The sequence below is a fragment of the uncultured Dokdonia sp. genome, from assembly GCF_947492535.1.
GTDB lineage: Bacteria > Bacteroidota > Bacteroidia > Flavobacteriales > Flavobacteriaceae > Dokdonia.
In genome coordinates, this window is the sequence record NZ_CANLNH010000011.1 from 115,344 (window position 1) to 172,381 (window position 57,038).

Sequence of the window (57,038 nt, forward strand, 5' to 3'; positions counted from 1 at the left end):
GTATCCAAAATTTTGATCTTCACCATTTATTTGAGTATTAGAGTCTATTTCGTTCTGTGGGATTGGCATAAGCCTATGAATATTAGGGTCGTATCCTCTAGGAATAGCAGCACTAGGATTATCAAAATCTGCATTTGGAAGTATAGAAAGTTCTGAGCCATCTAGATTCCACCTGACTAAATCATCAAAACGGACCTGTTCTCCACAAAGTTCAACAAAGCGTTCATGAACAATCGCATTAAATATCCCATTAGGAGTATCTACAGGGAATCCACGCTCATCCATTTCGGCAGAACCGTATAATGGTAATTCAAGACGTTCTCGAATTTGATTAAGGAAATTTATTGCACCAGTACTATTACCTAAATTGAGTTCTACTTCCGCTTGCATCAAAACAACATCAGCATATCTTAATACACGAGCATTAATCCCGCTATTTTCTTGTACCGTCTCTGCTTCATATAACTGCGAGAATTTTTGCCAAGAAAGTGCTTCTATTAAACCTGGGCCTGGAAATGTAAATATACCATCGGGTCCATAAGCTTGACCCACATCCACTAATGCGACTTCTTTTCTAGGATCATCTTCCTCAAATTCTTCCATTAATTTTGGAGAAGGTTGAAGATTTCCCCAACCTGTATATTCTTGAGCATGAAAAGTAAGTTCTGAAGTACCTACTCCTGTTTGTGCCCATCGTTCTGCTTCTGTCCCAAATTCTCCATTATACCCTACTTCAAAGATAGATTCATCGTTATGTTCTCCTCCTTCATTAAAATTATCTTCATATAATTCAAGAGGTAATAACGAATAGTCGACTACATTACTAAAGGCATCCTGTGCTTCTACATACATCCCTCTATGTAAATAAACTTTTCCTAAAAGACTATATGCTGCACCATTTGTTGCTCGGCCAGTTTCAGTGGCTCCTTTTGAAAATGTTATTTGACTAGATCTTGTTAAATCTTGAATTATAAACTCATAAATTTCATCTTCTGTAGATCGAGGTGCGTCATTAAGAGCTGTTGTAAAATCATTTTTAATAGGTACTCCTCCGAAACGTTTGACAAGTAAATAATAATATAACCCTCTTAAGAATAAAGCTTGACCTACAGCATCATTAACATCTGCTGTTGTAAAATTACTTGTTGGAGCATTATTCATCATTCTTTCTTCATTACTTATCACAAAGTTACAAGCTCCTATCCCATTGTAACAGGCAGTCCAATAAAGAGCAATACCTCCAAGAGTGGGGTTTAATTCAAAATTAAAGAAAGGTGCAAAGTTAGGGTCTCCACCAGATATCATTTCGTCTGAAAACGCATCTGGAAAAATATAACCATTGCGTTGATAAAGAGTTTGTAACTGGTTATAACTTGCGTTTACTGCTCCTTCAACTTGATTTAAACTTTCGAAAAAGATATCAGGATTGAGAGCATTAGTATTAGTAACTGGCACATCATCGTCACAAGATATAATAAATACTGCGACTATAAGAAGCACTACATTCTTGAAAAATATTTTATTCATTTTATTCATTTTTTTAAAATTCTATTTGCAAACCAGATAAAAAGGTAAATGGTCTAGGTTGTGCACTTCGATCAATACCTAATCCATCTACAAGGCCTTGTGCATTATAAAAAGGAGCAATTTCTGGATCAAAACCTGAATAATTGGTTAGGGTTACAATATTTTGAGCTTGAGCATATAATCGTACTTTTTTAAGAGCTCCATTGAGTAGATTGTTTAATTTTTTCTGATCAAAAGTATATCCTATAGTCACATTTCTTAAGCGTAAGAAAGAAGCATCTTCAATATATCTTGTAGAAATTGTGTTATTTATATTGGAGCCAAATCTAAATCTAGGTATATCTGTTATATCTCCTTCAAAACGGAATCTACGAATGACTTCTGTTCCCTGATTTAATACATTTTCTTGTGCTTGTAAAAAGAAAATATTACTGTTTAACGCATCCACACCTTGAACACCATTTGCTAATATATCTAAATCCCAATTTTTATAGGTTGCTCTAAAACTTATAGCATAAGTAAAGTCAGGATTAGGATTCCCAATTACATCTCTATCTTCAAAGTTAATCTGACCGTCTCCATTTAAATCAATAAATCGAACATCTCCAGGTAGAACAGGAACTGCCGATTGACTATTATTAGGAAGTTCAGCATCTATCTGTTCTTGAGTAGAATACACTCCATCTGCAACAAGACCAAAGAAATGAAAGGCGGGTAGCCCTTCAGAAAGTCTATTAAGCGGAATATCAAATGGAGGGTTTAATATAGCTCTTTCAATAGGTTGTCCAGATCCACCTAAGCTACGCACTATACTTTCACTAGTTGTCAAATTAGCGCTAATATTATACTGGAAATCACCCTCATAATCATTATAACCCAAAGAAAATTCCATCCCTGTAACTTCTACATCTCCTACATTTCGTATTACCGCATCTCCTTGTTGAGAAGATCCCGGAATACCAGATGATGATGGCAAATTAACAGGTATAATTAAATCTTCACTTACATTAGAAAAGTAGTCATACGTAAATGTGATTTTATTATTGAGAAAACCAAGACTCAGTCCATAATTTTGCTTAACCTGAGTTTCCCATCTTATAAAAGGATTGGCAGCATTATTAGGTGAAATTCCTATCACCGTTTCATTATCAAGAACAGTTGGTAGATTTGCCCCTAATGTAGGTAGAAAAATATTCACATCATTTCCAGTACGATTATTACCGGTTTGTCCAATACTAGCTCTTAATTTAAAGTTATTTATCGCTTCTATATTAAAGAAAGACTCATTAGACACATTCCAACCTAATCCAGCAGAAAAAAACCAATCTGAGGCAAATGGTGTATCAAATCTAGATGAAGTGTCTCTTCTAGCAGAACTACTTAAGGTATATCGTTTGTCATATTCATATCCTCCTATAAACAATATTGAGTTCAAATTTTCACGAAAGTTAAACGAAGTAGAACGGGAATTAGGTGAAAGAATTTCAGTAAGTTCTGGAGATACTTGTTGTACATCAGATGCAGATGTACTTTCCAATCTTACCTTTGTTTGCTCAAAAGCAGTAGAAATATTCATATCATGTTTCCCAAAAGATTTATCAAAAGCTAACGTACTGGTCCAAACCGTCTGAGAAAAATTATTAGTTATATTACTAATAAAATTATTAGGATTCGAAAAAGAACCTCCTACTTCTTCAAAAGCTCTTCTAAAATTATCTTGAATACTTATATTCCCATCAAAACCAAATTGTGATCTTAATGTCAAACCGTCAAATAACTTGATTTTTGCATATGCACTAGCTATTAATGATCCAAATCTATTAAGGTTATCTTGTGAATCTTGTATTCTTATTTGATTTCTAGAATTATTAACATCTAATAGCGTATTATGACCTGCAAAAGACCCATCTGCATTTCGTACTGGAATGTATGGTGCCGAACCAAGTATATTAAATAGTGGGTCTCTTCCCCCATCTGATTCTGGCACAACTGTTTCATTATATGCTGCTGAAAGTGTTTGCCCAAGGTCTAACCAATCGTTAACAGATACATCTGAATTTACATTAAAAGTAGTTCGTTCAAATCCTGTTTCGATATACACTCCTTCTTGGTTTAAATGTGAAAAACTCACATTAAACCTAGCTTTTTCAGATCCTCCTCCAGCATTCGCGCTTATATTCGTTATATTTCCAATGTTAAAATATTCATCTTGCCAATCGGTATCTATACCATTACCATCAAATAAGGGATTATCGTTTACAACAGCTATAGGGAATTCAAGAGCACCAGGTTGTCCAGTAACAGAGTTTAGTTCTCGTAAATACCGTATATATTGTTCGGTATTCAGTACATCATAACGCTGATTAAATTCCTGAAATCCGGAAGACACTTTTGCTGAAAAGTAAGTGACACCTGCTTTTCCTTTTTTCGTGGTAATAAGAACAACACCATTCGTTCCTCGAGATCCATATATAGCAAGAGATGCTGCATCTTTAAGGATATCTATCTTTTGAATATTTTCAGGATCTATACTATTAATGCTTTCTGTAAAAACCCCATCAACTACGAATAAAGGTGATCCATCTCCAAACGTATTTGTACCTCTTATCTGTATTAATGTTTGTGTACCTGGACCTCCACCATTTGTTACAGTAACTCCAGCTGCTCGACCCTGCAATGCTTGACCGATATCTGTTGTAGGGAACTCTGTTAAATCCTTTGACTTAACAACAGAAACAGGTGTATTTCTTTGTCTTCCATAATTTACAATTGTAATCTCATCTAGTCCTTGTGCATCAATAACTAAACGTATATTAATCTCATTTTGACCTGTATAATTTACCTCTTGTGTTTCAAAACCAATATATGAAAAGACTAGAATAGCACCTTGAGTAACATTATTAATCTGATAATTACCATCAAAATCAGAAGCCACACCGTTTTCTGAACCTTTAACTTGTACTGTTGCCTGAGGTAGAGGTATTCCCTCTTTATCAGTCACTTTACCAGAAACACTCTGAGCACTCATTATAATGTTACTTAATATAAAAATTAATGCAAGACTATTCTTAATAAGTCGTTTGATCTTCATAATTGATTTGTGTTATTTTGAATTCAGTAAACACATTAAGTTTTTGTGTTTTATTAAGAAACCAAATTACTTCTAACACATAGAAATCAATTAACACAGATGTTGAATTATTAAAAAAAATGATGCGCTTTTGTAAAGATTAGCAAGAAACCTAAAGGGATTGATCGTTTTTAGAATCACTAATTTGAATTTCTTCTTTAGTAGGTAAATAACCAAACTCTTTTTTAAAGCATTTAGTAAAATAAGATGGAGAAGAAAATCCAACCTTATAAGTGACCTCACTTACATTATAATTATTTGAAGATTGTAATAATTCTTTAGCCTTTTCAAGTCGTATCTTACGTAAAAATTCATTTGCTGATAAGTCTGTTAAAACTTTGATTTTTCGATAAAGCTGACTTCTACTTAATCTAAGTTGGCTTGCTAAATTTTCAACATTTAGATTAGGATCTTGTATATTTTCTTGAATAAGGTATAGTACTCTTTTTAAAAATTTGTCATCTAAAGAAGTATGATTTATTTTAGATTTTATAGTATCGCCTTTGTTAAGCTTATCAAAAATAACCCTACGACTAATTATCATTTGATTTATCATTGCTTTTAGGAGGTCCATTGTAAAAGGCTTACCCAAATAACCATCAGCTCCAGAATCAACCCCTTTTATCCTATCTTCAACCATGATTTTTGAAGTTAACATGATAAGAGGAATATGACTTGTAGCTAAATTATTTTTTATTTTACTACATAACTCTAACCCATCCATAAAAGGCATTACAACATCAGTTATAATTAGATCTGGTTGTTTTTCTAATGCAATGTCATATCCTATTTTTCCATTAGACGCCACTAAAGTAGTATACAATACGCCGAGTTCTTCTTTAATATATTCTTGAAGTTCAATATTATCTTCAACAATTAAAACTGTATATTCTTTTTTTATAGAAGATATATCTTTCTTTATTAATTGGTTAGTTTTATCAGGACTTATCTCAGTAAATTTTTCTAATTCTGATACGATATTTTTATCCTTTTCAGAATCAATCATAGTAGTTTCAAAAGAGTTTTGATTTGCTATTGGAAATGTCATGATAAATTTTGCTCCTTTGCCTATTTCACTTTCTACCTCAATCTTTCCTTTATGAAAAATCATATAATTTTTTACCATTTCTAGTCCAATTCCTGTGCTTCCATAGTAATCTTTATTTAGTGTGCTTACTTGATAGAATCGCTTAAAAATTTGTTTGTATTCTTTTTGATCTATCCCTGGACCACTATCCTTCACTGAAACTTCAAAGAAATCTAAATGATTGTCATCATCACCTTCATCTTTATTCTTTTTTTCTTCTAAAGCAATTTTTATTTCTCCTCCATCTGGTGTTACTTTGAAAGCATTTGATAATATATTAAATATAATTTTTTCAAACATACTTGAATCAACCCAAGCCCAAAGTTCATTTAAGGAAGTATTAAACGTTAAGTCAATACTCCTTTTATTGCCTTCTTCTTCAAAAAAAGCTTTTATCTCTTTTAATGTCTTTACAATTTCAATCTCTTTAAGCTTAACCTGAACTTTATTTGATTGAAGCTTTCTAAAATCCATTAACTCATTAATAAGTCTAGATAGTCTATCCGAGTTTTTATGAATAATTTGAAGTTTATTATTAACCTTTGAGGGTAGTTCTAAATTTTTAGCTTTTATTAAATCCTTTATAGGATTAATAATCAATGTTAAAGGAGTTCTAAATTCGTGAGATATATTCGTGAAAAATTGCAGTTTAGCTGCATGTAATTCTTCTTCTTGTATTCTTTTATTTCGCTCAAATAAAACAATTTGCTTTTCTCTGAATCTCTTTTTTGAAAATAGATAAACACCTATACTAAATAGCATAGCAAATAAAACATAGCAAGTATATGCTATAGTACTCTTCCACCAAGGCGGTATTACCAGAATATGTAATTTTAATGGATTTTGAGTCCATATACCATCATTATTTGATGCCTTCACTTTAAATGTGTACTCTCCTGGACGTAAACTTGTATATGTAACACTTTTGGAATTACCAACAAAATTCCATTGTGTATCAAACCCCTCTAGAAAATAGGCATATTCATTTTTTTCTGCTCTTGTATAATTAACACCTATATAATCTATAGAAAAAACGTTTTGATTATGAGTAAGTTCTATTGTATCAGTTTCAGAAATACTTTTCTTGAGTATTCCTCCTTTATCATTAGGCATTACAGATTCATTAAATAATTTAAAATCAGTAAAGTGCAATGTTGGTTCAATCTTATTGGTTTTATAACTCTCCGGTTCAATGTAATTTACACCTAACTGATTCCCAAAATAAAGTGTTCCTGATTGTCCTTTGGCTAAAGCTCCATTATGAAAGTAATGACTTAAAAGGCCGTCATCTACTGTAAAATTTGTAACACTATTATCAAGCATACTGAATTTTGTGATACCTAAACTCCCAGATATCCATAAATTGTTTTGATCGTCTTCGATAATTCCATTTACAGAAGTTTCTTCGATATCTTGAAATGCATTTTGATTATAAAATTTATCATTACTACGTTCATATCTAAAAAGCCCAGCTCCATCAGTTCCAATCCATATAGTGGAATCATGTGCTTCATAAAGAGATAGGATGTTATGAAGACTTGGGTGGCTTTTTTGCGCCATCTCCATTTTAGATCTCATGTTTTCTACATAGAATTTTGAATTTCCTAGATCTTTAACTCTAAAAAGTCCGCTTGGAGTACCTACCCATAGCTCATCTTCAGAATCGACAATTATAGATTTTACATCACTATTTATCAAACCGCTTGTAGTAAAAGATTCTGAGTCACAATAATTAAAAGAATTACTTTTTGGATCGTAGTAATGCAACCCCTTAAGAAATGAAGCCATCCATATACGTCCTTTACTATCTTCAGCAAATCCTCTTATACTGTTCGTTTTAAGATCACCATTAGTAGTTGTTTTATTAAAATGGATGAATTCTTTCGTGCCTTGTTTCAAAAAATAAATACCGTTATTCCAAGTACCTATCCAAAAATCATTATTACTATCTAAAAACATAGATTCGACACCTATATTTGATTCAAAACCACTATAAATTTTATCTCCTCCATTAATATTTTCAAAGTTATCTGTTACAGGATCATAAATATCAACCCCATTAAATGACGAAATCCATAGGCGTCCTTGACCATCTCTCGTTAATCCTGTAATTTGAGGTGATTCAAGTGAATTCATTTCATTTACTATACCTTCAATTGATCCAAATTTATTATATAATGAATCATAGACATCAACTCCCTGATTATAGTACCCTAACCAGATTCTTCCTTCTTTATCTAAGAAAATAGACCATATAGATTCGCTCTTAATACTATCTTTATAAATATTGTTTTCCGTATAATGATGAATAATTTCACCTTGATTGTTTATAACCAATAATCCATCATTTTCTGTCCCCAAAAGAATTTTACCTTCAACTTCAGTAAAACAAAATATCTTTTCAGTAGTGATTGGAAAAGATTCAATATTTTCATTTTCCGATTCTAATGATATTTTTAGAAGACCTGAGTTCCAAGTTCCTATCCATAAGTTGTTATCACTATCCCGGTGTAAGGACTCAATATTACTTTTTATTTTTTTGAGATTTTCTGATGAGGCTTCGCTATTTTTATATGAACTTAGCATATTACTTTGGGAGTCATATTTCATTAATCCCAAGGAAGTCCCAGCAAACAATTCGCCATTAAGTCCAAGTTCGAAAGAATTGAAAAAGAAATAGACATTTTCAAGCTCAGGAGAGTTCTTGATTGTAGAGATACTATAATTCTCTGTATTAATTTTTAATAGCTGGTTAGCATACGTTCCAACAATAAGATCTCCATTAGTATCCTCTATTAATGCTGTTACGGTAAAGTAATCATTATTTGTACTTGGCAGTTGTTCAAAACGTCTAAAAGTTTTTTGTGATCTATCAAATAAATTTAACCCTGTATCTGTTCCTACCCATAATCTTTTTTTACTGTCAAGATACAATGCAAGTATCTGATTGCTATTGATGGAAGTACTGTCGTCCCAAGTTTGTTTATAGGATACATAATTAGTCCCGTCATACCTATAAAGCCCAGAACCTCTTGTACCAATCCAAATAAATCCTTGATCATCTTGTAGTATAGCAGAGATTGCTTTTTTGGGGATTCCCTCCTTTATTGGAACAAATTTTAAATTTTTAAAATCAGTTTGAGCCCTAATTGATAAAACACAATATAATAAGAGGATAAAAGAAATACTATATTTTAGATTACACCTATACCACACCTTAACAAGTTTTAAATATTCCTTTTCATAAAAATAAAATTAACCAGTAGTTTACTTTAAAAAGGCTATAGAGTAACCCATTTATTTAAATACAAGCTAACTAATTTAAGACAAATTCTATTATAAAAAAAAAACGTCTTATCTATATGATCCCGTCTATTTATTTTCAAACAGAAAAGGCAATATTCAAGTGTTGTTTCAAAAATTATTTCAACTATTTATGTAGCATAAATAATACTAATGTTGCAATCGTATTGATAAAAGTCCATTAAAAACCTTTCTTTACTACTTTAACATAAATATATAATAATTTGAAAATATGAAAAGATTTTTAAAAGTTGTTATTACTGCTTTATTTCTATTTCTTTTGTCTGTTTCCTGTGAAGATGACGATACACTTTCAGTTGTTTTTCTCAATGAAATACCCGCTGCAAGTAACTTAGATGCCACTATTGAAATTCTTGATGGTAATAGTAGAGCTGTAACCGTTACTCCATCTGCAGATGGAGCTGCAGCATTCAATATTTTCTTTGGAGAATCTACTGATGAAACTCCTATTACTATAGGGATATTAGATAGTGCAACTCACGTATATCAAAATGAAGGGACTTATGTTATTGAAATACAGGCAATTTCTCCTAGTGACATAACTACTTCTATTTTCTTTTCTGTAGATATAGTGATTGAAGACTAACTAAATTTTATTCATAATAGAAAGAAAAATACGTATTAGTGCAATAGACATGTTGTATCGCTAATTCTAACTATGATATCAATACAAATTAAATTTTATGAAAACTAAACTAAACTTTTTTATGCCAAGGATGATATTATTAGTTCTTGTGCCTTTTATGTGCCTCGTAGGTTCTTGTGGAAGTGATGACAATAATGAAATGTCCGAACCTGAAATAGGGCCAGTAACAGTTTCATTTACTGCTTCGACTCCAATTGTCATTAATGAAGGTACGAGTGCTGAAGTGACTTTTTCTAATACGTCTACAGGTAATAGTCCTCGTTATTTTTGGGCATTTGGAGAACAAGCGATCCCCCTTGCTGTAGAAGTTGTGAATAGGGCAGATCAGACTATAGTTTACCCCCTAATAGAAGAAGAACAAACCGTTGAAGTAGTATTAGAAGCACGAGATAATAATGGAAATGTTTTAGGAACAGCTACAAATACAATTACAATTCCTGCTTCTGAAGTAATGGAAGAGGAAGAAGAGGAAGAAGAACTCAATTGTAGTGATATTATTTTTCCAAATCCAATAAGATTTGAAAATGGAGAAGAATTCTTCACATTTGGAGGTGCATCTTTTGCTTTAGTACCAAATCCAAGTCAGACAGGAGATAATCCTAACGATACAATGGTAGGCCAAATTACAAATTCGGGAGCTGCTTTTGAAGGCTCAGGTATTTCACTTGATCCCCCTACAGATTTTAGTGGAGATGATAAAAGAGTAAGACTATTATTGTTTTCAAATGTTGAAGTTCCTATAGCACTCCAATTCGTAGAAGGAGTAAATGGAGTACGAGGAGTTGAAGCATTTGCAACTCATACAGGTTCAGGATGGGAAGAAATTATTTTAGATTATACAAATGCAACCACTGTATTTTTAAGTCCTGACGATCCAGGAGGGGAGCCTTTAGTTCCAGATGGACAATATGGACAAATTGTATTATTCATTGATGGCCCTGGTACAACTGCTGGTGACTTCTTTATAGATGATATTGGATTTTGTGACGCTAATTCTGGCGGAGATGATCCAGATGGTGATGATCCAGGAGACGATCCAGTAGAGCCTGTCTTTGCAAATCCAATAACTTTTGAAAATGGAGAAGAGTTTTTCACATTTGGAGGTGTATCTTTTGCTATAGTACCAAATCCAAGTCAAACGGGAGATAATCCTAATGATACAATGGTAGGTCAAATCACCAACTCAGGAGTTGCCTTTGAAGGTTCAGGTATTGATCTTAATCCCGCAGCAAATTTTACTACAGATAATAAATTAGTCTCAGTATTATTCTTCTCAAATGTAGAAGTCCCTTTAGCTTTACAATTTGTACAAGGAGTAAATGGAGAGCGAGAAGTTGAAACTTTTGCTACGCATACAGGCTCAGGATGGGAAGAAGTTGTTTTCGATTATAATAATGCAACTACCGTATTCCTAAGTCCAGATGATCCAGGAGGTGAACCTTTAGTTCCAAGTGGAGAGTATGGACAAATTGTACTATTTATTGATGGTCCCGGCACAACTTCTGGTGATTTCTTTATAGATGATATTGGCGTTGATTAATTAATCAACAATTAACATATATTCCTAATTAAAAACTGAGACTGTTATAAATAAACAGTCTCAGTTTTATTTTATAACAGACATACTAATATATATTTGACTATAAGCGATTTATTATTTTTTATCTTACTATATACGCTTTCGCGAAAGCGTATAAAACAATGGTCGTAATGTTTTAATAGATTTCTTTAAAATTTTATACATTTTTTCACGTTAACAATACTACTTATAAACTAACTTTATAGTTTAAACAGTATAATCATCATTTATTCACTAAACCTAAAAAATGAAAAAACACATTACACTATTTCTTAGTTTGTTTCTCATTGTTGGTGTTGCATTAGCACAAAACAAAGGAGATGTACAAAAAGGAAGAACCATACCTGTAGCAGAAATTCCTGTAGATCCTAATGTAAAAGTAGGTACCCTTTCTAACGGACTCACCTATTACATACGCAATAATGGAAAACCTGAAGACAAAGTCGAGTTACGTCTTGCTGTAAATGCTGGATCTATTATGGAAACAGAACGCCAGTTAGGACTTGCGCATTTTATGGAGCACATGAACTTTAATGGAACTAAGAACTTCCAAAAAAATGATTTAGTAGACTATCTACAAAGTATCGGTGTAAAGTTTGGAGCAGATTTGAATGCCTATACTAGTTTTGATGAGACCGTTTATATTCTTCCTATTCCAAGTGATGATCCTGAAAAATTAGAAAAAGGATTCCAAATTATAGAAGATTGGGCACACAACACAACACTTTCTGAAGAGGCTATCGATGGAGAACGTGGTGTTGTACTTGAAGAATTACGATTACGATTAGGTGCAGATGAACGTATGCAACGTGAGACCTTACCTAAAATCATGTATGGGTCAAAATATGCAGATCGCTTACCTATAGGAACGAAAGAAAATCTTGAAAACTTTAGTTATGATGATGTACGTAACTACTACAAAACATGGTACCGTCCAGAATTGATGGCAGTTGTTGCTGTGGGAGATCTTGATGTTGCTACCATGGAGCAAAAAATCAAAGATCATTTTGGTAAAATACCTGCGACTACAAATGGACAAAAGCGAGAGGAGTATCAACTTCCTAATCATGAAGAAACGCTTATTGCCATCGCATCAGATCCTGAAGCAGCTTTTAGTCGTGTAAATATCATGTATAAGGATCGCAAAAATGCAACACCATCTGTAACGATAGATGATTATAGAAATGGCCTTGTACGCAATCTTTTTTCGCAGCTTATTAATAATAGACTTGGAGAATTACGTAATAGTGCAAATCCACCCTTTGTTTTTGGATTTTCATTCTATGGAGGTACGTTTGCAAGAACCAAAAATGCTTACCAATCTATAGCGCAAACCAGTGCCGAAGGACAACTAGATGGTCTAAAAGCATTACTGATGGAAAATGAGCGCGTAAAGCGTTATGGTTTCCAACAAGGAGAATTAGATCGTGCTAAGAAAAGTATCATTGCTCGACTAGAAAAATCATATAATGACCGTGACAAATTAGAAAGTGGGCGTATTGTAGGTCAGTATGTAAGTAATTATTTAGACAAACAACCTATTCCTGGAATAGAGTGGCAATTTGAGACCACAAAAAGATTACTAGATGGGATTGAAATTGAAGAAGTAAGTAAACTTATTAATGCGTTTATTCATAATGACAACCGTGTCATCACACTTACAGGACCAGAAAAAGAAGGACTTACACAAGTAACCGAAGACCAAGTACTCGCTCTTATAAAAGAAGTAGAAGGCGCAAATATTAAACCATATGAAGATGAAGCAGTACGTGAGTCTTTAATCGAAAAATTACCTGCTGCAGGAACGATCGTTTCTACAACAAAAGATGATGCTTTAGGCACTACCACAATGACACTTTCTAATGGCGCTACTGTTACCATTAAAAAGACCGATTTTAAAAATGACGAAGTACTTTTCCAAGCGTTTAGCTTTGGAGGTACTAGCTTATATTCTGACGAAGAGCTAATCGCAACAAGTTTTGCAAATGGAGGTATTACACAAGCAGGAATAGGTGGTTTATCTCTTACAGATATGACTAAGTTTATGAGTGGTAAAATTGCAAATGTGTCTCCATTTTTATCAAATTCGGCAGAGAACTTTAGAGGATCGGCTGCACCTAAAGATTTGGAAGTATTATTCCAAATGGTACACTTATATTTTACAGATATAAATAAAGATAATGAAGCCTACCAATCGTTTGTGTCAAAGCAAAAAAGCTTCTTAGGAAACCTAATGGCAAATCCTAATTTCTATTTTCAAGATAAATTAGGATCAAAACGTAATGAAGGAAACCCTCGTTATTCTGGTTTTCCTACACCTGAAAAATATGATGCCGCCGATTATGATTTGGCTTATAAAAAATTCAAAGAACGTTATGCAGATGCGGGAGATTTCCATTTTTACTTTGTAGGTAATGTAGATGAGGCTCAAGTGGCCGCTTTCGCGAAAGCGTATATAGCATCTTTACCAGGTCTTAATAGTAACGAAAAGTATATCCCAACAAAGTTTAGAGAAAAAGACACCTATGAGAAATTTGTCGTAAACAGAGGGACAGATCCAAAGAGTAATGTGAGTATTTTATGGAGAGAAGAAACTACCTATGACAGAAAAACGGAACTTGCTGCTATGGCTCTTGGGGAGGTACTTACGATCAAACTCGTAGAAAAGCTTCGTGAGGAAGAAGGAGGTGTATATGGTGTTGGCGCACGAGGAAGCCTTAGCAAAATCACATTTACCGATTTTGATTTCTCCATCTCTTTCCCTTGTGGTCCTGAAAATGTAGATAAGCTTGTTGCTGCTTCACTTGCAGAGGTTGAGAAAATTAAAAAAGAAGGGGTTACGGCTGAAGATCTTGCTAAGGTGAAAGAAACGTATTTAGTTGCCCGTAAAGAGCAGGTAAAAACCAATCGTTTCTGGCTTACCAATCTTGTCAACTTAAGACAACAAGATCGTGATGCTACATTTATCTCAGATTATGAAAAAAGAGTAGCTGATCTTACAGCAAAAGATATTCAGAATGTAGCACAGAAGTTTCTTGATGAAAATTACTTCTTAGCAATTCTTATGCCTGAAGAAAAATAATAGCTGATAAACATCTAGATAAAAAGGCCTTACGTTATGTAAAGCCTTTTTTATGTTTAAAATTGACCCTAAATATGCCAAGTATGCCCATTAACGGGTATTTTGAGGTGTATAAAGTTTGTCTATATTGCGGTAAACAATCCTATAAAATGAAAACATTCATTACTATTCTCATCGTAATTATTAGTACAATCCCTATGGCCTCACAAAATACATGTATGTATGGTAGTGAATCACACACAGAAGGAGAACCTGGACAAAAAGGCCTTCAGAATGCTGTTGATACAATGGTAAAAAAATTATATATGAATACCCCTATTACGTTAACAACAACAGATACAGGATTACCATCTGCTATTGCTAAAGATGGTGCGTATTTTATAAACTATTCAAGTGCAACATTGAATGCACTTTTAGATGAAGATCCTAATTTATGGTTTCCTGTGTTTACACATCTAGTAGGTCATATAAAATCTGTAGATATGACTCGTACACCATTTTTTCCTGCAAAAGACACAAAAAAAGAACATCCTGATGACCCAGAGTTTCTCCAAAGAAGAGAACGCTGGGCCGACAGGTACGCTGGCAAACTATTTTCTAAAGAGCCAGGTATGTCTTTTGAAGAATCTTTACGATTATATAAATTATCTTTAAAACATCTTGGTGGTCATACAGAAATTTGGTCTAATCAAGAACGCTTAGAGCATTTTACGCAAGGGTATAATGGAGATTATTAACGCTATCTAACTAGAAACAAAAAGGCTTTCTATCATAGAAAGCCTTTTTTGATTGGTTTGGATTTGTTAGAAAACCCACTTACTCTGTAATAGGTGTTACTGTGTATCCCGCTTTACGTAATAAATTAATTACGCCTTGATCTCCTCCTAAATGTCCTGCGCCTACACCATAAAATACTTTCTGATTTTTTGATAGCTCTCCTATTTTACCGATCCAATTGTTATTACGATTATCTAATAGTGCTTTCTTAAACTCAGGGTCTTCTTTAAATGACTCGTCCATTGTTGCATGCAAACCTTCAATATCTTCATTTTTATATTGAGTGATCATTGCATCAAATTCCTTAGTCATTTTTTCAGGTTTCTGTAAGTATTCTATAATTTGATCTATTTGTTCTTCATAAGGAGTTGTTTCAAAAACACTTACTTGAAATTCTGGTGTTTCTAATCCTAAAACTTCTTTCTGCCCTTCTTTAGATCGCTTAATAATTTCTGCCTCATAGCTTGCTGTTTGCTTGCCCATCATGGTGATTGTAATCATAGAAGTAATTGTGAAAGGCTTAAAACTATTAAAGGCAGCCATCCCAACACCCATATGCTCGGTAAGATAAGTGTCTAAAATCTCATACTCTTTTTCATCCATATAAGAACTTAACTTCTTACCTTCTTCTAGTTGCGCAAGCGTTTGCATACTCCCCATCATTTGTGGGTCATCCATATCCAGTTCTAAAACTGTAATATCGGTGTCTTTCATTGCCTTGTCCACTTTGTCTTTAAATTCAAAATCATCTTGCGGCATCAAATGAAACGTTCCAAATACATAGGAAGGTTTGATTCCGTTTCCTTCTACTTTCCATAATAAACTAGATTCTTCTTGAGCGATTAGCGAAAATGTACTAAGTACTAATGCTACAAATGCCTTTATTGTGTTTTTCATCTATTTTTTGTTTTCTAAAACTAATAATTCATATTTGATCTTATAAGTGTATCTAGTTATAAAATTGTTACAATAAATTACCTAAACCCTTATTATCATTATAATGGCGGGTAAATGACGGGTGAAATTCAACATAAAAAGTGAAACAATTATGAATCTCAATGTACTATTGTAGTGTGAAACTTCTTGTATATTGAGGCGCCCATCATACAAGGCAAATTTATTATAATGAAACAACCAGAATTAGGACGTAAAATAGTAGAGCTACGTCAACAAAAAGGATATACCCAAGAAGAACTTGTAGAACAATGCAACATAAGTGTACGAACAATTCAACGCATAGAGGCAGGAGAAGTATCTCCTAGAGCATATACCATAAAAACCATACTCGCTGCCTTGGATAGAGATCTAGATGACTTACAACAAGACTCTCTATTTGAAACAAAAGTAAAAGAAGCAATGCTTCTTGAAATAGACCCTAGTAAAGATGTCTCGTTTATCTTTACTCAATTACATATAGGATGGATTGCGGGGATCTTAAGTATGATTGCTTTTATTTTTGAAGCAATAGATGATTGGTATTATGTAATAAATTACTCATATTATTTTGGCAAATCATATACAATCATATTAGGAGTTATATCTATAATACTATTCTCAATCTATATGAGGTCTTTTGTACTCATTGGTAATTTGTTTAAAAATACCTTCCTAAAACTAACGGCTATTCTATTTATTGTTATCAATGCAATCGTCGCTATATTTGGACTTATAGATTTAGACTTTACTATTCTTCCTATGGAAGGTTATGGCATTTTATATTGCGTGCTTATAGGTACCATGTATCTTTTCTTTGGGCTGGCCATATATAAACTTAAAGGCCTTGGACAATTGCCTATAGCAGCAGGCATAATGCAAATTATTATAGGAGCCATGTTATTAAGTATTTTTCTAGCTATTGTAGGGGGTCCTGCAAGTATTCTGACTCAAGGACTTAATGTCGCTATTATTTTAAAAGCTATAGAAATTATCAAATCGCAGATTAAGGAGTAATACAGGTTTGGAAAGAAGGTAAAATTGCAGCTATATAATATGGGAAAATATAAGCCGAGGGAAATATACATAACCCTCGGCTAAAGAACCATCAGTTTTTTTCGTACTCAATTTTATCTCACTAAAACAAATATGATAATTACGTGATGATTTTACAATAACGTAACTCGTCTAATTTAAAAACCAAACAAGATAGATATTAGTATTTTAAAATCATTTTTGATGCGATTCTCTTATTTTTAAGATGCAAATATACTCATAATATGAACATTATAAACGTTCATTTTTTCGCATTAGTATGCTAATGAGGCACAAGCGGACTATCAAATTATTGCTTAACGTATTTTCGAGTTACTATTATTTCTCCAATCTTAATTTTAGCAAAATATATTCCTTTACGCCAGGCGCTTGTTTTTATCGTTGATAAAAGATTTCTATTTTGAATCATTCCTTTTGTTGTTTGTACTAATTGTCCCGAGGTATCATATACATTAATCATATATTTTTGAGCATCTATAAACTCACCCTGAATGGTTATAGAATCGTTTTGGGGGTTTGAAAATAATTGTATGGAGGTATTCGCTTTCGCGAAAGCGTCCACACCCAAACTCACATTTTGAATAATACGCAAATTTGAAGTACCCGCATCAGATATATAGATGCGATCATTGGTGTCATCTCCTAAAATGCCATTTGGGAAATTAAAGGTGGCCGTAGCTATATCTCCATCTGTATTTCCAAGTGTACTCCCTGAAAATAGAACGACTTCTCCAGTTTCTGGATCGATTCTATAAATACGATGCTCTCCTATTTGAGTGCCGTATAAAAAATCTCCTTTTGAAGTAAGAAATCCTAATACATTATTTTGAGCGGCACCTGCTGGTAATTGAGCAATCTCAGTCAAGGTGTCATCACTTTCCAATCTAAATATCTTCCGATTATTATAATTAGAAATATATGTTTGATCTCCTACAAACGCAATTCCAGAAGGGCCATTAAGAGGCGCTCCTTGAATAAGGATTTCAGTTTCATTTGTTTCTGGATCTAATACATTTAAGCTGCTTTGATTATAAGAAACCCATAAAACCCTATCATTCTGTGTGTCATATTTTACACCTGTTGGATTGTTAAGGTTTGTCACGGTATCAAGTAAACTTCCATTTGTATTATAAATATGTATGGTCGCTCCACCTGCTTCACAGATATAAATACGGTCATCGTCTGTAACTCCGATTCCATTTGGGTTTGTAAATCCTGTCGCAAAAGTGGTAACATTTCCCGTAGAGAATTCATATTTAAAGACTTCATTCCCTTGAAAATTGGAGCAATACACATCTCCATTGGATGTGATACCAAATCCATCATAAAAAATACCTTCGGTAACTGTTGTCACGGTTTGTGCACGTATTATAATCGTTAATAATAGCATGCACCAAATAGTAATTGTTTTCATAAACTGTTCGATTTTTAAATTGATATAGTTCAAATTAAAAACCAATCACTCGCATCTGCGACAGTATGGGTACAAAAAGACATCTCTACGCTACTTTCTTACTCTTTATATAAGCGCTAGGAGTCTGTGAAGTGACTTGTTTAAAGGCTTTATTGAATGTTGACTTCGAATTAAACCCTGCATCAAAAGCAATAGCCAATAAGGTTTGTTTACGATGTAACTCCCGATCAATACTTTCTAAGATATCTTGTACTCGGTGTGTATTTATATAATCGTAAAAAGATTTTTGATATACTTGATTTAATAACCATGACAAATTATTAGGAGTCGTATTCAGTTTTTCTGCAAGTGCTTTAAGAGATAAATCTGACGCTTTATAGATTTCTTCTTCTTGAATAAAGAAATTTAATCGTTTTTGTAATCGTTGTATTTCGTCAGGTTTAAGACGTGCCTTTTCTTCTTTAATTTTAGGACGCAAAGGCATTCTAAAAATTTCTGGTTGACGTAAACTATAATACCCAATAACATAAATAAACAACGGTATAGAAATCCATACCAATGGATAATTAAGTACTGTACTAATTTCAGAAAATTTAAATATTCCACTAATAAAGCTAATGAGCCATAACACTGTAAATAAAATAATAGTTACTAGTACATATCGTATATAACGTCGTACGGCTAATATATAAGAGACTTGATACTCCATCATCTTCTTATGTTTCCGAAACAATCTAATAGAAGCAATCGTGTATACTACAAAACTTACAATCCCGATGAGCTCTGAAAAAAACCAGAAATACGGTAAAAATTGTATTTCTTTAATATATATCATTACGTTTTCTGGAGCTATATAAATACCTATTGTAATACAAATATGTATACAGGCAATCAAATAGTGCCAAAAAGAAAGTTTAAAAACTGGTGTTTCCTGAAAAAGAAGACGCCGTATATAACAGTAAATAAGAGGTCCAAATAAAAAGATAGTGACATCTACTATTCCAGCTACATAGTTCACCCATAGCGCTTCTATTCTATATGCCATCACACGTCCAAAAAGCATTATTACAGCAATTCCTATGGTGATAGATAGTACATCGTTTGCTACTTTATTACGATTATCTATAAAGCGTAATGTGATTGCCAGAAAAATTCCCTGACTCACTCCTAAAAAAAGAATAACATCTAGTAGTGTAAATGACATTTTTATAAATTTTTATTGGCCATTGTTAGTAATAAGATCAAGTGCAAAAGCTTTAACAACATCGTTTTTTGACATCCAATCTTCAAGCGATATCGTTACTGGATAATCTGGAATTGTACCTCTGCCTATATTCTTCGTGGGATCTACCGCATTTATATACTTATTTAGAGGAACTGTAATCGTTAATCCTCCCCCTATAATTACTTGTGGCATCAGTCCGCTAGTATTTCCTTGATATCCTCCGGCGCTTTCTTCTCCTATAACTTTGGCCTTTTTATTATCTGAAAGTATAGCAATAAAATCTGCTGCAGAAGACATACAAAATCCGTTAGTAAGCAAATACGTATTACCTTTATAGTTATGTTTTGCAGGTTTTTGAGGTTTATAGTACTTAAACTCTTTGGTTAATAAGGCACCTTTCCAGAGGTATGTAGAATCTTTTTTTTCTGGCTTGCTATAAAATAGTTTTGCTGCTCCTTTACTTACATCCTTTGCAATACTTTCTGTGACCTCTATGCGATCCCAATACCTGAATTCCTCTTCAAAGAAATAAGAAGCAAGCAAAGCCGCATAACTATCGGTTCCTCCTGTGTTGTATCTTAAATCAACAATCAAATTTTCTGTATTTTGATCTTCTAAGGTTTTAAAAACATCTTTTATAAAACCTTTAAAATTTTGTCCATTCGCCTTAATAAGTGTTTTTGCAAATGTTTGAATCTTTAAGACTCCCACACCATCTTTAATTTCAAAAGAAAGTTGTTCTTTATTTGTTGATGCAAATTTTTCATAAGAAGGGAAAACTTCAGGAGTAATGCCTTTTGTTTTGTATTCCTGTACGTTGTTTTCTGATGCAATTTTAAGGGTAAATGTATCTGTCATTTCAATCATACTCTGATACCAAAATGGAAATCTCAAATTGAGTGCTAATATTTTTTCGGTTTTATTATACCCATCTGAAGGAATCGCCTTCATCAATGTTTTTATAATAGATGTGATAGGTTTTCCATTAATAGAAAGGAGTTCTCCTTTTATAGGAATAGCTATATTTTCAGAATGATTTTTTGTAATAAATACTTTTCTATTTTCATCTATATAAATTTCTATTGGAATATACGTTTTTGTTGCTTCCATTGCTTTTTCATACGCTTCTGGAAGTACCATGGTTGTATGCAAACATCCTATTTGCGCAATCAACGGTTTTACTTTTCTATAAAAATCTAACGTATTGAGAGGATCGGTAACGGTTTGTAAAGTAGAATCAATAATCACATCAAAACGCTTTTTAGGTGTATACCAATAAAACCCAGGATGTCCTCCTGCCATTCCATCTAGCAAATCTCTTGTCCACTTTTTGATACTATCCTGATGATACTTTTTTCCAAAGTTTACCTCCTGATTTTCTTGAGAAAAAAGAGGTTGGATACATATAATACAAATAATAAATAGAAGTAATTTACTACGCATAAAATCTGATTGATATATTAGAGTTGGAAAAGTAAGTAATCAAAGATAACTAGTCTTTATGCTTAACAAAACTATAAGGCTGTATTAACAGAACTATAGGTCTGTTTGGGTACACTCATACCTTATACACATATGATGATGCTTATATACGCTTTAACGCTTCGCTCTCCCTACGGTCGTGAATCTCACAAGCTCGATTTCGCGAAAGCGTATACATCAACTAATTTCTCAAAATAGACACACCTATTTCAATCCTCATAGCAAATCTTCAATGCATAATTTGGGTATACGTTGATTATTGCTTTATAAATAGAAGCTGACCTACGTGATCGCCGTCACAATCATTTCCTGTAAAATCAATAATAAAGTTTCCGTTTGCATCGATCATACCGTCACCAGAAAAGTTGCCTTCACAGTCTACAATAGTATCTGTAAATATAAAAGAGGTAATGGTGTCTCCATCAAGGTTGATAATCATAGTGCCATCATTAGCATTGGTACTACAGCATGAAGTATAGTTAGGAGTTGCAAAAAACTCAGCATTAATACGGTTTGGGTTTGATGCGCTTTCAACAAATCTTGCTGAAATGGCAAAATCTGTATAGGTGATGGTGGGTGTTACAGAATTCCAAGTACCTAGATAATTTCCTGTGAAAGATGCTTCTACAGGATCTTCTTCCATTTGTTGGGGTTCATCATTGTTATTATCATCTGAGCTGCAGCTAAATAGGCATATGCATAGACAGATTATCCATGTAAAATGTGTTAGATGTGTTTTCATTTTCTGATTGTTTAGTTAATTAAAGTAAATACTGACTAAACAAATATTTTGGCTAAGGTGTGCCCTTTGAGAATAGTAAATATACAGATTTACTATTTAACCCACATTATGTAACAGAAAATCTATTGTATAATGTGGGTTAAAAATGATAAAAAGCATCTTCAAAATGTTTTAATGATTCTTCTTTTGCGTTTTTTAGAATAGCAATAATATCAAAACGCACCTCAACATCAAGATCGTTTGAAATCACATATTCATTGGTGGCTTTTACAATATTCTTGATTTTACTCTGCGTGATAAAACTCTGTGGATCTCCAAAAAAATCTGAATTTCTGGTTTTCACCTCTACAACAACCAGTGTGCCTTTCTCTTTCTGACAGATAATATCCAGCTCTGCTTTGTTATAAAACCAATTACGCTCTAAGATGGTATATCCATGTTTAATTAGATATAAAGTAGCGTATTCTTCTCCCCATTCACCGAGTTCGTTGTGTGTCATTTAAAATTCATTTCAATTTCCACGAAGGTGGAAATCTTTTGGTTATGATTCCTTTTTCATATCTGGCTGTCCATTCACCTTAAACTCAAAAATATCAGGACGTGCATAATGACCTATGGTATCAAAATCAAGTTTGCTTCGTGTGATTTCGTTAAAATCTATCGTAGCAGTAAGTGCTCCAGCTTTATCAAAAAGAGGCCCCGCGAGTACTTCACCATTAGGTGCCACAATCACACTACCGCCTCGACACATCATCTCAGGTTCATCTTGAGCTAGCGCTTGGTGTTTTTCTGAGTACATCGACTTGGTAAAAAACTGATTGCAACCTAGCACAAAACAACGACCTTCCAATGCGATATGCTTCATCGTTGCTGTCCAATTATCTCGTGAATCGGCAGTGGGGGCAATATAGATTTCTACACCTTGTTTATACATCGCCATGCGAGCTTCAGGCATGTAATTTTCCCAGCAAATGAGTCCGCCGAGTTTCCCAATATCTGTATGAAAAGTAACGAGCCCTTCGCCTCCTGCTTCTCCCCAAATAATTCGTTCAAATCCTGTGGGTTTTATTTTACGATGCACGCCTAATAATCCTACTTTAGGAGAGATATACAGCATACTGCAATAGAGTGTTCCATTCATCGCCTTTCGTTCGGTCACCCCTAAAACGAGATAAACGTTTTGCTCCTTAGCGAGTTGTTCCATACGAGAGAGGTCATCACTTTCTAGATTAAAACTATTTTCATAATACTCGGCATACAAATCTCTTCCTGCTTCGGTACGGCTTCCTACTTTGGTTCCAAACATAAATCCGCGAGGATAGCCTGGGACAAAAGATTCTGGGAATACAATGAGTTCGCTTCCCGTTGCTGCATGTTTCTGGGTGAGTTGCTCTACTTTTTGAAGGGTAGCTTCTTTATCAAAAAATACAGGACTGTCCTGAATAAGGGTTACCTTAACTTTCATATTTATTGACTATAATAAGTACTTCTTAAAGAATCTACTTTCTTTTTAAGTCCCCAAGGAGGTAATCCTACAGAAATACGTCGTTTATCAAGATTTTTAAAATCTTTTATTTGAGAAACATCTACATTGTCATATATACCATATGTAAAGCTATCTTTTTCTTTTAAATCTTTTCTATCTACTATATAGCCGACATATCCTGGAGGTGCAATTCCTTTTCTAGTGCTCTCAATTAATAGTGGCGAAAAATAATCAGGTTCAAAAAAATGCATTAGTAGTATAATTATATCTACATTTTCTCCCATCTTAGATTTTCCAACTAATCCAGCATGTGGATATCCATATTCTTTAAAAATCTCTTTTATTCGTTTCTTATGCATATCATTCACTCGGCGAACTTTATCATAATCTACAGGTTCCTGAAGTACTTGTTGATCTAAATTATTCATAGCAATAAGTTCTTCTCGGAGTTCTTTATTAATTCTTTCTTCATACTCAGCAGCAAGCCGATTTGCATTTCTTTCTAGATATTTCCATTCTTCATACTCATGCAGAATGTTATACGCATCATTATTTATAAATGAGTCAAAAGACATTCCTTCTTTAAGCATCCGTTCAATATAAGGAAATGCTGCTTGTGGCTTCCCTACTTTAATGCTGAGTTTCGCCATCATTTCAGGTTCTCTTATAATAGACTGATTCAAGAGTCCGCAGCGGTTTTTAACTTTTTTGAGTATATCGTACGCCTCCTGATAGTCTTGTTCCCAATATGCTAATTCAGCTTTGTATACATCTTGATAATAATCTTCTATATAATCACAAGGTTCTTTTTCCTGACATGACAAACAAAATAAAACACATACTAATACAAATCTATACATACGTCAATGCACAATTAGTTTTGGTTACTTCTAGCGTTACAGTAGCTCCCATCATCAAGGCTCGGTTATCATCTACATGACCTGCAGGAAAATCAAAAGCAACGGGATATTCGCATTCTCCGATGGCATCTATTACAATTTCCTGAGCTGTTTTTCCAAACGGAATTCGATTGTCATGCATTTTAGTCATTCCACCTACAATGAGCCCTGCCAAATTATCGAGCATCTTGTTGCGTTTTAGATTCATCACCATACGATCTATATGATACAGATATTCATCCAGATCTTCAATAAATAACACCTTTCCCTCGGTATCTAACCCAGAATTACTTCCGCACATAGAATACAACATGGATAGGTTTCCGCCTACCAATATTCCATTGGCAGTTCCTTGTCTATTTAGTTGATGAGTGGTCTCATACTGAATATGAGGTTGCTCTCCAAAAAGGGATTGTTTTAAAGACGCTTTCGCGAAAGCGGTATTATCTTCCACACTTACAGGCATGGTACCGTGAATGGTTTTGAAACCTATTTTATGCAAGTGATTGTGAAAAACCGTCACGTCAGAATAGCCTACAATCCACTTAGGATATTTTACAAATTTGTAGAAATCAATCTGATCTATAATACGTACAGAACCATACCCGCCACGTGCACACCAAATCGCTTTAATTTCTGGATTATCAAGCATTTCTTGAAAATCCTGAGCCCGTTCATAGTCGGTGCCTGCATATTGATGATCTGAAGCACCAATGGTTTTTCCAATCACAGGTACGAGTCCCCAACCTTTAATAAGTTGAAGTCCCTCTTCAAGTTCTTCTAAAGAGATTTTACGTGCCGTTGCGACGATCGCTATACGATCTCCTTTTTTAAGAAATGGTGGTGTGATCAATGTCATTGGGTTTTAAAATGACAAGTTACTATATTTATCAATATCTGAATAACCAAAAATCGTCAATACTCATAAATGAATACTGACGATTTAAAAAAGGAAAACATTATATAAACTTATTAATTTCCTCTCTCTACTTTTTTAGATTATTCTAACGATAAGAAGTAGAAATACCCCCATTTATTATTGTCACTGTATTTCTTAAATCCATAGCCTTTTACCATTCGTATATTTCCGCCATCATCTCCCAGCCAAAATGTATGATCACTCCCAGGTATATTCTTACGCCCATCTGCTGCGTCAGAAAATGAAGATGCTGATCGCTTAAACTCTAAGTATTCTAGAATAGGTTTCAAATCTATTTTATCAATATCCGCAAGAGGATCTTGTGCGTTTGAAATGGAACGCATTTTTTTATAATCCAAGTTAAAATACAGTTCTGGGTTGTCATAGTATCCTACACCAGATACTGTATACACAAGATCACGTTCAAATACCTCATGTACTGCTACGTTACGATTTTCTTTCCATGTTATGTTTTTAGTGTCTTTATAAATATCTTTCTTAAAAAGCCTTCCAATATCATCTTTTCCTTCTAGATTAAGGATCACTTTTCCTTTTTCTTCCCCATGTAAAAGCCCCGTATTCTCATAATTCTTTATACTTATAAGGGTGATTTTGAGTTTTTTTCTATGAGTAGCACCTCTAAACGTTTTTTTAGATTTTCCGGGTATGGTAGCAGTACCATACATTCCATTTTTCCAATTAAATTCTAATGTGTAAGGTGCTGAAGTATTGATTTGATCTTCATCAGTGCTTATAAGTCCACTAAATCTAATCTTTCCTGGTACTCCTCCAACATGCCCGTATACATAATATTCCTTTCCGTCTGCATATAGAAAACCTCCCACTTTACCACTTTCATTATGGATGAGTTCAAAGGTTCCTAGGTCTGTCTCAAAAGTATTCCATAAAAACAAACCATTAAGTTTAGTGTCGTTTAAGAAATTACCGTCCCAGTCTCCAGTCCATTTGTTGGGAGGTAAGTTATCTTCATCAAATTTCCATTTGCCATCCCATTTTTTATTATTTATGTGTGTGTATCCTACTTTTCCTTTTGCATTCCCATTTGTAAAACTTCCTGTGTAAATGGTTGCTCTCCCTGAGATAGAGAAAGAAGAAAGCAGTATATACCCTTTCGTATTGTAAAGGCCTACCGCCTTTGATCCTGAACGACTAGAAATAAGATGGATATTCCCATGATCTGATGTGTATACACCATTTTTAAAACCTGTTGCATACGTAGTCATACTACTTAAAACTATGGTTACGATAATACATAGTATAGTTTTCATTCGTGTTTACTTTTAAATTAATATTCCTTTGGTATTCATCTCTGAACTCCTTTTTATGAAACATTTTTTTAAAAGGTTAACACCAAATTAAAAATAATTTGAGGTGGCGTGGCGTCCAAAAAGGACTTATGAGGCGTATATAGAAAAGACTGTTGTAACCATGTAATGGTTTTACACGTCATAAAATACTAAACAATTAAACCTTTTCGTTTTTTTTAAGTCAAAAGCTAACAAATTGTTTATTCGCAACGATTTACATACTTTTAGTATAACCAAACCCTCCTCATTATGGAAATTCTTACTTCTTGTAACCTTGCTTCCATTTCTCCTTATGAACCTAGTGACACTAATCCTTGGGATATTCAAAAGGTAAAACATGTCTATAGAAGGTTAGACTACGGCGCTACCGATGCTACCTTAAACATCGGTGTTCTAAGCACTCCCAGTGAACTTATTGACACCTTAATTCAGGAGGCAATAGACAAACCCAATCCTTCACAACCCGAATGGGCATTTTGGAATCTAAATAACTATACAGATTTCAATGAAGAAAACAACGGTCAGATTAGTGATTGGTATAGCCAGACATCTATAGATTTTATTAGTGGAAGTTTAAAAAATCGCTTGGCATTTTTCTGGTTTAATCATTTTGTCACACAACTAGAAGTCTATTTTTATGCGCCCTATTTATATCAATATTGGGATTTAATGCATACGCATGCATTAGGTAATTTTAGAGATTTTGTTAGTGCTGTGGGGAAGTCTTCAGCGATGTTACTTTTCTTAAATGGGTTTGAAAACACGAATAATAGCCCCAATGAAAACTATGCCCGTGAGTTATATGAGCTATTTACATTAGGAGAAAATAATGGATATACTCAAATGGATATTGAGGAAACCTCAAGAGCTCTTACAGGCTATAATCATTTTGGTGGCGGTGTTACTGGAAATCCTATCACGTTTGATGATTCTACGTTTGATGATTCTCTAAAAATTATTTTTGAACAAGAAGGAACTTGGGGATATGATGATGTAATTACTATTCTTTTTGAGCAAAAAGCAGATCTAATTGCACCTTTTATATGCGAAAAATTATATAATTACTTTGTAAGTCCTGATACCAATCAAGATATCGTAAATGAAATGGCCGCTACATTTCTAGCAAATGACTTTGAAATTGCACCTGTACTCACACAACTTTTTAAGAGCGAACATTTCTACGATATTGATGCTATTGGCCATGTGATAAAAAGCCCTTATGATCTTACCTCTACCTTTATAAGAGAAATTGGGTTACAATATGATAATACCGATAATCAGTTTAGTAATTTTATTATTTACCTGAATGATATTACGGGACAAGATATCTTTCAGCCTCCAGATGTAGCAGGATGGCAACGTAATCGTGACTGGATCAATAGTAGTACTATTTCTGGACGATGGGAAGGCATTCGGATCATACTTTATAATTTTTGGAATCTAGATCAAGAACAATTCAGAAATTTTGCAATTAATCTCTCTGGAGATAGTAATGATCCTGCACTTATCACACGGTCTATTATTGATTTCTTTATGTCTAGATCTTTACATACAGAAACCGATTATGATATTGCGACCACCGTTTTTAGATGGGAAATCCCAGACAACTATTATGACGATGGGATCTGGAACTTGGGATGGGACTCTGCGCCTTACCAAGTATTACTTCTGATGTTTCATATCAGTACAATGCCTGAATTTCAACTTAAATAGCCGCTATTATGTGTAATCACGACCACAATTCAAAAGACAACGCACAAAAGAAAGGGCAAAAGTTACAACAAGGCCCTTCAGCAAAAATCACAGATCAACATCATGATCAAGAACATTCTACCTGGAGTAGACGTTCCTTTATGCAAGCCCTCGGACTTGTAGGAACAGGATCTATCATGGTAGGTGGTGCTAACTTATCTGCTGCTGCGCCATCTAGGCTCACTACAGCATTAGCCGACGCCGATAGCGACCGTATTCTAGTATTAATACGACTTAAAGGAGGAAATGACGGTTTGAATACCATCGTTCCTATTTATGATTATGACTTTTATGCACAAAGTCGTCCTACCATACGTTACCAAGAAAACCAATTATATAACCTATCGTCAGATTTTGGCATCCCTCCATCTATGGATCCTTTACAATCTTTATGGGGAGATGGTCAGATGAAAGTAGTGCATGGTGTTGGATATCCAGATTCGAGTCTTTCTCACTTTAGAGGTTCAGATATTTGGGCATCTGCACAACCGGAAGAAGTAGATGACACAGGTGTTTTTGGACGTTATTTTGAAGATTTATTTCCTGACTTTTTAATTAATCCACCAGATATTCCACCCGCGATTCAAATAGGAAGTAGTGGGAATTTATTATTTGATGGAGACGATGCAAAATATGCCTTTTCTGTAGCCAATCCGCAACAACTGGAAAATATTGCCGAAAATGGTGTCCTTCATGATGTCATTAATATTCCTGATTGCACCTTTGGAGATCAGTTAGGTTTTATGCGTAGTGCGATTAATACGTCTTTTACGTATGCAGGTACGATCAATGAAGCCTATGAAAGTGCTTCGAATGATGTAGAATATGGCCAAGGACAACTGGCAAGACAACTGGCTATTGTGGCTAGAATGATCAAAGGCGGACTCGGAACACAAGTATATCTAGTCACCATAGGGAGTTTTGATACGCATGCGAATCAACTAGAACGACATGGAAATTTATTAAGTGACCTATCAAACTCTGTAAAGAATTTTTATGATGATCTTAATAGTACAGGCATGGGCGAGAATGTATTGTCTATGACTTTTTCTGAATTTGGACGTCGTATTGAAGAAAATGGTTCTAACGGAACTGATCATGGGACCGCTTCTCCTATCCTTATGTTTGGAGATGGTCTCAACGATCAAGGATTTGTAGGTACGCATCCCGATATTCAAAATCCAGATGAAACAGGAAATCCTGCCTTTACTACAGACTTTAGGCAGGTATATGCTACTGTACTAAAACAATGGTTATGTATTGATGAAAGTCTTGTAGATCAAATCTTATTTGGACAAACCTATGAACCGTTAGATTTAGGATTTAGTTGTAACACTTTAGGCGTTAATGATGCTGTAAATACAAGTGGTTTCTTGCATTTGGCAACCTACCAAGGCGACCAAACCTTTATTGAATACACCATGCCAACAACCGCCAGAGTCACGGTTTCGTTATTTAACTTACTCGGGCAAGAAGTAGGGAAATTAAAAGATGAGTTTAGTTTGGAAGGACCTCAACGTATTAATGTAAAACAATCGGTGCAGACCCGTTTACGTACAGGACAATATATCTATCGTATATCCTTTAATGGAAAGAGTTATAGTAAGTCTATTTTGGTGAGGTAATCCAACTCTGTCTAAGGTATCTCCTTCAATTAGTAGAGAAAATTATATCTACTATTGGGTAGGTTTTTTATACGCTTTCGCGAAAGCGTACTCATTATTTTTTGTTTCCCCAGCCCTGAAGGGAGCAAAAAATTAAATATGCAGTACATACAGAGAATATGTCCACCCTTTAGGGACGGGGGAAAGGCATTTTCGACTTTTATCGCTATTAAGATGTGTTGAAAATAGAGTATTACTCTAAAATAGACCACTACTCTATTTTTTAAAATATACTTTGCACATAAACACGAGGGCAGGGTAAAAAATTTCTTTATACGCTTTCACGAAAGTGAAGTTTATATTGAGCCTGCCGAAATACGAAAGCGTACCCTTTATCTATTTAAGTAGAAAACAACATACAAACTCTTATATTCAATACTACACAAACGCGTGTAGGGAAATGTTTTGGGTGTGTATGTAGATGAAAGACTCATTTGTAGTATAAGATGCTTTGGTAGCCGTTTGTTTTCTTATTTTTGTGCCTTTAAATCACACAGATGTCGCAAAGATACACTATTACAGCCGCTTTACCGTATACAAACGGTCCCATTCATATAGGTCACCTTGCAGGGGTTTATGTTCCTGCCGATATTTATGCGCGTTATTTACGTATGCAGGGAGCCGATGTTGCTTTTGTATGTGGAAGTGATGAACATGGTGTTCCAATTACCATCAAAGCCAAAAAAGAAGGGATTACACCTCAGGATGTAGTCGATAAATATCATGCGATTATCAAGCAATCCTTCCTTGATTTTGGAATTACGTTTGACAATTACTCACGTACTTCTGCTAAGATTCATCATGATACAGCATCCGACTTTTTTAAGACCATGTATGAGAAAGGGAAGTTTCTAGAAGAAACCAATGCCCAATTATATGATGCAGAAGCCAACCAATTTCTTGCCGATCGTTTTGTGACAGGGACCTGTCCTAAATGTGGATTTGAAGAAGCGTATGGAGATCAGTGTGAAAACTGTGGAACCTCTCATAATGCTACCGATTTAATCAATCCTAAAAGTGCGATTTCTGGAGCTGTACCATCACTTAAAGAAACTAAACACTGGTTTTTACCACTAGATCAATACGATGCATTCTTTAAAGAATGGATTTTAAAAGGACATAAAAAAGATTGGAAAACAAATGTATATGGACAATGTAAATCATGGATTGATGATGGGTTACGTCCTCGTGCCGTAACACGTGATCTCGATTGGGGAATTCCTGTGCCTGTAGAAGGCGCTGATGGAAAAGTACTCTATGTGTGGTTTGATGCACCTATTGGCTATATCTCTGCAACCAAAGAATGGGCGGCACGAGAAGGGAAAGATTGGGAGCCGTATTGGAAAGATAAAAACACTAAACTCCTTCACTTTATTGGGAAGGATAATATTGTGTTTCACTGTATTATTTTCCCTGCGATGTTAAAAGGACATGGCGATTATATCTTACCAGACAATGTGCCAGCTAATGAGTTTTTAAATCTAGAAGGTAACAAACTTTCTACCTCAAAAAACTGGGCCGTTTGGTTACACGAATATTTAGAAGATTTTCCAGATAAGCAAGATGTATTACGCTATGTATTAACAGCCAATGCACCTGAAGGAAAAGACAATGACTTTACGTGGAAGGACTTTCAACAACGTAATAATAGTGAACTCGTAGCCATTTTCGGAAACTTCATTAACCGTGTGGCTGTCCTCACAAAAAAATATTATGAGGGTGTAGTTCCTACACCTAATGCGTTTACTGACGTTGATCTAAAAACATTAGAAGAAGTACGTGCGTATCCTGCCGTAATAGGTAGTAGTGTGGAAAAATACCGCTTTCGCGAAAGCCAAAACAGTCTTATGAATCTTGCACGACTAGGAAACAAATACCTAGCCGATGCAGAACCTTGGAAAACCATCAAAACAGACGAAGAACGCACGAAAACAGTCATGTATGTTGCCCTTCAAATCGCAACTGCATTATCTGTACTTTCTGAACCGTTTTTACCATTTACAAGTGCTAAGCTTAAAAACATACTAAATGTCAGTTCGAGCGCAGTCGAGAACGCTTTAGGTTGGGAAAACATTTCTAGCTTCTCCCCTTATCAGGGGGAGATGTCTGCCGATAAGGCAGACAGAGGGGGTCTTTTACCTCCTGGACATACATGTGGAACTTCGGAACTTCTTTTCTCAAAAATAGAAGACGTCGATATCCAAAAGCAGTTAGATAAACTAGTAGCAAGTAAAAAAGCCAATGAAGCCGAAAATGCGGTTGCCGAGCCTCAAAAAGAGACTATTGGTTTTGATGATTTTACAAAAATCGATATGCGTGTGGGTACTATTCTAGAGGCCGAAAAAGTGCCTAAAACCAAAAAGCTAATGAAGCTTACCGTAGATACGGGCATTGATACACGTACCATTGTGTCTGGAATCGCCGAAAGCTTTACTGCCGAAGAAATTATAGGTAAAAAAGTAACCGTATTGGTAAATCTAGCGCCGCGTGCTTTACGTGGAGTAGAGAGTCAAGGAATGATCCTAATGACGGAAGACACCAATGGAAAACTCGTATTCTTAAATCCCGATACCGATGGGGTAAAAAATGGGGAGACAATTAATTAAATTCACTTTGTAACAACATCATTAACAATTACATAAATGAGCAAGTATCACCTTTATTTATGAAATCACTTATTTATTTTTTAATTATTTTTATAAGCTCAACTCTTTATAGTCAAGAGACTATTTTAAGTTTTCAGAATCTTGACATAAAAAAAATATCAAAAATGTAGAGAATTATTCTCTCTCTGATGAGAAGACAAACAATCTTGCTATAATTTTAGGTCAAAAAGATAAGATAACTGGATATTTATACAATTCCAACTTTGAAAAAATAGGAGAAGCTGCTGGAATAAGTCTTAAAAAAAAATATAGTGAAATTATAGGGTATAGTATTACTAATGAGTCTATATATACCCTAGTTTATAGTACAGATTCTGGTAAAAATTTTGAATATAGTACTATCAACTTTGAAACTGGAAAAATTGTATCTAATGAAATTGATTTCAAACTTGATGACGAATTTTACTTAGAAACCATTCATTATAAGAACAGGATGATCATGATGAGTGCAACTAAAAATGATCTACTTATATTAAGAGAGTTTACAGAAGATTTTACATTTGAAGAAATGTCTCCGTTTCGCTTAGATAACCCAAACGAGGATCATAAATTACTTACAAATCAATTTAGTTTTAATGCTTTTGACCCATTTAAAACAACCATATACGGAATAACTAAAATTGATAACAATGTCCCTAACACTATATCACACACCTCTAACAAAAGTAAACTATATCAAAAAGACGATAATATATATATTACTGTTGAGGATGAAAAATCAAAAAGAACTATTTTAAAAATCCTTAACCTTTCAGACCTTAAATTGATTACTAAAACTTTAAAATATCCAGAAGGAAAAAAAGAAAACTTTAAAAACTTCAATTCTTTTATATACGGGCAATACTTCTTCCATATTGCAAGTTCTGGAGATGAAATGATTTTTCAAGTTAAAAGCTTTGATAATTTAATTATTAAAGAATTTTATGTAGCTAAAGAAAGTACTATTGAATTTAAAAACTCTCCAATATTTCAAAGAGGCTCTACATATAGTTATGGCTCAGGAAAAAAAAACCTTAATACAACAAAGCAATTTTTAAGAAAAATTACTAGTAGTAATTTAGGAATTTCTGTATATCAAGAGAATAACAACTATCAAATTACTTTTGGAAGCAGTGAAGTGATTTTTAATAGTGGAAGGTTATCAAATTTTCAATCAAGAGGGACAACCTTTAATACACCTGGAGGTTCTGTATTTGTCCCATCATATAGTCCAACTTTTTCTTCTTTTAATAGTTATGGACGTTCAAAAGATGTATTTACAAATGGACTTTTTGATAATACGTTTAATCATATTGAAGGAGAAGTGCTTGAAAACAACATTTTTGATCGTATAAAAGAGTTTCAAGACGAACTAAAATGGGATACTGCAGAAGATGTTTTTATTCATAACGGTACAACCTATTTTAGCTATTGGAATACTAGGGAACAAACATATTTTTTGCTTCAGTTTTAATCCTGCAACACCTCTTTAATCCTAGAGATAAATACACCATTGCTCGTCCATGATTTTCCGAGGCTACAATGATTTAGGTGTTTCCAATTTCTGATAGTGAAAACACTAAGAGACTATAGTTAGTTTGATGTTATAACCCTTATGATTCAAAAGATTAAAATTCATGAATTTTAAGAAATAATTTTTGTTATTTAATAGAATAACAACTAGTTTTATTGATATAGCTTAACAAATATTCTTCTTTAAGTAGAAAATTGAATTATGAAAAAAATAAGTATTATTATACTCTTGCTTTCTAATCTTTTTGCAAAGTCGCAAGAAATAATAAACACTATAGATGTTAGTGATTTAAATGCTAAAAAAATTGAATTATTTAATGTTTTTAATAGCAATGATGATAAAAAGGTTGTTCATTTACTTAAACATAAGAGAGAATTACACGCCTCTCTTTATGATAAAAGACTAAACCCCATTGGTGAAAAAATATTTCTTGAAAAATTTAAAAATTACCGTGAATCAATCAGTGGTCATTCTAATAATGGGAACAGGTTTTCTATATATTTAAATGACGATCATGAAAAGTGGGCCGTTTTATCTCTCGATTTTGACACATACGAAGTATTGATCAAGGACTATGACATTAAATTACGATCTCAAGATTTTCTTAACAGTTTTTCTGTAAATGACTCCCATTATATAGTCACAATAAAAAAACATTCATCTATAGTTTTTATCCATAAGTTATATCCAGATGGAAGCTATACATCAACAGAGTATGACTTTTCTAGTGTAGATTTTTCTGGTGGTTTACGCTCTATCGGAAATCTTCACAAATTAATGAATGCTTCATCAGAAACTTTTCAAACAGATTTAATTAGAAATGATGTTCCTATATCCCTCAGGTCAACCAATGAAAAAGTAAAACTTTATGTAAATGAAAATAGTATTTCAATGACAATTGATAATTCTAGAGATTATACTTACATACTTCATTTGGACAAATACAATAGTGATAAAAAAAGTACTATAATTACTAAAGACAAAATGAAAGAACGTTCCTCTTTTGAGGATTCAAATTCGTTTATTTACGGCAATCATATTTTTAGCGTGAAATCTACTTTTGAAGAACTCAAATTTTCTGTTACTGATCTTTCTAATTTAAAAGTGGTAAAAACCTATTCGGCATTAAAAAATGACCCTATTAATTTTAAAAGCACAGCTATTCTAAATCAAAAGTCTGGAAACAAAAATACCAAACCAATAAATACCACAGAAGATTTTCTAGAAAAAATAACAAACTCTAAACCTGCAATAAGTGTTTATGAACAAAATAATAAACTTATTGTAACTATAGGCGCTTCAAAACAAGACAATAGTAAAGAAGAAGCATTAGCTGTTATATCTACATTAGTTGGAGGTTCTCTTGGAGCGGGTGCCGTTTATAGTTCAAACGCAAATGCCATTGATAATAATTTCCTTGATTATTCAAGAACTAAAACAACTCGATTCCAAACTGTCTTAGATAAAAATTTTAATCAAATTCAAGATATTGCTATAGAAGAAAATGTATTTGATAAAATTAAAAACTACGATCTTAACAATGATATTCAAGGCATGAAAGCTCTCTATAAGTTGAATGATACATTTTATTATAGTTTCATTGATGAGAATACAAATCAGATTAAAACTGTAGCATTTTTACAATAAAACTTTCTAACTAATCAAGTAACTCCTCTTTAATTCGAGAGATAAATACACCATTGCTCGTCCATGATTTTCCGAGACGTACAATGATGAGATCTTCATTGGGAGATACATATACTTGTTGTCCTAAAATACCAAGCGCATAAAAGTCGTCGCCACAGTCTTTACTATACCATTGGTATTGGTAACAATCATTTGCATTATTAGGGGTTACTAATTTTTCTACCCATGCCTTTGGTACAATTTGTTTGCCTTTGTACTCGCCTTTATGAATCATTAAACGTGCAATCTTAGCTAGGTCAATAGCGGTAGTATTCAAACAACAAAACGCTTTGGTATTTTTATTTTTCTCATCATCATAACTCCACGTAGCAGGATTTTCCATCTCTAAGGGAATCCATAGTTTTGCTTCTAGGTATTTCCCCAGTTGCATCTCGGTCACACGCTCTACAGCAATACCAAGCAAGGTCGTACACACACTTTGATACTCATGATGCGTTCCTGGTTCATAATTAAATTCCATCTTAGAAATCTGCTTGAGTTGCTTCTTCCCGTAATACAAACGACTTACCTCATCAAACGGACTACTATACGTCTCATCAAATTCCAATCCTGCACGCATATCAAGGAGATGTTCTAACGTGAGCCTTTTAAACATTGGATCAGCTTTATTGAGCTCTGGGATATACTTGGTAATTGGGTCGTGTACACTTTCTATTTTCCCTTCTTCTATAGCAATGCCCACCAACAAAGACGTCACCGATTTAGAGACCGAAAAGATATTAGAAATCGAATCCCGTTTATACCCTTCATAATAGTTTTCAAAGACAATTGCATCCTCTTTTATCACCAGAAAAGCTGTCGTTTCCGAATAGTCATCTAACACCTGATCCATCACATACCGTTGGCCTTTTACAGAAAAGGTAAGGGAATCCATTTTTCTAGAAGCATCAGAGTTACTCCCGTCTTTAAAATAAAACGTGTTTTCTCCTGTATTCACTTCGGTATATGGAAATATTTTATGATCATCGATATCGGCTTTGTAATACCTGATCATACGTCCATAATGACAGGATTGTAAACAGATCAGGAAAAGGAAAAAGATTATTTTTTTCATAGCTCGCTTGGTATTGATTCTGTACAAACATATTTCCTTTTCAGCGCGTAAACGTATAATATGCTAGGATTGTGGCGAAACCTCGCTTCTTTGGGGTGAGTTTTTTAGACAATCTAGAAAGGTATCATTTTAGAGAAGTTTCCATAATTATATTCGAAGCATCTTTTATTAATTAACGTGAATTCGGTATTAGTTTTTCTTCTTTTTCTCAAGTATAACAAGGAGTTTTCGTTAAAAATTTTTGAAGCCTTGGAAAAAATTTAGGAAATTCCTTGTGGTTTTTCGCTTCAAGCGAAAAAATACCTAAGAAAAAGCGTCTTTTCTTTTGGTTCTGTTTTCTTTGGACGAGCAAAGAAAATGAACAAACATGTTTATTATGAGTTAATTAAGTGAATTCTAGCATAATCATACTAAAGATGGACTAATTATTTGCGTCAATCCCGTTAATTATTCTTCTTAAAGTTAAATTCTCGACTGCACTCGAACGGACAGAACTTCCTTTTTTAAAGCAATCAATACATCTTTATTTTAATTACTTTTGAATTCGTTTATATATTCATCACGCATATTATGTCCAAATTTTTACATCTAGCTATATATTTTCTATCAATTATTGGATGTATAAAAGAAACACAAGGCACAAAATTATCATCCGGTTTTTACTTTATTGATGATACAAAAGGTGTAGAACGTATACTAGAAGATACTCAGGAACATTTCTTTATTTCGCCAACAGCCATTACGTCTATTTCTACAATAGCAAGCGTAAAAACAGAAGTTATAAAAACGAAAGTGTTTAAGAAAACAGAAAAAAAGTACGGATTACGTTTCCAATTAAATGATCAAGGCAAAAAAGCCATGCGAGTAGCGTCTAAAAAAGCTTTTGAAGCTAAACAACGTATCGCTTTAATTATTGATAATAACCTAGTACTCGCGCCTTATATGTACTATGAAATCATTGACGGTTTCTTTTTTATTCAAATAGACCTTCCCAAAGAAGAAGTGAAAGCAATAGAAAAACGTATTAAAACCGCCATGAGAATCCAGAATTAACGGCTGTCCTTTTAAAATACTAACTCCATTTCGTTATTTTTGAATGTATCTAAAAAATGAGTCCTTGTTATACTACATTCAAAAACACACCCAACTTCCTGAATCAGGTATTAAAAACACCCTAAAATTACTTGCCGAAGATTGCACATTACCCTTTATAGCTCGGTATCGTAAAGAAGTCACAGGAAATCTTGATGAAGTAGAGATCGGACAGATTATTTCTTTTAAAGAACAGTTTGAAACCCTTGAAAAACGAAAAACAGCGATCTTAAAAGCAATAGAAGAGCAAGGCCTATTGACAGACGAATTACGTGCTAAAATAAACTCTGCACAAGATCTTACAACGGTAGAAGACATCTACCTTCCGTATAAGAAGAAGCGTAAAACCAAAGCAGAAACGGCACGTAAAAACGGACTAGAACCCCTGGCAAAGATGATCATGAGTCAGAATGCGCGTGATGTAGAAGGGTTAGCGCATCGATATACAAACAATGAAGTCCCTTCTGCTGAAGATGCCTTAGAAGGCGCACGCCATATCATTGCCGAGTGGATTAATGAACGTGCTGATATCCGATCAGGAATCAGATATCAATTAGAGCGTTTTGCCATGATCGAAACCAAGGTGGTCAAAGCCAAAGAAAATGACGAAAAAGCACAAAAATTTAGAGATTATTTCAATTGGTCAGAATCCTTAAGCAGGTGTCCTTCGCATCGTTTATTGGCTATTCTACGAGCGGAATCAGAAAGTTTTATCCGCGTTAAAATTACGATTGATGATGAGCGTGCCTTAGAAAAAATAGAACGCAAGATCATCAGATCACATAATGAATGTGCTGCACAAATCGAACTCGCAATCAAAGATGCGTACAAGCGTTTGTTACTACCGTCATTATCAAACGAAGCCTTATCTGAAGCCAAAAAGAAAGCCGATGAAACCGCCATTCAAGTATTTGCGAAAAATTTGCAACAACTTCTTCTCGGTGCGCCGCTTGGTGAAAAACGTATTCTTGCGATTGATCCTGGATTTAGAACGGGATGTAAAGTCGTTTGTTTGGATGCACAAGGCACCTTATTACATAATGAAACTATCTATCCACATGCACCCAAAAATGATGACAAAGGTGCTATTAAGAAGATAAGTTCGCTTACAGATGCCTATAAAATTGAGGCGATTGCGATTGGAAATGGTACCGCTTCTCGCGAAACCGAACGCCTCATCAAACGCATTCATTTTAAAAATGAGATGCAGGTATTTGTTGTGAGTGAAGCAGGTGCTTCGATTTATTCGGCGTCTAAAATTGCCAGAGATGAATTTCCCAATTATGATGTCACGGTACGTGGTGCGGTTTCCATTGGAAGGCGTTTGGCAGATCCGTTAGCCGAGCTCGTAAAGATCGATGCTAAATCTATCGGTGTAGGGCAATACCAGCACGATGTTGATCAGACAGCACTTAAGAATAGCTTAGATCGTGTGGTGGAGACTTGTGTAAATCGTGTGGGTGTTAATATCAATACCGCAAGTGCTCCCTTACTGAGTTACGTATCGGGAATTGGACCCAAATTGGCAGAAGGGATTATACGCTTTCGCGAAAGCGAGGGCTCATTTACGACCAGAACTGCCATAAAGAAAGTACCTCGTCTAGGAGGAAAAGCTTTTGAGCAAGCCGCAGGATTTCTAAGAATCAAAGATGCCGAAAATCCGCTAGATGATTCTTCTGTGCATCCAGAACGGTATAAACTCGTACAGCAAATAGCCAAAGATCAGCAGATTTCTATTTCAGAAATGATAGGAAATAGCGCGCTTTTAAAAAGGATTGATCTCCAAAAATATGTCACCGAAGCGGTAGGTATGCCTACACTTACCGATATTATCACCGAACTCGAAAAACCAGGATTGGACATCCGTGAAAAAGCAAAGGTCTTTACGTTTAATCAAAATATCAGAACGATTGAAGATGTGCAAGCTGGGCAGTTACTTCCAGGCATTGTGAATAATATCACCAACTTTGGATGCTTTGTCGATATTGGGATTAAAGAAAGCGGACTCATTCATATCTCAAATCTCGCTGATGGTTTTGTATCAGATGTTTCGGCGCATGTGAGCTTACAACAACAAATTATAGTGAAAGTGTTGGAGGTTGACATTTCGCGAAAGCGTATTCAACTAAAATTACATACATAATTATAACCTATGAGAATCATTCTTTTATCATGTTTACTTCTTATCTCTTATGTTGGAGTAGCACAAGAACCTTTTTTAAGCTTTGATCATTATTTAAAAAAGAGTAAGAAACCTACGCAGGTATTTGCTGCTAGTTTTACAGAAGACAAGCACTTCCTGATCTTTATTGAAGACAAAAAACAAGTGTCTGCATACAATTTTGATGAGACCGGTAAAGAGCGAATAGAGGGGTTTTCTTTTCCTAATTTTGTAAAAAAGTACCCAAACATTGGAGGATATATCTATAATGATGATGATACGTATACACTATACTTGTCTACATTAAATAAAAAAAAGTGGGCTATTGTCACACTTAATTTTAAGAATAAATCTTTTGACCTTCAAGAGACCAAACTAGAAATAAGTAAAGGTCGTATTCTAGAGTCATTGCTTTATAATGACAAACAGTATGTATTTACACTTAAGCGAGATACGTCTATTTTTGAAGTGTCTGCATTAGCTGCAGACGGAACAGTAACTACACAAGAATTTCCTTTTGATGATTCCTATTTTAGTGAAGGCAAACGCACAACTCAAAATTTAGATCGCTTGCTACATGAGTCTTTTACGAGAAAAGCAGATATTATAGATAGCGAATCTCCTATTGCGTTAGAATCTTCAAAATCTCGCACTAAATTTTATCAAGAGGATCATCTAGTGACACTTACCATAGATGCTTCTAAAAAGAAAACGCATTATTTACAATTTGATTTAAAGAACAAAACCTCTACGTACAAAGATATTCCTAAAACTGTTTTTGATAATACCTTGCTTAGTTCAAAATCCAATTCGTTTATTTTTGAAGATAAGCTCTTTGTCTTAAAAGTATCTTCTGAAGAAATGGATTTTTCTATTTATAATTTAGATTCTAATGAAAATATTGCTTCTTTTTCTGCTAAAAAAGGAACCCCTATTGGTTTTAAAAATACGCCTATAATTCAGGAAGGAGGAGAGTTTAAATCGTATCGCGAACTTGAAAAGACCTCTAAATTTTTACGTAAAGTAGCTTCTTCAAATCCTGCTATTGCTGTCTTTAAAGAAAATGATCACTACATCATTACGTTAGGAGCTACTCAGCAAATCACCCAGGGCGCACCTACTTTCTTTGTCTACGGCGGAGGCCTTGCTGGTGCTGTCGCTGGAGGGGTTATATCTGGTATCGCTAATGCCACGTATTACCAATACAATGCCTACTCATACACCAAAAGTGCACGTTTTCAAATGGTATTGGATAGCGATTTTCAATTTATGCTAGATGCAGAAGTTCCCTTAAACGTATTTGATGAGATCAGTGAGTTTACACAAGAGACACCTCCTACAGTGATACAGACGGTATTTAAATTTGATGATTCTTATATCTGGGGTGCTATTAGTGCTAAAAACAACAGGCTTAACTTTTTTAAATTTTAGTCTGTGCTCAAAATAGCCTATCATCCTATCTACAAACATCACTTACCTGATGGACATCGGTTTCCCATGGCGAAGTATGACTTATTACCTCGCCAACTCATACAAGAAGGCACCTGTACTGAAGACAATTTTTTTGAGCCTACACTTATAGAAGATGAGCATGTATTGCGATGTCATACCCAAGAATATCTTACCCATTTAAAAGCATTAGAAATAGAACGTCGTGAAGCTAGGAAAATAGGATTTCCGCTTTCAAAAGAATTGGTAGAACGCGAACTCATCATTGCTCAGGGAACTATAGAGGGATGTGAATATGCACTTACACATGGTATTGCCATGAATATAGCGGGCGGCACGCATCATGCGTATACAGATCATGGGGAAGCGTTCTGTATGCTAAATGATCAAGCCATAGGTGCTCGGTATTTACAGGCAAAAGGACGCGCTAAAAAAATACTCATAGTCGATCTAGATGTACATCAAGGCAATGGAACGGCAGAAATTTTTCAGAATGATCCTAGTGTCTTTACATTTTCTATGCATGGCAAAGCCAATTATCCTTTTAAAAAAGAACTATCTGATCTTGATATTGCCTTAGAAACAAATACTAGTGATACTGAATACCTACATATTCTCAAAGAGACACTACCACAACTCATCACACAAGAACAACCTGACTTTATTTTTTATTTAAGTGGCGTTGATATACTGACTAGTGACAAATTAGGAAAACTAGGATGTAGTCTTGAAGGATGCGCAGAACGCGATCGCTATGTATTACAAACCTGTTACGATCTTCAAATTCCTGTACAATGTAGTATGGGTGGCGGGTATTCTCCAGAAATAAAAACCATTATCGAAGCACATGCTAATACGTTTAGACTTGCACAGGATATTTATTTCTAGTCTTTATACGGATTTGTAATATACACTATCACGTATGTAATTACATGCATCACTTATGTATTTACTATTGACTTAAAGCTATCTGCTTCTCATATTTATCCTATTATTAATTTTAAATATTTTATTATGTTAAAGCAAATAAAAGGACTTAAAGGTGCCTCAGTACTAAAAGCACAAGAGCAAAAAAACATTCAAGGAGGAGGACTTACTAAACATAGATGTGATATTCTTCCAAACGGATCTCCATGTAGAATTGCAGGAGGTTGGGGATGCTGTGATAATGGAGAATGTTTGACAGCAATAGGAAATAATACTGCTTGTATAGAAGATAATTAATGCCTTTCTAATTATTTATTAAAAAAGCGGATGCAAATCCGCTTTTCATATGTATATTTTTGCGTCATAAAGTAGTCCGTATTGCTTGAAAAAGAGAGTATGAAAATACGTAACTTCGTTTCGTGCAAACGCATTACGATTATATCATCCTTGGTGCCGGTCTTTCTGGGCTTACACTTGCCTATCGGATGGCGCAAGATCCCTTTTTTGATACCACTTCTATTCTTATTATTGATCAGTCAACAAAGGAAGAAAATGATCGTACGTGGTGTTTCTGGGAGTCACAACCTGATATTTTTGAAGATACCGTTTCACATCAATGGCCAACGATAGGGTTTAAAAGTCCTGTGTTTTCTGATGATATTGCAATTGAGCCTTACGCTTATAAAAAAATTGAGGGTGCTGATTTTTACGCTTTCGCGAAAGCGTACTTAGCCACAAAACCTCATATTTCATTTTTACTGGAACACGTTACCGATGTACAAGAACACACAGATAACGTAACGGTGACTACCCAAAATCAAATACTCACTGCAGATCGTGTATGTAATAGTTTTCTACAACTAACTACCCTAGAAAAGCAGTCCCAACATCAGTATTTGAAACAACATTTTATAGGATGGTTTATCAAAACCGAAACACCCGTTTTTGATCCTGAAGTTGCCACGTTTATGGATTTTACCATACCTCAAAAAGGAAACTGTCGTTTTATGTATGTCTTACCAACTTCGCCTACGGAAGCCTTGTTTGAGTACACCTTATTTTCTAAAGACCTTCTCGAAGATGCTGAATATGAAACGGCTATTCAAGAATATTTGATTAATAAAGGTATATTGCAATATCACATTGAAGCAAAAGAGCAAGGAGACATCCCAATGTCTTCTTATCGTTTTGATAAGCATAATTCAAAACGAATCATTCATATAGGAAGTGCGGGAGGATGGACCAAAGCAAGCACCGGATTTACGTTTAAGCATACCTTAAAAAAGACTGCTGCATTGGTTGATTTTCTAAAAAAGGGAAAAGACTTAGATACCTTTTCAAAACGCACACGTTTCTGGTGGTATGATCTTTTACTTGTAGATGTATTATATCGTAACAATCATTTGGGCGCTCCTATTTTTGGAGAGATGTTTAAAAACAATCCTACCGATCGTATTTTTAGATTTCTGGATGATGAAACGACTTTTAAAGAGGAATTACAGATTATCTGGAGCCTTCCTAAAAAGGAGTTTATAAAGGCAGTGTTTAGTCGATTGTTTGGGTAGTGTTTTATTCTTTTAACTGTTTTTTCATTTCTGAAATAGCATCTGTGTAATCTGCCATTCTTTGACTTTTTCCAATGTGTATGATACTTTTATTCATTCGATTTGTCAGATCTTTTATAGGCATATTATCTAAACTACCAAACTGATGCTTCCACAGATCAAGGTCATAAAGCCTCTGGTTTTGAAACCCCATCATGCTTTTATCATTGTCAGTTTTCATAAAATCAAGCTTGCCAACTATTTTGTCTACATATTTGAAATCTGTAACGATTCCATCAAAAACAAGTTGGGTATATAATGTATTTTTAAAGATTCCTTCAATGTTATCTATATCTGATGCTCTCATATTTGCCAGAATTATATTGTATCTGGTCAATCCATTTGTGAATAGCCAACATTTTTTTCGGTCTACATAAAAAACCGTTGCATTCCATTTTCCTAATATTCCAGCAACAGCATTTTGGTCAGTTACAATAAGTCTCTTGGCTAGCTTTTCTAATTTTTTGGTGATATGTATTTTAGTTCTTGTCAAAATAGGTTGTACTATATCAAATTTTAAGTTAAGCTAAGAAAAATTTCGCGAAAGCGAACAACATCAATAACTACCTATAATCGAAATAACATGTTACTCTATTTTTTGTAATAAGGAAAATGAGATTCCCACATTCGTGAGAATGAAATGAATGCTCCTTCAGGGGAATTAAAAGTCCTTTCTCCCTTTGGAAGAAGAGGAAATTTAGGGGTGAAGGAACCTACATCCCCCGTTCCTTCTGAATGGTCTCGTAGGCTTCTTGTACTTTTCTGAATTTATCTTCGGCACCTTTACGGTAGGCCTCGTCCATGTGTTGTAGTTTATCTGGATGGTATTTTTTTGCCATCGTTCTAAAAGCTTTCTTCACCTCATCATTGGTAGCGTCTTTTTGTATTTCTAGAATTTTATAAGCGCTATCGGCATTTTTAAAGAACATGGCTTTAATGCTTTCAAAATCCTGATGATTTACTCTGAAATAACCTGCTATTTCTGACATGATGTTTACTTCAGGCTCACTCACTTTACCATCGGCTTGTGCAATTCCGAATAAAAAGTGTAAAATCTGTAATCGTACTTCATAGCGTGTACGCATATTTAAATACTGGCAGATACGTGCGGCAGATACTTCACGTTTTTTTATGACATCATTAAAGGTTCTAAAGGTGGCATTGGCACGCTCCTTTCCATAGGCTCTTACAAAATACTGACGTGCATAATCTAATTCTGTTTGGCTCACAGTACCATCGGCCTTTATTACAATAGAAGCAAGTGAAAGTAAGTTTAACTCAAAATCACCAGGAGATACCGTATCTCTAGTGGCTTGTTCAAACACATCTTTAAAGCCTCTGCTTTTTCGAGGCGCTCCTTCTTTATTTGAAGAAAACAAACTATCTGCTGCACTGCCTAGAAAATATCCTATCACAGCACCAAAAAAACCTCTTCCTAGAAACCAGCCCAGAACGGCCCCTATATATTTAATCATCTACTAAATTCTTATTTCTAAAGAACCACAAAAGTAAGGGTTCTAGTATATATGACGTTAGATTGTTTGTATTGTTACGATATTAATTATCAAATCTGTTTTCTAGATTAAAAAATCTATTACGTATTGAAATCTCTATAAAATCAAACAATTTGTCTTCTTTTTCAATATAATACCAACAATGCCATACTAAAATTAAGAAAATAACTGATTTTATTGAACTTCTATCACCCCACTAAATCTCTAGTAAACAGTATAAATTAAATACATTCACTCTTTTTAATTGTTAACACATCATGTGTTATGTAATTTTTTTGTGTATTTTATCGATTATTTTATATATTTTGTCGATGTTTTGTTAAAATCATACTGTTTTGGTCATTTATTAATAAAAGCTTAATTATATTGTAGTAACAATGTTTTGAATGAAACATAAAGTAAGTAGATGATAAGCCGATCTACCTCTAAAAAGAAACACTCAAAATAACAAAACGCCCCTAAAATCCTACCTGCTATGGTGGGATTTTTTATGCTAATTTCAAGAGTAATTATATCATCTAATAATAAAAAAGCTGTCAAAGTTACATACTGTCATTTCAGGTACACTTTTTGTACCTTTGTATTCAAAATAAATTGATTATGTATCCAGCAGATTTAGTAAAACCAATGCGTGAAGACCTTACCAATAATGGCTTCACAGAATTACATACAACAGACGACGTACACGCAGCTATGAAAAAAGAAGGAACAACCCTTATGGTTGTAAATTCTGTTTGTGGTTGTGCCGCTCGTAATGCACGTCCAGCAGCTGTTCACGCTGTACACAACGGAAAAAAGCCTGATAATATCTATACCGTATTTGCAGGTGTAGATGGCGAAGCAACTGACCTTGCTCGTAGTTTTATGGTACCGTTTCCTCCTTCTAGCCCTTCAATGGCATTATTTAAAGATGGAGAACTTGTGCATATGTTAGAGCGTCACCATATTGAAGGACGTCCAGCAGAGATGATCGCAGAAAATCTTATCGATGCTTTTAATGAGCATTGCTAATAGCAACATTGTTTGTAAAAATAAAAAAAACCGCTCTAAAACAGAGCGGTTTTTTTTATTTTTATGCTTTCATCATAACTGAAGTTCATACTGAGTTTATCGAAGTACGAAAGCATATATTCATGAAAAAAATAATAGCCTATCCATTTACGGTTCTATATTACCTCTTGTTTGGATTTACATTGGTGTTTTTTCATCCTATACAATGGATATGTTTACGAGTGTTTGGGTATCATGCGCATAAGAAAAGTGTAGATGTTCTCAATTTCTTTTTACTTCGTTGTCTCAATGTATTAGGTACTCGATTTCGGTTTGAAAATCCACATCATATTCCGTTAGATCAACCTTGTATCATTGTGGCTAATCATCAAGGAACCTATGACATTCCTCCAATTATTTGGCATTTACGACATGTACATCCTAAATTTATTAGTAAAAAAGAATTAGGTAAAGGAATTCCTAGCATTTCATTTAATTTAAAATATGGAGGCTCGGCATTAATAGATCGTAAGGACAAGATTCAGGCAGTACAAGCCATAAAAGATCTTACTACCTATTTAAATACACATAATCGTTCAGTAGTGATATTTGCTGAGGGGACTCGTAGTCGTGATGGTATTCCGATGCGATTTGCAACAGCAGGTTTAAAAACGTTATTTGAAGCAATGCCTACAGCTCTTATTGTTCCTATTACGATAAATAACTCATGGAAATTGAATAGATGGGGTGGTTTTCCAATGGATCTCGGAGTGCGTATGCATCATAAAGTACACGAACCGTTTCTTGTAAGTAGTGCGCCTGTAGAGACCTTAATTTCTAACGTAGAATCTGTAATTTTACAAGACTTTCCTGAAGTACGAGAACGTAGGAAGTAAGTATAGAAAGAAATTATGTATACCAATAACTTTATGACAGATCAGCAACTTATAGACCACACGATTTCATTTGTAAAAAAAACGCTTGCCAATGCCGAAGGAGGACATGATTGGTTTCATATAGAACGAGTATATAAAAATGCTGTATTAATAGCAAAAGGAGAAGATGTAGATCATCTTATTGTAGCGTTAGGGGCTTTATTACATGATATTGCAGATTCAAAATTTTTTAATGGTGATGAAACCATAGCGCCTAAAATGGCCAGTGAGTTTTTATTAAGTCACAATACAGATAGTGCCGTTATAGAGCACGTGATCCAGATTATAAAAAACATCTCTTTTAAAGGTGGTAATAAAGTACAAACATTTACTTCGCCTGAGTTAGATGTTGTGCAAGATGCAGACAGACTAGATGCTTTAGGAGCTATTGGTATTGCAAGAACATTTAATTATGGAGGTTTTAAGAATAGAAAATTATATGATCCTTCTATTGAACCTCAATTGGATATGAAACCAGAGGAGTACAAAGCCTCTACAGCGCCGACCATTAATCATTTTTATGAAAAACTATTACTCCTTAAAGATAAAATGAACACAAAAACTGGCCGGTCTATAGCAGAGAAACGCCACCAATATATGGAGGCGTTTTTAAAACAGTTTTATGCAGAATGGGATGGGACATTATAAACGTTTTAATGAAGTATTATGGTAAAATACTAACAGCCAAAATATAACAAAAACTATATAATTTATACATTTATTTTTAATAACATATTGAAATACAGTTTTTTACGCTTATTCTATTATACTCAACTATTATTTTATTAACTTTATAACTAATCCAAAAATTAGAAATGAATATCCAATGGTCACCCCCATAACTTATTGAATAGAACATTTTTAGTCTATTTATCATGAAATACAGTAGAGATAAGGTTGCTATTATTATCACAAATGTCGACCAAACAATTATCTGGGTAAATGAAGTATTCACTCAAATGACTGGTTATAACTTTATGGAGGTTCGCGGGAAAAAACCTTCGATTCTTCAAGGAAAAAACACTGAAAAAGCTGCTTTAAATCGTATTCGAAAATCTTTAAAAGAAGAAAAATCATTTCATGACAGGATTACTAATTATAGGAAAAATGGACAAGAATATACGTGTGCACTCACCATTCACCCTATTTTTAATACTGAAGGTCTTCTTATTAATTATATTGCATTTGAGGTAGATAATAACTTCTCTATTCCAAGTGAAATCCCTTTAATGAATATTACAGGAAAAATTCAAGGCGAAAGCTTAAGTGAAGATGATGATCTTAATATGTTTTTTCGTATTGTAGATTATTTTAGAAAAGAAAAGCCGTATTTAAATCCTGATCTCACTCAAACTGAAATAGCAAATACATTAAAAACAAGCCCTAAAACCCTGTCAAGTATTATTAGAAAACATACTAACAAAAATTTCAGCTTTTTTGTAAATCAATTTCGAGTACAAGAATTTCAACATATACTACCCTCTAAAAGAATGTCATACCTCACTCTTTTTGCTATTGCTGAACATTGCGGTTTTAAGAATAAATCAACGTTCCATAATGTAATTCTTAATCACACTGGATATACCCCAAAAAAGATAGCCATTCAACATAAAGTAGCTTCTTAAGTTTAACTAAAGTTTCCAGATAGAAGTAAACTTAGTTAATACATTAACATACTATATATATTCTTTCTTACGAATAGTGCTTAACAACAGAAAAGGAATAATAGACAACTGTTTTACAATTACATTTTTCATACATTTTTTAAAAAATTATTTTCATTTATATTTATATGTAACTGAAAATCAGATATTTGTATAAAAAAAGAAATTTTTGCTTTTTAGATATTTACCTAAGATTCATACTTTTTTACACTCTAAAAATTAGGCTATACTATCGTTTCATAAGTACTTTAGAAATATATCTTAAAAGATATAGTAAGGATTTAACTTTATGAAGTAAAAAGTCAAGTAGACTGTTATAAAATATAATCTTTAGCGCATGTTAGAGAATATATTTCTAACATTTAATACTTAAGACGATTTTTAAAATATTATAATTATGCCTTTCTATTTATTTGATTTTAAATCGCGAGCCATTATAAATTATATACTTATTTTGTTTCTCTTTTCTATAGACATAAGCTTGTCTTTATCAAACACCACATTAGTTTGCTCAAAAATATTAGGTATACTCTTATTATCCCTAACGCTAATGACTAACTTCAAATATAGTTTCGTTAATGTATTATCAATGAAGACTATTCAGATAATAGAATTTATACTTACTATTATTATTATAAGTATTCCATTATTTCTAATGTATAAACTTGAAATTAAAGATATCATCTTTTTCTTATGTGCGGGAACAGTACTTGTCATAATTAGCACCTTTACCAATTGCGAAAATTGTGATAAAGCACGCTAAAATAAATACATCTTACTAATTAAATACATAACATGAAAAATACTATTGGAAAAGCTGTAGAATATCTTATCGCTTCAGAAATTAGTTTTTTACCTGTAGCGCAAAAACTACCTGTCACCTTAAACATGTGTCCATCTAAAGAAAAACTATGCACTCGAGCGTTTAACTCAGAAGGATACCGATTAGCATATTGTACCAATGAATCATTACTACAATGGATGAAAAAAGACAAAGTTGTATCAGAAGCTTGTTTACGATCTCTGGAACATTATAAACTTGTTCGTTGGATAGAAGTTATGGCTTTAGAAAGTGATATTAAAAAACCGTTTTATTATAATAATTGGTCTTTCGAAACTCTTATAGGTAAGGAAGGTGTATTTATGGTCGTAGATTCAGACACACATCATGAAGAAATGCAGGCAAACAAATCTGATATAATTAATATGGAAATTAAAAAAGCAGAGGCTTCAAGCATTTCAATAGCTACAACAGCATAAGTTTATTTGTGAGCCTCAATGTTGAAAAATCTGCAAGATGTACTCAACATCGTAAATGGAAACTACCTTTGCTTGCAGATAAACTAATCCTACTGCTTGCTGAACTTGTTTCAGTATCTAGCTGGGTTTTGATTTAACACCCTTACCCAGATCGATTCCTTTTATGGCATTCAACAGTTAAAATCAGTTCCAACAAGTAATATCAATAAAAAAAATACCCTTTTGAATGATGTATCTTCTACTTTAATTTATAGAAGATACATCTTCCAATAACCATCTATCTGTTTAATAGGAAAGATATTCGTATTCTATAAAAGAATCTTTCCTAACGTTACTTTATCTGTTTGATTAAATAACTTCACTACTTTCACTTCTTTAGTTTGTTTTGAAGTTCCATAATGTCTGTATACAGTATACTTTAAGAAAGGAGGTAATACATAATCTCCTGCATCTCCTAGGTACTGTACATTAATTAACCATTCTCCTTTTGGAGCATCGTCTATAATAAACTCTTCCGTTTGGAAACCTTGAGCTAACTCTTGATCCAGTCTTTCTTTACTATCTTCTAGTGTATGTGCCCATTTAAAAAATTTCTTATCTGGATTTACAAATTGAAATTCAAAAGGCACTGTTTTATCAGACCACTCAATCACCATTCGGATATCTAAATCAAAATCTGTTGTTAACCACTCATTTGGCAATCTCTCAAAATCAATCCTATCTTTATGACGAACCACTAAATGCTTGAGTTCGCTCTGTAATGGCTTTTCTAGACCATCAAAATTGACTCCTTTAATTTGTTCTCCAAGCATATTGATATATAACTCTAATGCTTGATTATATTTTCCTACTTCTTTTTCTTGGTATATTAAAGCAAGGTCGCGATATGATTGTGCCTCAGAAGGTGCAATCTTTAAAATACGTTCATACACCCAAGCTGCTTTTTTTGCATCACCGCCTACTTCATACAAATAGGCAAGTGTGCGAAGGGCTTTTGTATTATTTCTAGAAATATATGCTAGATCTTCACGTACTTTATTTGCTAAACTTTTGTCTACCTGATCAAAATGTTTTGCTACATCTACATAAAACTCTAGAGGTGAAGATTGTGTTCTAGAGATTTTTTGATATAATTTAAATTGATCTTCAGGATTAGGAAGCTTACGCATACGCACAATATACCCAGGCGTAATGTCTTGTATATTTTGTACGGAGGCTTCTGCATAGTCATTTCCTTTTACAAGTGCTGTATTTTCTTTTTTCTTATCAGCTTTACGATATACTTGATCTTTTGTTTTGATAATAAATGCGCCTCCTGCAGCGATGGTTCCATAGCGTGAGTTTGCCATCACAGATTTTAAGACAGATATACTTGCTATTTGTTGTACATCTAAGAAGTTAGGAACGTCTTGATAAACGGCACCATTTATCACCCAAATAGGTGGAATGTCATTTGTGATGGATTGATTTCCTCCTCTAATTTTATAGACCACTTCGCTTCCACTATAGAGTCCTCCTTCTACAGATACTCCAGACACCTTCCCTTGAATAAGCTGTCGTAATGTTGTTGCACCAGCAGCAAAGTCGTTTTCATTAAGTTCACTTACAGCATATCCTAATTTATCTTTGTTTTCTCTACCATTACTTGTCTCAATGGTATTGTCTACTCTTTTATTTCCCTCTAGAACGATTTCACTTAACTCATCACTTTTTGAGATAATCTCAATCGTTCCAATATTTTTGTTTTCTACTAAAACCTCTTTAGCAAAATACCCTATTTTACTAATCACAAGAATATCTCCAACAGTTGCTAGTATAGCAAACTTCCCTTGTGCATTTGTAGTAACTTCATCAAAACTTCCTTTTTTTGTGATAACAACATCTCTTAAGGGTCCTTTTAAGTCTGTTATAATTCCTATGATTCCATTTTTAACAGCGTCTGCATTTAGAACCTGAGAAGAAGATGAAGAAGTATTTTTAATTCCTCCTGTAGGAACATATTCTCCAGAGGTATACTGTGCAAGTTTTTTCATATATGCCCCAGCATCCTTTTGTTCTATACTTGATATTGTATATACAGGAGTGTCCTGCTGTACATTTAAGGTTCCATAATTAGGATCTCCATTAGAAGAAAAGATAATAGCATCTGCTCTTGATGTGTTTAAAATCCCATAATTAGACGGACCTCTATATTCTAATGACTCTATATGTGAGCGAAGGCTTGACAAATCACCTCCTTTAATAGAAATAGTCTCTTTCTTTAAGATCTCATAACCAAAGGCAATAAGTTCTATTTTTAAGTCTTTGTATGTATCTACAAAGCTTTGAATGTATGCTAATTCTGCATCTACATCTCTTCCTAGCATATCTTCAGACATGTCCCAAAAGAGTTTTACAGTTTTAACTCCTTTTTCTTTTACCTCTTTTGTAGATGGTTCTAGTTGGATGGTACTTGATCTGTTAAATAAAGAACGTACTGCTTTTGCATCTAGTGAGATCGTCTCATATCCTACTGCACTAATAATTAATTCGCTTTTATCATCTAAAATTTCATGATATCTACGATAATTAAAGCGTCCTTTTGTGTCTGTGATTTCACCCACTCCTTGGTCGGATACACCTACTTTGGCATTTACAATAGGTTGTTTTGTTTTAGCATTTACAACTGCTCCTCTAAAAACAGTTTGTGCTCCTGCAATGGTAGTACATAATACGACCAATAATGTAATGATTGATTTCTGATTGATTTTCATATAATAGCTGCTCTCTTTTATATTTGATTGTGAAATTATAGTCTTATTGTATGTGATGTATATGGTTTAACCTTTTTTTATAATTCTTATTACAATAATTTTGAATTAATTAACAACTTAGCATCCACAAAGGTATGATCTCACTTTCATAGACATTGTTAACTAGCGTTAATGAATGTTAATACATTCTAGTTTCAAAACAATAAGACTTAGTGCAACTAAATTTGTTACATTTTTTGAATAAAATTATGCATTGCTATACATTCTAATGTTTAGACTTCTTTTTACTATAAACGTTTAGTTTCTTCTGAAAGGCAAGATATGGAAGAGCTATGTTTCTTCTGAAGTTGTGTCCGCTTTCGCGAAATCGAATTTTTGAGATTCACGACCTAAGGGAGAGCGAAGCGTTAAAGCGTATAAAAGCACAAAACCGTTAGCTAAGTGATGCTCTTTTTTACTTTTGTTTTTCTTAAGTACTGAGATGTATACATAATCTTAAAGCTGAACTTTACTAAGTGTTACCTTTTTTTCCTCGCGTAAGAGCTTCACCATTTTCACTTCCTTTGTTTCATTAGGCAATCCATAATCTTTATAAAACGTATATTTTATGAATAATGGAATTAAATAATCATTGGAAAGATCAGTATACTCTAAATTAATTAACCACTCTCCTTTAAAGGCATCATCAAGAACAAATTCTTCTATAGAAAATCCTTCTCTTGTAGCATTTTTAAATTTCTGAGATTTTGATGAATTCCAATCAAAAAATCGCTTATCTGGGCTTACAAATTTTATTTTAAATGCTGCTTTAGACTCTGACCAATTAAGAACTAATCGTCCATCCATAGTGCTGTTGGTTTTTGCAAAATTATTCAGTACGTCATCAGAAAATAACGCTTCTCCATACAAACTCACCATCCTATTCAACTCATTAGTAAGTAATGGTTTCAGGGTATTAAAGTCAATATTATTGATTTGATTCACAAGCATTCTTTTATATAAGTCTAATGCTTGATCATACGCTCCATTCACTTCATAAATCATAGCAAGATCTCGATGGGATTGTGCTTGTAAAGGTCGTATTCTTGCTATTTCTTCATAAAGATATGCTGCTTCTTTGTATTTTTTATATTGTTCAAAATAGCCTGCTACAATACGAAGTAGTTTTGGGTTTTTAGGTGCCAGTGTCAAAACATTTGTAATGATATCATATGCAATATCAGTATCCCATTTTGACATAATTTCTGAAGCTGCAATAAAGTAGTTGATGTCAATACTATTGGGACTATTTTCTTTATAATTTTGATACGCTTTCTGAAAGTCAGTTTCTTTTGCTAGTGATTCTATAAAAAGAGTATTAGAAAAAGAAGTCTCATAAAATGCTAGATTATCGGTGTATTTATTTTGTAATTCCTCTTTCTTTTCCTCAAGTACACCGTCTATTCCTTGCTGGAATTTTTTAGTTCGAATTACAATGAGTCCGCCACTTGCATCACCTCCAAATCTATTACGAGCGGTTCTTGGATTAACAATGGAGATACTAGATATTTCTTGAGGATCAACATACGGCACTCTTCTCTGATCAAAAATAAGCCCATCAATCATAATGGCAGGTAACCCTGAAGATATTCCTGGAGATTTATAGCCTCTAGGGAAAGAAAAAAATCCTCTAAGCTCTTTACGTACAAATGTTTTGTCATATAATACATCTTCCAATCGACTATAATGTGCATCTATATCTGCGCTTGTTATTTCATCTATAGCATAGATTACACGTTTTCGTTTTGTAAATGGGATAGATTTCTTTTTTGATTTGCCAGTTATCGTAACTTCATTAAGGAGATCGCCTTCCGGTTTCATCTTTACTGATAATGGCAAAGAAGTCTCTGTAACTTGTACAACTTCTGTTGTTGCTCCAACATACGAAAATGAAAGATCATCTCCTTCACCTGCTTGGATCCTAAAATTCCCTTCAGCATCTGTTACTTCTTCTATATATGTGCCCATGATGCGTACGTTAACTCCCTGAAGAGGAATACTATCTAACGTTACATTCCCCTGTATCCAATAATTTTTATCTTCAACCTGCTCATACACTTCAAAATCTTCTATATCATACTGTAAAAAAGACAATGCTTTTTCTGTAGTCGTTTTTGTTAAATTTATATAGTGCCCTTCTGTATACAAAGAAAGTCTCTGAAGCCTTTCTTCATTACTTTGTGGTATAGAATTTATGGTAAATACAGGAGCGTCATATCTTGTTTTTAAAGATCCGATATATGATATTGCATTAGAAAACAAAAAAACAAGATCAGGATCAAAATCTGTGGTATGGCTTATATGATCATAATTTGCTAGTCCGTCATAAAACACCTCTTCTAACGTTTTTTTAAAATTGCTATTAGGAATGTTCTTTTTAATATCAAAATAAAAAACATCTTGCAGACTACTATTAAATACAATCAATTCTACTTTTGAGCTATCTAGTGATTGTAAATAGGAAGATAATAATTCATATTCCTTTTCAAAGTTTCTCTTTGTCATCCCTCGAGAAGCATCCCAAAATAAGGTAATACGTTCTGGTACTTCGCGTTTCTTATCAAGGTCAAAAAACTTGCTCTTTAATTGTCCTACTTTTAAAGAAAAAGCAATACCATCTCCTCGATATCTTTTCCAACTATCTTGACTTATTGCTCGTGTAAAAGAAATAACTCTCGTATCGGCACCAGCGATTGCAATCGCATGCTGTTTTCCGTACACTTTTACAAGTTCTATACTTACAACGATATCATCATCTACAATAACATTATGAGGACTAAGATCAATCAAAATGTCTTTTTCTCCTTTCCGCACCGTATGATAAATTTGAGAATTTACTAAATTTTGAGAAGGGTGTCTCTTTTTATAATCATATACATTTACACGAAGCAAGACACTGTCTGTCTTATTTTCAATAAGCTTAAAATTAAGATTAAGTAGCTTTGTTTTCTCTTTCTTAATTCGAATTCTTGTTGCTATTTCTCCACCTAATCCTTGCTTATCCTTCCAATAACCAAAATGTTTATCTGTATAATTTTTATAGCCAATTGTTTTCTCTTCTTCTATAAATTCTTCTAAATACACTTCATCTAACCCTATCGGCTCTGAAGAGAGTTTAATTACAGAAAAATCTTTTGAGGGGTCTCTTAGCGCTCCTATTGTATAGGTCTTTGTTTTATATCCAATAATAGATATTTGTAAAATATCTTTAGGTGATAATCGCTTAGGTAATATAAACTCAAAAAAACCATTTTCATCCGTAACTGTTCCTATTCCTTTTTTTAAGACCCCTACATTTACAAAAGGAATAGGTTTTCCAGTAGCACCATCAACAACCTCTGAACTAAGGGTATATTGTCCACGTATGCTATGACTAGCAAGGAAAAAAATAAGGTATGATATAAATATACTTTTCATAATAAGTTCGCTTTCGCGAAAGCGTATATACTTATAATACCACTTTCCCTAAAGTTACTTTATCTGATTGTTTGAATAGCTTTACCACTTTGATTTCCTTCGTCTCTTTCGGAGTTCCATAGTTTCTATATACCGTGTACTTTAAAAATGGTGGTAATACATAATCTCCCTCATCTCCTAAATACTGTATATTAATCAACCATTCGCCACTCGGTGCATCATCGATGATAAACTCCTCCGA

The 57,038-nt window shown here is 33.8% G+C and carries 39 protein-coding genes and 1 pseudogene (1 of these 40 only partly in view); 21 read left to right on the top strand and 19 right to left on the bottom strand.

What is annotated here, in order from left to right:
- The 3 genes from Q1A60_RS14985 to Q1A60_RS14995 form a co-directional block, all read right to left on the bottom strand.
- Positions 1-1,527, bottom strand: the 5' portion of a protein-coding gene (locus tag Q1A60_RS14985; protein WP_299762294.1) for a RagB/SusD family nutrient uptake outer membrane protein. 3 nt of this gene lie to the left of the window's left edge; the window shows 1,527 of its 1,530 coding nt (coding positions 1-1,527); the start codon lies at positions 1,525-1,527; the stop codon falls past the left edge of the window.
- Positions 1,528-1,540: 13 nt separating this feature from the next.
- A complete protein-coding gene (locus Q1A60_RS14990) occupies positions 1,541-4,618 on the bottom strand; it encodes a SusC/RagA family TonB-linked outer membrane protein (protein WP_299762291.1) in 3,078 nt (1,025 codons plus the stop codon).
- Between the two features lie 151 nt (positions 4,619-4,769).
- The gene (locus Q1A60_RS14995) at positions 4,770-8,960 is read right to left on the bottom strand and encodes a two-component regulator propeller domain-containing protein (RefSeq protein ID WP_299762288.1); all 4,191 of its coding nucleotides are present in this window, start codon (positions 8,958-8,960) and stop codon (positions 4,770-4,772) included.
- A 319-nt stretch (positions 8,961-9,279) separates the two neighbouring features.
- On the opposite strand from Q1A60_RS14995, the gene Q1A60_RS15000 reads away from it, so the two are divergent.
- The 4 genes from Q1A60_RS15000 (at position 9,280) to Q1A60_RS15015 (ending at position 15,112) form a co-directional block, all read left to right on the top strand.
- Entirely contained in the window at positions 9,280-9,654 is a 375-nt protein-coding gene (locus Q1A60_RS15000) for a hypothetical protein (RefSeq protein ID WP_299762285.1), read from the top strand.
- Between the two features lie 97 nt (positions 9,655-9,751).
- Positions 9,752-11,254, top strand: a complete 1,503-nt coding sequence (locus Q1A60_RS15005) for a hypothetical protein (protein WP_299762282.1) — start codon at positions 9,752-9,754, stop codon at positions 11,252-11,254.
- A gap of 286 nt (positions 11,255-11,540) precedes the next feature.
- Positions 11,541-14,375: an insulinase family protein gene (locus Q1A60_RS15010; protein ID WP_299762279.1), complete on the top strand. Its 2,835-nt coding sequence runs from the start codon at positions 11,541-11,543 to the stop codon at positions 14,373-14,375.
- Between the two features lie 149 nt (positions 14,376-14,524).
- Positions 14,525-15,112, top strand: a complete 588-nt coding sequence (locus Q1A60_RS15015; RefSeq protein WP_299762276.1) for a hypothetical protein — start codon at positions 14,525-14,527, stop codon at positions 15,110-15,112.
- Between the two features lie 79 nt (positions 15,113-15,191).
- On the opposite strand, the gene Q1A60_RS15020 is transcribed toward Q1A60_RS15015, so the two are convergent.
- Complete coding sequence (locus Q1A60_RS15020) at positions 15,192-16,049, bottom strand: TraB/GumN family protein (RefSeq protein ID WP_299762273.1); 858 nt, start codon at positions 16,047-16,049, stop codon at positions 15,192-15,194.
- 228 nt (positions 16,050-16,277) lie between these two features.
- Between Q1A60_RS15020 and Q1A60_RS15025 the strand changes: the two genes are divergently transcribed.
- Complete coding sequence (locus tag Q1A60_RS15025) at positions 16,278-17,102, top strand: helix-turn-helix domain-containing protein (protein WP_299762270.1); 825 nt, start codon at positions 16,278-16,280, stop codon at positions 17,100-17,102.
- A 328-nt stretch (positions 17,103-17,430) separates the two neighbouring features.
- On the opposite strand, the gene Q1A60_RS15030 is transcribed toward Q1A60_RS15025, so the two are convergent.
- From Q1A60_RS15030 to Q1A60_RS15070, 9 genes are all read right to left on the bottom strand, one after another.
- The gene (locus tag Q1A60_RS15030) at positions 17,431-18,555 is read right to left on the bottom strand and encodes a T9SS type A sorting domain-containing protein (protein WP_299762267.1); all 1,125 of its coding nucleotides are present in this window, start codon (positions 18,553-18,555) and stop codon (positions 17,431-17,433) included.
- Positions 18,556-18,640: 85 nt separating this feature from the next.
- Positions 18,641-19,759 (bottom strand): helix-turn-helix transcriptional regulator, encoded by a 1,119-nt coding sequence (locus Q1A60_RS15035; protein WP_299762263.1) that lies wholly within the window; start codon positions 19,757-19,759, stop codon positions 18,641-18,643.
- A gap of 12 nt (positions 19,760-19,771) precedes the next feature.
- Positions 19,772-21,223, bottom strand: a complete 1,452-nt coding sequence (locus tag Q1A60_RS15040) for a S41 family peptidase (protein ID WP_299762260.1) — start codon at positions 21,221-21,223, stop codon at positions 19,772-19,774.
- Between the two features lie 295 nt (positions 21,224-21,518).
- The gene (locus Q1A60_RS15045; RefSeq protein WP_299762257.1) at positions 21,519-22,004 is read right to left on the bottom strand and encodes a hypothetical protein; all 486 of its coding nucleotides are present in this window, start codon (positions 22,002-22,004) and stop codon (positions 21,519-21,521) included.
- A gap of 139 nt (positions 22,005-22,143) precedes the next feature.
- Positions 22,144-22,503, bottom strand: coding sequence for a YraN family protein (locus Q1A60_RS15050; RefSeq protein WP_299762255.1), 360 nt, complete (start codon positions 22,501-22,503; stop codon positions 22,144-22,146).
- A gap of 42 nt (positions 22,504-22,545) precedes the next feature.
- On the bottom strand, positions 22,546-23,469 hold the full coding sequence (locus tag Q1A60_RS15055) for a carbon-nitrogen hydrolase family protein (RefSeq protein ID WP_299762251.1): 924 nt from the start codon (positions 23,467-23,469) through the stop codon (positions 22,546-22,548).
- Between the two features lie 2 nt (positions 23,470-23,471).
- Complete coding sequence (locus Q1A60_RS15060; RefSeq protein ID WP_299762248.1) at positions 23,472-24,350, bottom strand: hypothetical protein; 879 nt, start codon at positions 24,348-24,350, stop codon at positions 23,472-23,474.
- Complete coding sequence (locus tag Q1A60_RS15065; RefSeq protein WP_363322595.1) at positions 24,343-25,248, bottom strand: LD-carboxypeptidase; 906 nt, start codon at positions 25,246-25,248, stop codon at positions 24,343-24,345. The genes Q1A60_RS15060 and Q1A60_RS15065 overlap by 8 nt, the downstream gene beginning before the upstream one ends.
- A gap of 140 nt (positions 25,249-25,388) precedes the next feature.
- A complete protein-coding gene (locus Q1A60_RS15070; protein WP_299762245.1) occupies positions 25,389-26,597 on the bottom strand; it encodes a hypothetical protein in 1,209 nt (402 codons plus the stop codon).
- Positions 26,598-26,885: 288 nt separating this feature from the next.
- Here Q1A60_RS15070 and Q1A60_RS15075 point away from each other — a divergent pair, with 288 nt between their 5' ends.
- The 5 genes from Q1A60_RS15075 to Q1A60_RS15095 all read left to right on the top strand — a co-directional run bounded on the left by Q1A60_RS15075 (position 26,886) and on the right by Q1A60_RS15095 (position 35,878).
- Entirely contained in the window at positions 26,886-28,349 is a 1,464-nt protein-coding gene (locus tag Q1A60_RS15075; protein WP_299762242.1) for a DUF1800 domain-containing protein, read from the top strand.
- A gap of 8 nt (positions 28,350-28,357) precedes the next feature.
- Positions 28,358-30,013, top strand: coding sequence for a DUF1501 domain-containing protein (locus Q1A60_RS15080; protein ID WP_299762239.1), 1,656 nt, complete (start codon positions 28,358-28,360; stop codon positions 30,011-30,013).
- A gap of 536 nt (positions 30,014-30,549) precedes the next feature.
- Entirely contained in the window at positions 30,550-32,658 is a 2,109-nt protein-coding gene (gene metG / locus Q1A60_RS15085) for a methionine--tRNA ligase (RefSeq protein ID WP_299762236.1), read from the top strand.
- A 499-nt stretch (positions 32,659-33,157) separates the two neighbouring features.
- Positions 33,158-34,171, top strand: coding sequence for a hypothetical protein (locus Q1A60_RS15090; RefSeq protein WP_299762233.1), 1,014 nt, complete (start codon positions 33,158-33,160; stop codon positions 34,169-34,171).
- 261 nt (positions 34,172-34,432) lie between these two features.
- Positions 34,433-35,878: a hypothetical protein gene (locus Q1A60_RS15095; protein WP_299680268.1), complete on the top strand. Its 1,446-nt coding sequence runs from the start codon at positions 34,433-34,435 to the stop codon at positions 35,876-35,878.
- Positions 35,879-35,888: 10 nt separating this feature from the next.
- Here Q1A60_RS15095 and Q1A60_RS15100 read toward each other — a convergent pair whose 3' ends face one another.
- A complete protein-coding gene (locus tag Q1A60_RS15100) occupies positions 35,889-36,992 on the bottom strand; it encodes a serine hydrolase (RefSeq protein ID WP_299762230.1) in 1,104 nt (367 codons plus the stop codon).
- A gap of 570 nt (positions 36,993-37,562) precedes the next feature.
- Between Q1A60_RS15100 and Q1A60_RS15105 the strand changes: the two genes are divergently transcribed.
- The 6 genes from Q1A60_RS15105 (at position 37,563) to Q1A60_RS15130 (ending at position 44,186) form a co-directional block, all read left to right on the top strand.
- A complete protein-coding gene (locus tag Q1A60_RS15105) occupies positions 37,563-38,045 on the top strand; it encodes a hypothetical protein (protein ID WP_299762227.1) in 483 nt (160 codons plus the stop codon).
- A gap of 43 nt (positions 38,046-38,088) precedes the next feature.
- Positions 38,089-40,227, top strand: coding sequence for a Tex family protein (locus Q1A60_RS15110; protein WP_299762224.1), 2,139 nt, complete (start codon positions 38,089-38,091; stop codon positions 40,225-40,227).
- Positions 40,228-40,236: 9 nt separating this feature from the next.
- The gene (locus tag Q1A60_RS15115) at positions 40,237-41,676 is read left to right on the top strand and encodes a hypothetical protein (protein WP_299762221.1); all 1,440 of its coding nucleotides are present in this window, start codon (positions 40,237-40,239) and stop codon (positions 41,674-41,676) included.
- 3 nt (positions 41,677-41,679) lie between these two features.
- The gene (locus Q1A60_RS15120) at positions 41,680-42,582 is read left to right on the top strand and encodes a histone deacetylase (RefSeq protein ID WP_299762218.1); all 903 of its coding nucleotides are present in this window, start codon (positions 41,680-41,682) and stop codon (positions 42,580-42,582) included.
- 126 nt (positions 42,583-42,708) lie between these two features.
- The gene (locus Q1A60_RS15125) at positions 42,709-42,918 is read left to right on the top strand and encodes a hypothetical protein (RefSeq protein ID WP_299762215.1); all 210 of its coding nucleotides are present in this window, start codon (positions 42,709-42,711) and stop codon (positions 42,916-42,918) included.
- A gap of 122 nt (positions 42,919-43,040) precedes the next feature.
- The gene (locus Q1A60_RS15130; protein WP_299762212.1) at positions 43,041-44,186 is read left to right on the top strand and encodes a lycopene cyclase family protein; all 1,146 of its coding nucleotides are present in this window, start codon (positions 43,041-43,043) and stop codon (positions 44,184-44,186) included.
- Between the two features lie 4 nt (positions 44,187-44,190).
- Here Q1A60_RS15130 and Q1A60_RS15135 read toward each other — a convergent pair whose 3' ends face one another.
- Both Q1A60_RS15135 and Q1A60_RS15140 read right to left on the bottom strand, forming a co-directional pair.
- Positions 44,191-44,718 (bottom strand): hypothetical protein, encoded by a 528-nt coding sequence (locus Q1A60_RS15135; protein ID WP_299762209.1) that lies wholly within the window; start codon positions 44,716-44,718, stop codon positions 44,191-44,193.
- Between the two features lie 220 nt (positions 44,719-44,938).
- The gene (locus Q1A60_RS15140; protein WP_299762206.1) at positions 44,939-45,700 is read right to left on the bottom strand and encodes a TerB family tellurite resistance protein; all 762 of its coding nucleotides are present in this window, start codon (positions 45,698-45,700) and stop codon (positions 44,939-44,941) included.
- Between the two features lie 639 nt (positions 45,701-46,339).
- Between Q1A60_RS15140 and Q1A60_RS15145 the strand changes: the two genes are divergently transcribed.
- The 5 genes from Q1A60_RS15145 to Q1A60_RS15165 all read left to right on the top strand — a co-directional run bounded on the left by Q1A60_RS15145 (position 46,340) and on the right by Q1A60_RS15165 (position 50,588).
- The gene (locus Q1A60_RS15145) at positions 46,340-46,750 is read left to right on the top strand and encodes a BrxA/BrxB family bacilliredoxin (RefSeq protein WP_299762203.1); all 411 of its coding nucleotides are present in this window, start codon (positions 46,340-46,342) and stop codon (positions 46,748-46,750) included.
- A gap of 122 nt (positions 46,751-46,872) precedes the next feature.
- Positions 46,873-47,625, top strand: coding sequence for a lysophospholipid acyltransferase family protein (locus Q1A60_RS15150; RefSeq protein WP_299762200.1), 753 nt, complete (start codon positions 46,873-46,875; stop codon positions 47,623-47,625).
- Positions 47,626-47,658: 33 nt separating this feature from the next.
- Positions 47,659-48,312 carry an HD domain-containing protein gene (locus Q1A60_RS15155; RefSeq protein WP_299762197.1) on the top strand — a complete coding sequence of 218 codons (654 nt, stop codon included), beginning with the start codon at positions 47,659-47,661 and terminating at the stop codon, positions 48,310-48,312.
- A 227-nt stretch (positions 48,313-48,539) separates the two neighbouring features.
- On the top strand, positions 48,540-49,289 hold the full coding sequence (locus Q1A60_RS15160) for a PAS domain-containing protein (protein ID WP_299762193.1): 750 nt from the start codon (positions 48,540-48,542) through the stop codon (positions 49,287-49,289).
- An 834-nt stretch (positions 49,290-50,123) separates the two neighbouring features.
- The gene (locus tag Q1A60_RS15165; protein ID WP_299762190.1) at positions 50,124-50,588 is read left to right on the top strand and encodes a hypothetical protein; all 465 of its coding nucleotides are present in this window, start codon (positions 50,124-50,126) and stop codon (positions 50,586-50,588) included.
- 308 nt (positions 50,589-50,896) lie between these two features.
- Here Q1A60_RS15165 and Q1A60_RS15170 read toward each other — a convergent pair whose 3' ends face one another.
- The 3 genes and pseudogenes from Q1A60_RS15170 to Q1A60_RS15180 all read right to left on the bottom strand — a co-directional run.
- Complete coding sequence (locus tag Q1A60_RS15170; protein ID WP_299762187.1) at positions 50,897-53,341, bottom strand: carboxypeptidase-like regulatory domain-containing protein; 2,445 nt, start codon at positions 53,339-53,341, stop codon at positions 50,897-50,899.
- 495 nt (positions 53,342-53,836) lie between these two features.
- Positions 53,837-56,797, bottom strand: a complete 2,961-nt coding sequence (locus Q1A60_RS15175) for a carboxypeptidase-like regulatory domain-containing protein (RefSeq protein WP_299762184.1) — start codon at positions 56,795-56,797, stop codon at positions 53,837-53,839.
- A 31-nt stretch (positions 56,798-56,828) separates the two neighbouring features.
- Positions 56,829-57,038: pseudogene (locus Q1A60_RS15180) on the bottom strand (hypothetical protein); the annotation flags it as partial.

Bases quoted from the DNA above. Each gene is read 5' to 3' on its own strand.
- Q1A60_RS14990 (WP_299762291.1), bottom strand. From the start codon at position 4,618: ATGAAGATCAAACGACTTATTAAGAATAGTCTTGCATTAATTTTTATA.
- Q1A60_RS15000 (WP_299762285.1), top strand. From the start codon at position 9,280: ATGAAAAGATTTTTAAAAGTTGTTATTACTGCTTTATTTCTATTTCTT.
- Q1A60_RS15005 (WP_299762282.1), top strand. From the start codon at position 9,752: ATGAAAACTAAACTAAACTTTTTTATGCCAAGGATGATATTATTAGTT.
- Q1A60_RS15010 (WP_299762279.1), top strand. From the start codon at position 11,541: ATGAAAAAACACATTACACTATTTCTTAGTTTGTTTCTCATTGTTGGT.
- Q1A60_RS15015 (WP_299762276.1), top strand. From the start codon at position 14,525: ATGAAAACATTCATTACTATTCTCATCGTAATTATTAGTACAATCCCT.
- Q1A60_RS15020 (WP_299762273.1), bottom strand. From the start codon at position 16,049: ATGAAAAACACAATAAAGGCATTTGTAGCATTAGTACTTAGTACATTT.
- Q1A60_RS15025 (WP_299762270.1), top strand. From the start codon at position 16,278: ATGAAACAACCAGAATTAGGACGTAAAATAGTAGAGCTACGTCAACAA.
- Q1A60_RS15030 (WP_299762267.1), bottom strand. From the start codon at position 18,555: ATGAAAACAATTACTATTTGGTGCATGCTATTATTAACGATTATAATA.
- Q1A60_RS15035 (WP_299762263.1), bottom strand. From the start codon at position 19,759: ATGTCATTTACACTACTAGATGTTATTCTTTTTTTAGGAGTGAGTCAG.
- Q1A60_RS15040 (WP_299762260.1), bottom strand. From the start codon at position 21,223: ATGCGTAGTAAATTACTTCTATTTATTATTTGTATTATATGTATCCAA.
- Q1A60_RS15045 (WP_299762257.1), bottom strand. From the start codon at position 22,004: ATGAAAACACATCTAACACATTTTACATGGATAATCTGTCTATGCATA.
- Q1A60_RS15050 (WP_299762255.1), bottom strand. From the start codon at position 22,503: ATGACACACAACGAACTCGGTGAATGGGGAGAAGAATACGCTACTTTA.
- Q1A60_RS15055 (WP_299762251.1), bottom strand. From the start codon at position 23,469: ATGAAAGTTAAGGTAACCCTTATTCAGGACAGTCCTGTATTTTTTGAT.
- Q1A60_RS15060 (WP_299762248.1), bottom strand. From the start codon at position 24,350: ATGTATAGATTTGTATTAGTATGTGTTTTATTTTGTTTGTCATGTCAG.
- Q1A60_RS15065 (WP_363322595.1), bottom strand. From the start codon at position 25,248: ATGACATTGATCACACCACCATTTCTTAAAAAAGGAGATCGTATAGCG.
- Q1A60_RS15070 (WP_299762245.1), bottom strand. From the start codon at position 26,597: ATGAAAACTATACTATGTATTATCGTAACCATAGTTTTAAGTAGTATG.
- Q1A60_RS15075 (WP_299762242.1), top strand. From the start codon at position 26,886: ATGGAAATTCTTACTTCTTGTAACCTTGCTTCCATTTCTCCTTATGAA.
- Q1A60_RS15080 (WP_299762239.1), top strand. From the start codon at position 28,358: ATGTGTAATCACGACCACAATTCAAAAGACAACGCACAAAAGAAAGGG.
- metG (WP_299762236.1), top strand. From the start codon at position 30,550: ATGTCGCAAAGATACACTATTACAGCCGCTTTACCGTATACAAACGGT.
- Q1A60_RS15090 (WP_299762233.1), top strand. From the start codon at position 33,158: ATGATGAGTGCAACTAAAAATGATCTACTTATATTAAGAGAGTTTACA.
- Q1A60_RS15095 (WP_299680268.1), top strand. From the start codon at position 34,433: ATGAAAAAAATAAGTATTATTATACTCTTGCTTTCTAATCTTTTTGCA.
- Q1A60_RS15100 (WP_299762230.1), bottom strand. From the start codon at position 36,992: ATGAAAAAAATAATCTTTTTCCTTTTCCTGATCTGTTTACAATCCTGT.
- Q1A60_RS15105 (WP_299762227.1), top strand. From the start codon at position 37,563: ATGTCCAAATTTTTACATCTAGCTATATATTTTCTATCAATTATTGGA.
- Q1A60_RS15110 (WP_299762224.1), top strand. From the start codon at position 38,089: ATGTATCTAAAAAATGAGTCCTTGTTATACTACATTCAAAAACACACC.
- Q1A60_RS15115 (WP_299762221.1), top strand. From the start codon at position 40,237: ATGAGAATCATTCTTTTATCATGTTTACTTCTTATCTCTTATGTTGGA.
- Q1A60_RS15125 (WP_299762215.1), top strand. From the start codon at position 42,709: ATGTTAAAGCAAATAAAAGGACTTAAAGGTGCCTCAGTACTAAAAGCA.
- Q1A60_RS15140 (WP_299762206.1), bottom strand. From the start codon at position 45,700: ATGATTAAATATATAGGGGCCGTTCTGGGCTGGTTTCTAGGAAGAGGT.
- Q1A60_RS15145 (WP_299762203.1), top strand. From the start codon at position 46,340: ATGTATCCAGCAGATTTAGTAAAACCAATGCGTGAAGACCTTACCAAT.
- Q1A60_RS15150 (WP_299762200.1), top strand. From the start codon at position 46,873: ATGAAAAAAATAATAGCCTATCCATTTACGGTTCTATATTACCTCTTG.
- Q1A60_RS15155 (WP_299762197.1), top strand. From the start codon at position 47,659: ATGACAGATCAGCAACTTATAGACCACACGATTTCATTTGTAAAAAAA.
- Q1A60_RS15160 (WP_299762193.1), top strand. From the start codon at position 48,540: ATGAAATACAGTAGAGATAAGGTTGCTATTATTATCACAAATGTCGAC.
- Q1A60_RS15165 (WP_299762190.1), top strand. From the start codon at position 50,124: ATGAAAAATACTATTGGAAAAGCTGTAGAATATCTTATCGCTTCAGAA.
- Q1A60_RS15170 (WP_299762187.1), bottom strand. From the start codon at position 53,341: ATGAAAATCAATCAGAAATCAATCATTACATTATTGGTCGTATTATGT.
- Q1A60_RS15175 (WP_299762184.1), bottom strand. From the start codon at position 56,797: ATGAAAAGTATATTTATATCATACCTTATTTTTTTCCTTGCTAGTCAT.